Below are 57,671 nucleotides of genomic sequence, written 5' to 3' on the forward strand. Positions count from 1 at the left end.
CCAGCTCGAAGACGCCCATCGGGCCGTTCCAGAACACCGTGCGGGCGCCGCGGATGTACTCCGAGAACAGCTCGCCGGTCTCCGGGCCGATGTCGAGGCCGAGCCCGGAGGCGCCCCAGTCGGTGTCCTCGATGCCGTCGATCGGGCGCACGATGTGCTCCGCGTCCGCACCGAACTTCGAGGCCACGACGACGTCGCGCGGCAGGACGATCTGGACACCGAGCTCCTCGGCCTTGGCCAGGTAGCCCTTCACCGTGTCGATCTGGTCGGCCTCCAGCAGGCTCGAGCCGACCGGGTGGCCGAGCGCGGCGAGGAAGGTGAACAGCATGCCGCCGCCGATGAGCAGTGAGTCCACTCGCGGGAGCAGGTGCCCGATCACGCCGAGCTTGTCCGACACCTTGGAGCCGCCGAGCACGACCGCGTAGGGGCGCTCGGGGTTCTCGGTGAGCCGGTCGAGCACGTCGAGCTCGGTCGCGATGAGCGTGCCGGCGGCGCTCGGGAGCGCCTTCGCGAGCTCGTACACGCTGGCCTGCTTGCGGTGGACCACACCGAAGCCGTCCGACACGAACGCGTCGCCGAACGCGGCGAGCTTGGCGGCGAACGCCGTGCGCTCCGCCTCGTCCTTGGCGGTCTCCCCCGGGTTGAACCGGAGGTTCTCCAGCAGGGCGACATCGCCGTCCTGCAGGCCGGCGACGGCGGACTCGGCGCCCGCCCCCACGGTGTCCCGCGCGAACGTCACCGGCGTGCCCAGCAGCTCCGAGAGCCGCTGGGCGACCGGCGCCAGGCTGTACTTCGAGTCGGGCGCGCCCTCCGGGCGGCCCAGGTGGGAGATCACGACCACCTTGGCGCCCTGATTGATCAGGGCGTCGAGGGTGGGAATCGACGCTCGCACGCGGCCGTCGTCCGTGATCTTCCCGTCCTGCAGAGGGACGTTCAGATCACAGCGGACGACGACGCGTTTTCCCGCGAGCGAACCGAGTGAGTCGAGAGTGCGGAGCGTCACGTCGGTTCCCGGCGCTCAGAGACGCTCGGCGACGTACTCGGTCAGGTCGACCAGACGGTTGGAGTAGCCCCACTCGTTGTCGTACCAGCTCGAGAGCTTGACCTGGTCGCCGATGACGCGCAGCAGACCGGAGTCGAAGATCGACGAGTGCGGGTCGGACACGATGTCGGAGGAGACGATCTCGTCCTCGGTGTACTTGAGGATGCCCTTGAGCGGCCCCTCGGCGGCCTTCTTGTACGCGGCCTTGACCTCGTCGATGGTGACGGGGCGCGAGGCGGTGACCGTGAGGTCGGTGATCGAGCCGGTGGGCACCGGGACGCGCAGCGCGAAGCCGTCGAGCTTGCCCTTCAGCTCCGGGAGGACCAGGCCGATCGCCTTGGCGGCGCCCGTGGAGGTCGGGACGATGTTGATCGCGGCGGCGCGGGCGCGACGGAGGTCGCTGTGCGGGCCGTCCTGCAGGTTCTGGTCGGCCGTGTAGGCGTGGACCGTGGTCATCAGGCCGCGCTCGATGCCGAACTCGTCGTTGAAGACCTTGGCCAGCGGCGCGAGGCAGTTGGTGGTGCACGACGCGTTGGAGATGATGTGGTGGTTCTCCGGGTCGTACAGGTGCTCGTTGACGCCGATGACGAACGTGGCGTCCTCGTCCGTGGCCGGAGCGGAGATGATGACCTTCTTGGCGCCCGCCTCGATGTGCTTCTTGGCGTCGGCGGCCTTGGTGAAGCGGCCGGTCGACTCGATGACGATGTCGACGCCCAGCTCGCCCCAGGGCAGGTTGGCCGGGTCGCGCTCCTCGAGGACCTTGATCGGCTTGCCGTTGACGACGATGCTGTCGCCCTCCAGCTCCACGGTCGCGTCGAGGCGGCCCGTGATGGAGTCGTACTTGAGCAGGTGCGCGAGCGTCTTGTTGTCGGTGAGGTCGTTCACCGCGACGATCTCGAGGTCGCTGCCCTTGGCGAGGGCCGCGCGCAGGTAGTTGCGACCAATGCGACCGAATCCGTTGATTCCGATCTTTACGGACACAGGTGTCTCCCGTTGCTTGCTGGGGCGCCGCGAAGCGCCATGTGGGTGTTTTCAGCGGACGGCGGCGTCCCGGGACGGCTCCCGTCCCGGGACGCCGTACCCGCTACGACAGTAGCAGCAGACCCGAAGTCTTCTCGCGCGCCGTGGTGAACCGGTCGTTGACGTCCGCCCAGTTGGTGATGTTCCAGAACGCCTTGACGTAATCCGCCTTCACATTCACGTAATCGAGGTAGAACGCGTGCTCCCACATGTCGAGGAGCAGCAGCGGGACGGTGGCCGCGGCGAGGTTGCCCTGGTGGTCGTAGAGCTGCTCGATGATCAGCTTCTGGCCGAGCGAGTCCCACGCGAGGATCGACCAGCCGGAGCCCTGGATCCCGAGCGCCGACGCCGTGAAGTGGGCGCGGAACTTGTCGAACGAGCCGAAGAACTCGTCGACGGCCGCGGCGAGCTCGCCGGTCGGCTTGTCGCCGCCGTCCGGAGACAGGTTGTTCCAGAACACGGTGTGGTTGACGTGGCCGGCGAGGTTGAACGCCAGGTCCTTCTGGAGCTTGTTGACGTAGGTCAGGTCGTCGGCGTCGCGCGCCTCGGCCAGCTTGGCGAGGGCGGTGTTGGCGCCGTCGACATAGGCCTTGTGGTGCTTGTCGTGGTGCAGCTCCATGATCCGGCCGCTGATGTTCGGCTCCAGGGCCGAGTAGTCGTACGGAAGGTCGGCGAGCGTGTAGTCAGCCATTACTCATCTCCACAGTTGTTCTTCTTCGAGACCCTGATTCGGGCGACTTCTCCAGTCTAGTGAGGGCAACCCGGCCGGCTTCGGGTTCCTTCCCCGGCCGTGCGCCCAACCCGGAAACTACACCTCATCCAGGTCGGCCGGGAGGTTCGCGTCGGTGCCGGGGATGTCCAGCTCGGAGGCCTTCTTGTCGGCCATCGCCAGGAGGCGGCGGATGCGGCCGGCGACCGCGTCCTTCGTCATGGGCGGGTCGGCGTGGTGGCCGAGCTCGTCCAGGCTCGCGTCGCGGTGCGCCAGACGCAGCGCTCCGGCGTAGCGCAGGTGCTCCGGCACGTCCGGTCCGAGGATCTCGAGGGCGCGCTCGACGCGGGAGCAGGCGGCGACGGCGGCCTGCGCGGAGCGGCGCAGGTTGGCGTCGTCGAAGTTGACCAGCCGGTTCGCCGTCGCGCGCACCTCGCGGCGCTGGCGCAGCTCCTCCCAGTTGGCGACGGTGTCGGTCGCGCCCATCTGCACGAGCATGGCGCTGATCGCCTCGCCGTCGCGGATGACCACGCGGTGCACGCCGCGCACCTCGCGCGCCTTGGCGGACACGCCCAGCCGGCCCGCGGCGCCGACGAGGGCCATCGCGGCCTCGTTGCCGGGGCAGGTGACCTCCAGCGCCGCGGAGCGACCCGGGTCGGTCAGTGAGCCGTGCGCGAGGAACGCGCCGCGCCAGACGGCGGCCAGCTCCTCGCGGGAGCCGGTGGTGAGCCGGTTCGGGAGGCCGCGGATGGGGCGGCGGCGGGCGTCCAGGAGGCCGGTCTGGCGGGCGAGCGTCTCGCCGCCCTCCAGCACCCGGACCAGGTACTGGCTGCTGCGACGGACGCCGGACGCGGAGATGACGGACACGTCGCTGCGGACGCCGTAGAGCTCGGCCAGGTCTTTGCGGACGCGGCGCGCGAGCTCGGGCGTGTCCAGCTCGCTCTCGACCGCGATCCTCCCGCCGATCAGATGCAGGCCGCCCGAGAACCGCAGGATGGTCGCGAGCTCCGCAGCTCGGACGGTCGTCTTGCTGGCTTCGACCTTCGTGAGTTCGTCTTTGACGTCGGCGGTGAGGGCCAATCGGATTCCTAACTGTGAAAGACGGCGCGGGTCACGCCGTGAAGTGAGCGGCCGGCGTCATTCACGGCCGAGGTCGCGGTGCTTGGTGTTGACCGCGACGCCGGGGAAGCCCCTCAACCGGGCCGCGAGCTCTTCGGCTATCGCGACGGACCGGTGCTTCCCTCCCGTGCAGCCTATCGCGATCATCGCGTGCCGCTTGTTCTCGCGCTGGTAGCCGGCGAAGATCGGGCGCATCGCGGCCACGTAGCCGGCGATGAACTCCTCGGCGCCGTCCTGTTCGAGCACGTACTCGCGCACGACCTCGTCGAGCCCGGTGTGCGGGCGCAGCTCGGGGTTCCAGAACGGGTTGGGGAGGAACCGCGCGTCGGCGACCAGGTCGGCGTCCGGCGGGAGGCCGTACTTGAAGCCGAAGGACATCACGGTCACCTGCACGCCGGCGGTGTCCTCCGCCGCGAACGTCTCGGTGATGTTGGTGGCGAGCTGGTGGATGTTCAGATCCGTGGTGTCCACGATGATGTCGCTCGCCTCGCGGATCTCGCGCAGCCGCGCGCGCTCGGCGTCGATCCCGTCGAGGATGGTGCCGTTGCCCTGCAGCGGGTGCGGCCGGCGCACCTGCTCGAAGCGCCGCACCAGGACGGCGTCGGAGGCCTCCAGGAAGAGCACGCGCACCTTGGTGCCCTCGCGCAGGCTCTGGATCATCGACTGCAGGTCTTCGAAGAAGTTGCGCCCGCGCACGTCGACGACCGCGGCGATCCGCGGCAGCCCGGACTCGGCCCGGTTCGCCAGTTCGATCAACGGCCGCAGCATCTGCGGCGGCAGGTTGTCGACCACGTACCAGTCGAGGTCTTCGAGGGCGTTGGCGACCGTCGACCGGCCCGCGCCCGACATCCCTGTCACGATCAGCACTTCTTGCTGCTCGGCGTTCGTGTCGATGTCGGTCGCCACGTGCTCTCCTTCTCTGAACGAGTGCGACCAGCCTACCGACTGGCGGGCCGGGCCGAGACGGTTTCCCGGCGGGATGCGCGTCTGCGCGGGTGGTTCAGCCCGCGGCGAGGCGCTCGTGGACGGCGGCGGCGATGGTCGGGCCGACCCCGCGCACCTCCGCGATCTGCTCGGGCGTCGCCTGGCGCAGCTGCGCGACGGAGCCGAAATGCTTGAGCAGCTCCTTCACGCGGGCGGGGCCGAGGCCGGGGATCTCACCGAGCACGGTCGAGATGTCGCGCTTGCGCCGCGCCCGCTGGTAGGTGATCGCGAACCGGTGCGCCTCGTCGCGGATGCGCTGCACCAGGAACAGCGCGTCGCTGTTGCGGGGCAGGATCACCGGGAAGTCGGAGCCGGGCAGCCAGAGCTCCTCCAGCCGCTTGGCGATCCCGGCGAGCTGGATGCCGGTGACGCCGGACTCGTCCAGCGCCCGCTGCGCGGCGGCGACCTGCGGCTGGCCGCCGTCGACGATGAGCAGGTTCGGCGGGTACGAGAACTTGCGCCGGCGACGCTCCGCGGCCTCCGCGATCTCGGCGTCGACGTCGATCTCGGGATCGTCGCCGTCGCGCCCGGCGGTGAGGTCCTGGTCGGCGGCGTCCTGCTCCGCGGCGTCCTGCTGCTCCGCGTCCTCGTCTGCGCCCGCGTCGTCCCTCAGGTACGCCAGCCGGCGCGAGATGACCTGGTAGATCGACTCGGTGTCGTCGGTCGACTCCGGGATGCTGAAGCGGCGGTACTGGTCTTTGCGGGGCAGCCCGTCCTCGAAGACGACCATCGAGGCGACGATGTTGGTGCCGCTCAGGTGCGACACGTCGAAGCATTCCATCCGGAGCGGCGCGTCGGTCATGCCGAGCGCGTCCTGGATGTCGTTGAGCGCCTTCGAGCGCGCCACGAAGTCGGAGCTGCGCCGGGTCTTGTAGAGGATGAGCGCGTTCTTCGCGTTCATCTCGGCCGTCTGAGCCAGCGCCGCCTTGTCGCCGCGCTGGGCGACGCGCAGCTCCACCCGGCCGGTCGATTTCGGGCCGCGGCGCACGGGGCCGGCCTCGTCGGCCTCCACCCGGCGCGCCATCAGCCACTGCTCCAGCTCGGTGGCGTCCTCCGGAAGCTCCGGCACGATGATCTCGCGCGGCGGCGCGTCCGCGCCGTCGTAGGCGTTCTGCAGCACCGTCTCCACCAGCTCGCCGAGCGAGATGTCGAGCTCCTTGTCGACCACCCACGAGCGGACACCGCGGATGCGCCCGCCGCGGACGATGAACTGCTGCACCGCGGCCGCGAGCTCGTCCTGGGCGATGCCGAAGGCGTCGAGGTCGACGTTGTCCTGCAGCACGACGGCGCTCTTGCCCATGGCCGCCTCGAGCGCGCCGATGGCGTCGCGGTGCCGCGCCGCGGCCTCGTAGTCGAGGGTGCTCGCCGCCTGCTTCATCCGCTCCGTCAGGTCGCGGATGTACTTGGTGTCGTTGCCCGCCATGAAGGACACGAAGTCCTCGGCGAGGCCGCGGTGGTCCTCCGGACTGATCCGGCCGACGCAGGGCGCTGCGCACTTGCCGATATCGCCGAGCAGGCAGGGCCTCCCGGTCAGCTCGGCGCGCCGGTAGACGCCGTCGGAGCAGCTGCGCACAGGGAAGGCCTTCAGCATCAGGTCGACCGTGTCGCGGATCGCCCAGACCTTCGTGTACGGGCCGAAGTAGCGCGCGTCCTTGAGGTTGCGGTTGCGGGTCACCATCACGCGCGGCACGCGCTCCCCGAGCGTCACCGCGAGGTACGGGTACGACTTGTCGTCCCGGAACTGCACGTTGAACGGCGGGTTGAACTCCTTGATCCAGGTGTACTCGAGCTGCAACGCCTCGAACTCGCTGGCGACGACCGTCCACTCGACGCTCGACGCCGTCGTCACCATCCGGCGGGTGCGCTCGTGGAGGCTGCGGAGGGGCTGGAAGTAGTTGCTCAGCCGCGCCCGCAGGTTCTTCGCCTTGCCGACGTAGAGCACCCTCCGGTTCTTGTCGCGGAACCGGTAGACGCCCGGCTGCGTGGGGATCTCGCCGGCCTTGGGGCGGTAGCCGACCGTGTCCGTACTCTGCACAGCGCGATCCTACGCGGCGCCGCGGACACGCTCGGTGCCGAGCGCGCCCTCCCCCTGCAGGATCTCCTTCAGGAAGTAGCCCGTGTGGCTCCCCGGCGTCTCCGCCACCTGCTCCGGCGTGCCCGTCGCGATGACCATGCCGCCGCCCGCGCCGCCCTCCGGTCCCATGTCGATGATCCAGTCGGCCGACTTGATGACGTCGAGGTTGTGCTCGATGACGATGACCGTGTTGCCCTTGTCGAGCAGGCCGTTGAGCACGAGGAGGAGCTTGCGGACGTCCTCGAAGTGCAGGCCGGTGGTCGGCTCGTCGAGCACGTAGACGCTGCGGCCGTTCGACCGGCGCTGCAGCTCGGTCGCCAGCTTGACGCGCTGCGCCTCGCCGCCGGACAGCGTCGTGGCGCTCTGGCCGAGCCGCACGTAGCCGAGACCGACGTCCACGAGGGTCTGCAGGTAGCGGTGGATCGCCGAGATCGGCCGGAAGAACTCGGCCGCCTCGCTGATCGGCATGTCGAGGACCTCGGCGATGTTCTTGCCCTTGTAGTGCACGGTCAGGGTGTCGCGGTTGTAGCGCGCTCCCCCGCAGACCTCGCACGCGACGTACACGTCGGGCAGGAAGTTCATCTCGATCTTGATCGTGCCGTCGCCCGAGCACGCCTCGCAGCGGCCGCCCTTGACGTTGAAGCTGAACCGGCCGGGCAGGTAGCCGCGGACCTTGGCCTCCGGCGTCTCGGAGAACAGTGTGCGGATGCGGTCGAACACCCCGGTGTAGGTCGCCGGGTTGGAGCGCGGCGTGCGCCCGATCGGCGCCTGGTCGACGTGCACGACCTTGTCGAGGTTCTCGAGGCCGGCCACCGTGCGGTGCTTGCCCGGCAGTTTGCGTGCGCCGTTGAGCTTGTTGGCGAGCACGCGGTACAGGATGTCGTTGACCAGCGACGACTTGCCCGACCCGGAGACGCCGGTGACCGCGACGAAGGCGCCGAGCGGGAAGTCCACCGAGACCTTCTTGAGGTTGTTGGCCTCCGCGTCGACCACCCGGATCACGCGCTTCTTGTCGATCTTGCGCCGCTTCTCGGGGATGGCGATCTCGCGGCGGCCGGCCAGATAGTCGCCGGTCAGCGAGTCGGTGTTGGCGAGCAGCTCGTCGTAGGACCCGGAGTGCACCACGTGGCCGCCGTTGACCCCGGCGCCCGGGCCGATGTCCACGATCCAGTCGGCCGTACGGATGGTGTCCTCGTCGTGCTCGACCACGATCAGCGTGTTGCCGAGGTCGCGCAGCGCCACCAGCGTGTCGATCAGGCGGCGGTTGTCGCGCTGGTGGAGGCCGATGCTCGGCTCGTCCAGCACGTACAGCACGCCGGTCAGCCCCGAACCGATCTGGGTCGCCAGCCGGATGCGCTGCGCCTCGCCGCCCGACAGCGTGGCCGCGGCGCGCGCGAGGTCGAGGTAGCTCAGGCCGACCTGGATGAGGAAGTCGAGCCGGATCTTGATCTCGCGCAGCACCTGCGCGCCGATCTTCTGCTCGCGCTCGGTCAGGTGCAGCTTCTCCATGAACGCGCGGGCGTCGGAGAGGCTGAGCAGCGATGCGTCGGCGATCGAGGCGCCGTGGACCAGCACCGAGAGCACCTCGGGCTTGAGCCGCTTGCCCTGGCAGACCGGGCAGGGCACCTCGCGGAGGTACTCGGCCCAGCGGGCACGCTGGGTGTCGGTCTCCGCCTGCATGTACTGGCGCTCGATGTAGGGCACGACGCCCTCGAAGCCGGACGTGTAGGACATCTCGCGGCCGTAGCGGTTCTTCCACCGCACCTTGACCTCGAAGTTGTCGCCGCGCAGGACGGCGTCCCGCACGTTCTCCGGGAGCTTCTTCCACGGAGTGTTCAGCGAGAAGCCGAGGTCGCGCGCGAGGCCGTCGAGCAGCTTCTCGTAGTAGTTGAAAAGGCCCTTGCCCTGCGTGGTCCACGGGACGATCACGCCCTCGGCGATGCTGAGCGAGTCGTCGCCGAGCAGGAGGTCGTCGTCCACCGACATGCGCGTGCCGAGGCCGGAGCACTCCGGGCAGGCGCCGAACGGCGCGTTGAACGAGAACGTGCGCGGCTCGATCTCGGTGAGCTGGATGGGGTGGCCGTTGGGGCAGGACAGCTTCTCGCTGAACGACTGCCACGCCGCAGGGCCCTCGCGGTCGACGAAGTTGACCTGCACCAGACCGTCGGTGAGCCGCAGCGCGGTCTCCAGCGAGTCGGTGAGCCGGCCGAGGATGTCGGGGCCCGCCACGAGACGGTCGACCACCACGGCGATGTCGTGCTTGTACTGCTTCTTGAGCGTGGGCGGCTCGCTGAGCTGGATCTGCTCGCCGTCCACCAGCGCGCGCGAGTAGCCGCTCGCGGCGAGCTCCTTGAAGAGGTCGACGAACTCGCCCTTCTTCTGCGAAATGACCGGGCTGACGACCAGGTAGCGCGTGCCCGGCTCCAGCTCCATGAGCTGGTCGGCGATCTGCTGCACCGTCTGACGCTGGATCTTCTCACCGCAGACCGGGCAGTGCGGCACGCCGATGCGCGCCCAGAGCAGGCGCATGTAGTCGTAGATCTCGGTGATCGTGCCGACCGTCGAGCGCGGGTTGCGGTTGGTCGACTTCTGGTCGATCGAGACCGCGGGACTCAGGCCCTCGATGAAGTCGACGTCGGGCCGGTCCACCTGGCCGAGGAACTGCCGCGCGTACGCGGACAGCGACTCCACGTACCGTCGCTGCCCCTCCGCGAAGATCGTGTCGAACGCGAGCGAGGACTTGCCCGACCCGGACAGTCCCGTGAAGACGACCAGCGAGTCGCGCGGGATCTCGAGGTCGACGTTGTGCAGATTGTGCACCCGTGCGCCGCGGACGCTGAGGTGCGAACCCACGACCTTGCTCGGACTGCTGCTTGCCGAACTCCTGCTGCTCAGAGTGCTCACTCGTTCCATTCTCCGCTATTCGCCGTCGCCCCACCTGCGAGTTCGCCCACCGCGCACGCGCGCGATGCCCCCGTCGGAGCGTTCGAAGCTTTGTTCGATTCTAACGCCTTGGACAGGGCATGTGCGACCACGCGCGAGCGTACGCCGGACCACCGACATTGGTGCCTGGGCCTGCCCCCGCGTGGCGGTCAGACCCGCGGTCAGGCCCGCGGTCTCGTCAGCAGCAGTGCCGCCAGGAGGGCGACGAGCCCGACGATCGCGGCGCCGGAGACGACGGCGAGCCAGGGCGCCGCCGACGCTCGGGCGACGAGCAGCAGCGCGATCGCGGCAGCCTGCACCGGCGCCTGGATCACAAGCAGCCGCCGGAGGGACGGCAGCAGCACGGCGGTCTGCAGCCGGGCACCGGCGGGGACGACGAGCATCCACGCGGCGAGCACGTGCAGCACGTGCACGGCGGCGATCAGCGCGAGCAGCCGGACGGTCAGCGTGCCCGGCTCCAGCAGCGTGGAAAACGCCAGCACCGCGATCAGCACCCACGCGACCCGCCAGCGCGGGACCGCGGCGGCGACGGCGGTCAGCAGCACCGCGAGCGCAGGCCACACTCCGCTCGGCGCGGTGGTGACGGCGAGCGGCACGGCGACGACCGCGAACGCGACGCGGAGGGACCAGCCGGGGACGGTGCGGCCCAGCTCCTGGGCCGGTCGGCCGGAGGCGGCGCCGGCTTCGGACTCCCGCCCGCCCGCGACACTCACGGCCGGCGCCTCGGCGTCGCCAGGCGCCGGAGCACCGCGTCCCGCTCCGGGGAGGACCACTCCAGCAGTTCCGCGCCCGCCGCTCGCAGCCGGTCCAGGCGAAGCGCGCGCTCCAGGTCGACGACGCGGAGGGCGAGGCGCTCCCGCGCCGGCAGTTCCGTCACGCTGCGCGGCGGCAGCACGTCCACCGCGATCACCCGGTGGCCGGCGGCGCGCCAGGTGAGCGCGAGCCGCGTGGCCTGGTCGTCCAGGAACGTCGACATCACGAACACGACCGCCCCCTGCGCGAGCCGGGGCGCCCTGGCCCGCTCGGTCGCCGAGCCGTGCGCGGTCGTCAGCTCCACGGCCCGCAGCACCCGGTGCAGGTGCCGCGACCCGGCGCGCGGCGGCAGCGCGCGACGCGCATCGGAGAGATCGTCGAAGCCTACCCGGTCGGAGGCGGCCGAGTACGCCCCGGCCAGCGACACCGCGGCCTCCCGCGCCAGATCCAGAGACGTCGCCCCCGGCCGCGGGTACGGCGCCGCCCAGCCGGCGACGGCGCCAGGGACGTCGTCGCGCGCGTCCAGCACGAGCTGGACCGCCGCATCGGAGGTCGCGGTCGTGCGGCGCACGTAGAGCTCGCCCGGGCGCTGGGCGAGGCGTGCGGTCGCCTTCCAGTCGATCCGGCGGAGCCGGTCCCCCGGGCGGAAGCGGTCGATGTCCCGGAACTCCCCGCCGTCGCCCGGGCGTGCGGACACATGGCCGCCGGTCAGCCCGAGCAGCCGCGCGGGCAGCGGGAGACTGCGCACCCGCTGCGACGCCGGCCGCACCACCCGCTCAGCGACGGCGGGCACGCCGGGATCGCCTGTCCACGCGGCGTCCGGGCCGATCCCCCGGGCGGCGATGGTCAGGATCCGCTGGGGCCCGGAGTGCGACACCGCGATGGCGAACCGCAGCCGGCGGGCGTTCCCCGGGGTGACGAACGCGTCCTCCGGCTCCCGGTCGGCGCGCCGGATCCGCAGCTGGACGCCGTCGACGCGTCCCTCCGCCTCCGCCACCGCGTCGACGCGCACCCGCCCGTCCGGGTCGTCGCCGCCGATGCCGACGCTCGTACGGGAGGCCGCGTCGCCGGGCCGCGACGACCAGCCGAGCACGGCGGCCAGCAGCAGCGGGGCCGCCACGAGCACCAGCTCCAACCGGGACATCACGAACGCGGCGACCAGGCACACCATCGCGACGATCGCGGCCGCGGTCACCGCAGGGCTCAGCGCCCACCCGGAGCCGCCCGCCGGAAGCTCCGGTTGTTCGCGCGGGCCGGGCATGCGCGCCCGCGACCAGAGCGACATCAGTCCACGGCCTCCCGCTCGCGCACGCCCACCGCCGGCGGCCCCGGCACCGAGGCGACGACCTCCTGCACCACCTGCGACGCGCTCACGCCGCTCGTCCAGGCCTGCACCGTCAGCGTCAGCCGGTGCGCGAGCACAGGCACTGCGACGCGCTTGACGTCGTCGGGGATGACGAAGTCGCGGCCGGCGAGCACCGCCAGTGCCCTGGCGACCAGCAGGAGGCCCTGCGACCCGCGCGGTGAGGCGCCGACCTCCACGGAACGGTGCCGCCGGGTGGCGGCGGCGAGCCGGACGCAGTACGCGGCGATGTCGGGGTCGACGTCCACCCTCTCGACGCCGGCCTGCATCGCCAGGAGGGTGCGGGCGTCTGTGACGGGCTCCACCGTCGCCACCTCGTGCCGGCGGGCGACGCGGGCGAGCAGCACCTGCGTCTCACCGTCCGCATCCGGGTAGCCGACGCCGAGCCGCACCATGAACCGGTCGAGCTGCGCCTCCGGCAGGGCGTACGTGCCCTCCGACTCGATCGGGTTCGCCGTCGCGACCACGTGGAAGGGCCGCGGCAACGCGAAGCTGCGTCCCTCGACCGACACCTGCCCCTCGGCCATCGCCTCCAGCAGCGCCGACTGCGTCTTCGGGGAGGTGCGGTTGATCTCGTCGGCGAGGAACAGCCCGGTGAACACGGGCCCGGGCCGGAACTCGAACTCCGCCGTCGACGGCACGTAGACGAATGAGCCGGTGATGTCGGAAGGCAGCAGGTCCGGGGTGCACTGCAGCCGCCGGAAATCCAGGCCGACCGCGCTCGCGATGCTCCGGGCGGCGAGCGTCTTGCCGAGCCCGGGGACATCCTCGAAGAGGACGTGCCCGCCCGCGAGGACCGTGGCGAGCGCGATGTGCAGGGGTTCGCGCATGCCGACCACTACCGACTCGACGCGGGCGAGGACCTCGGCGCCGAGACGGGCGACCTCGGGGATGGGGAGAGGGGTGGGGGCGGTTCCCTCGGAGTCGTTCACCGCGACGTCAGGAGAGACCGCGCCGTCGGTGGCCTCATCAGCGGCGCCGGCCACCCGCGTGGTATCGGCGGCGCCGGGAGCGCCGGACGAGGCGGAAGCGGCGGCGGTGGGCATGTCCGGGGTCATGCGGCTCCTGTCGTGTTTGCGGCGGGTGTCGCCGTGGGTTGCGCGGCCGGCGACTCGGCGACGGGTGAAGATGCGGTCGGGGCAAGTGGATCGTGCTCGCGAGGCTGTCCTCCAACCTCGCGCAGCGCCTCCAGCCGGGCGAGGGACGCGGCGAACTCCTTCGGGCGCGGGGCTGCGGCGCTCCCCTTGCGGAGCATCGCCGCGGTGTCGTTGCCCAGCAGGCGTGCCACCTCCGACGCGGCCGCCGGGTCGTCGAGCTGCACGCCGCGCCGGTCGAGCACTTCGGCGGCGAGTCCGCGCAGCCGGCGGACCGCCTCCGGCGACACCCGGCCGCCACGTGCGCCGAGCGACCAGCCGAGCTGTACGACGTCGCGCCGGGCGCCCGGGCGTGGCTGCGGCGGCGGCACCGGCCAGGCGACCTCGGCCTGATCCCCGAGCAGCGAGAGCACGGCCCCGAGCGCGAACACCACGAAGCCGAGGCCGAGGGCATGGGGCGCGTCCATGCCGAAGAACCACGCAGCGGCGCCGACGACGGCGGCGGCGAGCAGGCACCCGACGGCGCGGCGGATCATCCTGGAGCGGGTCATCCGAGCGGGCCTCCTGCTGCCGGATCGGAGGAGGCGCGCACGGTTTCGGTCGCGACGGAGGGCACGCACCGCATGGTGCGACCGCCCGCTCCGGGATGCTTCACCGGATCGTCCCTCCTGCCGCGGCCGTGCCCCACGATGCGCGCAGGGCTTCGATCGCCGCGCGCGCCGCGTCCACGTCAGCCACGGTCACGGCGGCGTCGCTGAACCGGGCGCGCAGATAGAGGTCGAGGAGGTCGCCCGCCGCGACCCGGTCGGACGCCACCCGGCCGAGGACCCGCCGGACGAACTCCCCCGGCGTCTCCGCGGGAAGCCGGTGGATACCGCTGTCCGCCGCGCCCTCTTCCAGGCCGAGCCAGGCACGCTCGATCGCGTCACGCGGTTCCCGGCCCTCGCCGAGCAGATCGAGGGCGCGGTCGAGGCCGCGCCGCACCGGCTCCGGCCGCGGCTGCTCGGGCGGCTCGGGGGTGACGCCGCCCTCGGTCGACCCCGCGACGTCGCCCCGATCACCGGGGAACTCGGGGCGCAGCCTGCGGCGCAGGTACCGCCAGAGCAGGGCGAGCACGAGAACGACCACCAGCGCGATGACGGCGTAGGTCACCCAGGTCAGGTCGATGCGCGTCTCGTGCGGGATGTCCTGCGGAGCCGGCGTGCCCGTCACCTGCTGCTCGCCGGGACGCGGCTGGAGGTCGGCGGTGGGCGGCGAGAACCGCAGGCCGGTGAAGACCGGCGCACCCTGGAACGCGAGCGCGACGCCGGACAGGGCGAGCAGCACCCCGGCGGCGGTGATGATCCCCCACCGCTGCCGCGTCCGCGCCGCCTTCGAGCCCACCCTGCCACCGTAGCGCGGTCGCAGCGAGATGGAGGCCGCCACTGACTCCAGCTAGCGGGCCTCAGCCCAGATGCCCGGCCTTCTCCATCTGCCGCAGGTCGCGCTTCAGGTCCGACAGCTCGTCGCGCAACCGCGCCGCCAGCTCGAACTTGAGCTCGCCCGCCGCCGCGAGCATCTGCTCGTTGAGGTCGGCGATCAGCGACTCCAGCTCTGCCGCGCCCTGGGCGGCGATGCCGCCGTTGCGCAGGTTCGGGGTGGGGCTCTTGCGGCGCTGCTCGCGGCCGGCGAGGATGCGGGCCGTGTCGGCCTCCTCGCGGGCCAGCACGTCGGTGATGTCGGCGATGCGCTTGCGGAGCGGCTGGGGGTCGATGCCGTTGGCGCGGTTGTACTCGATCTGGAGTTCGCGGCGGCGGTCGGTCTCCTCGATCGCGTTCTTCATCGAGTCGGTCAGCACGTCGGCGTACATGTGCACCTCGCCGGAGACGTTGCGCGCCGCACGGCCGATGGTCTGGATGAGCGACGTCGACGAGCGGAGGAAGCCCTCCTTGTCTGCGTCGAGGATCGCCACCAACGACACCTCGGGCAGGTCGAGGCCCTCGCGGAGGAGGTTGATGCCGACGAGGACGTCGTAGACACCGGCGCGCAGCTCGGTGAGCAGCTCGACGCGGCGCAGGGTGTCGACGTCGGAGTGCAGGTAGCGGACCTTCACGCCGGCCTCGGCGAGGAAGTCGGTGAGCTCCTCCGCCATCTTCTTGGTGAGCGTGGTGACGAGGATGCGCTCGTCGCGCTCGACGCGCACGCGGATCTCCTCGAGCAGGTCGTCGATCTGGCCCTTGGTCGGCTTGACGACGATCTGCGGGTCGACCAGGCCGGTCGGGCGGATGATCTGCTCGACCACGCCGTCCGCGATGTCCATCTCGTACTTGCCGGGCGTGGCCGACAGGTAGACCGTCTGGCCGACGCGGTCCTTGAACTCGTTCCAGCGCAGCGGGCGGTTGTCCATGGCGCTCGGGAGTCGGAAGCCGTGCTCCACCAGGGTGCGCTTGCGGGACGCGTCGCCCTCGTACATCGCGCCGATCTGCGGCACCGTCACGTGCGACTCGTCGATGACCACCAGGAAGTCGTCCGGGAAGTAGTCGAGCAGGCAGTTGGGCGCCTCGCCCGGCAGCCGGCCGTCGATGTGGCGCGAGTAGTTCTCGATGCCCGAGCAGAAGCCGATCTGCTCCATCATCTCCAGGTCGAACTGCGTGCGCATCCGGAGCCGCTGGGCCTCCAGCAGCTTGCCCTCGCGCTCCAGCTCCTGCAGCCGCTCGCGCAGCTCCTCCTGGATGGTGCCGATGGCGCGCTGCATCGTCGCCGGGCTGGCGGCGTAGTGCGTCGCCGGGAAGACCGACACCGCGTCCAACTTCTGCAGCACCTCGCCGGTGAGCGGGTGCAGCGAGTACAGCGCCTCGATCTCGTCCCCGAAGAGCTCGACACGGATCGCGTGCTCCTCGTACACCGGGATGATCTCGATGGTGTCGCCGCGCACGCGGAACTTGCCGCGCGAGAAGTCGACGTCGTTGCGCTCGTACTGCATGGCGACGAACCGGCGGATGAGCGCGTCGCGGCCGACATTCTGGCCGACCTGCAGCGCGACCATCGCCTCCAGGTACTCCTCGGCCGCGCCGAGGCCGTAGATGCAGGAGACCGTGGACACCACGACGACGTCGCGCCGGCTGAGCAGCGAGTTGGTGGTGGAGTGCCGCAGCCGCTCGACCTCGGCGTTGACCGAAGAGTCCTTCTCGATGAAGGTGTCCGTCTGCGGGACGTAGGCCTCGGGCTGGTAGTAGTCGTAGTACGAGACGAAGTACTCGACCGCGTTATTGGGCAGCAGCTCGCGGAACTCGTTGGCGAGCTGCGCCGCCAGGGTCTTGTTGTGCGCCAGGACGAGTGTGGGCCGCTGCACCTGCTCGACCAGCCAGGCCGTCGTCGCGGACTTGCCGGTGCCGGTCGCGCCGAGGAGCACCACGTCGGTCTCACCCGCGTTGATGCGCCCGGCGAGTTCGGCGATGGCCTTGGGCTGGTCGCCGCTGGGCGCGTATTCGCTGACGACCTCGAACGGACGGACGAGACGCGTGGCTTGCATGGTCCCAGTCTAGGAAGGTCCACCGACATCGCGGCCCGCTCTCGCTCAGAGCGAACCGCGCGGGCCTCAGGAGCGCAGGCTCTCCCAGAGCTCGTCCACCTGCTCGCGGGTCCGGTCGAGCGACCCGTCGGTGTCGATCACGACGTCCGCCACGGCCAGGCGCTCCGCATCGGAGGCCTGCGAGCCGATCCGGCGCTCCGCCTCCGCACGATCCATCCCGCGCAGCCGCACCAGCCGCTCGATCCGGGTCGCGGCGTCGGCATGTGCGACCACGACCAGGTCGAACGGGTACTCGTTGGCCGACTCGACCAGCAGCGGCACGTCGTACACGACGATGGCCGCGGGATCGGCGGCGGCCGCGGCCTCGAACCGCGCCGTCGACGCCGCGAGCACAGCCGGGTGGGTGATCCCGTTCAGCTTCTTGAGGGCGTCCGCGTCCCCGAAGACGATCGCGCCGAGCGCGGGCCGGTCGAGGCTGCCGTCCGCCGCGATCACGCCGGGCCCGAACGTCGCGGCGATCTCCGCCAGTGCGGGCGTCCCCGGCTCGACGACCTCCCGGGCGATGCGGTCGGCGTCCACGACCACGGCGCCGAGCTCGGCGAGACGGGAGGCGATGGTCGATTTTCCGGAGGCGATCCCGCCGGTCAGTCCGATGAGCTGCACGGCGTCCAGCCTATTGCGAGCGGCGGAACGCGCGTTAACGCCGGAACGGCCGGCCCCCCAAGGGACCGGCCGCTCACGGATGAGATGGGTCTCAGTTGTTGGAGCTCAGCTTCTCGCGCAGAGCGGCGAGGGACTCGTCGTCGGCGAGGGTTCCGCCGTTGCCGGTCTCGCTCGAGTAGGACGAGGAACCGCTGTCGGCGGCTGCCTCCTCGATGCCCTTCGCGACCTGGCGCTTGTGCGCCTCCCAACGGGCCTGGGCAGCGGCGTACTGCTGCTCCCACTCGTCGCGCTGGGTCTCGAAGCCTTCCTTCCACTCGTTGGTCTCCGGGTCGAAGCCCTCGGGGTACTTGTAGTTCCCCTGGTCGTCGTACTCGGTGACCATGCCGTAGAGGGCCGGGTCGAACTCGGTGCCTTCGGGGTCCACGCCCTCGTTCGCCTGCTTGAGCGACAGCGAGATGCGGCGGCGCTCCAGGTCGATGTCGATGACCTTGACGAAGACCTCTTCGCCGACGGACACGACCTGCTCGGCGAGCTCGACGTGCTTGCCGGAGAGCTCGGAGATGTGCACCAGGCCCTCGATGCCGTCCGCGACGCGCACGAACGCACCGAACGGAACCAGCTTCGTGACCTTGCCCGGCGCGACCTGACCGATCGCGTGGGTACGGGCGAACACCTGCCACGGGTCTTCCTGAGTCGCCTTGAGCGACAGCGAGACGCGCTCGCGGTCCAGGTCGACCTCGAGGATCTCGACGGTGACCTCCTGGCCGACCTCGACGACCTCGGAAGCGTGCTCGATGTGCTTCCACGAGAGCTCGGAGACGTGCACGAGGCCGTCCACGCCGCCCAGGTCGACGAACGCGCCGAAGTTGACGATCGAGGACACGACGCCCTTGCGGACCTGACCCTTGTGCAGGTTGTTGAGGAACGTGGTGCGGGACTCCGACTGGGTCTGCTCCAGCAGCGCGCGACGCGACAGGACCACGTTGTTGCGGTTCTTGTCGAGCTCGAGGATCTTGGCCTCGATCTCCTGGCCCAGGTACGGGGTCAGGTCGCGGACGCGGCGCAGCTCGATGAGCGACGCCGGCAGGAAGCCGCGGAGGCCGATGTCGACGATCAGGCCGCCCTTGACGACCTCGATCACCGTTCCGGTGACGACGCCGTCGGCTTCCTTGATCTTCTCCACGTCGCCCCACGCGCGCTCGTACTGCGCACGCTTCTTGGACAGGATGAGGCGGCCTTCCTTGTCCTCCTTCTGGAGAACGAGCGCCTCGACGGTGTCGCCGACCTCGACGACCTCGCTGGGGTCGACGTCGTGCTTGATGGAAAGCTCGCGCGAGGGGATGACACCCTCGGTCTTGTAGCCGACGTCGAGGAGGACCTCGTCGCGGTCGATCTTGACGACGGTGCCTTCGATCAGGTCTCCGTCGTTGAAGAACTTCAGCGTCTTTTCGACCGCGGCAAGAAAGTCTTCAGCAGAACCGATGTCGTTGACTGCGACCTGCTTCGGTGCCTTGTCGGTCGTTGCGGTTGTCATGTAGTGGATGCTCCGTTATGGACATAAATCAGGCCGAGCGCGAACCTCTGTGGGTGTCTTCCGCGAACGGCAGGCGGATGTGGATGTCACACAAGTGACGGTCTAGTCTACCGACTGGTCTGCGGAAGGGGCAACTCGCGTCCGGCGACGATGTCGCGCAGCGCCGGCTCCAGGTCCGGGAAGGCGAACGTGTAGCCCGCGCCGAGCAAGCGCTCCGGCACCACCCAGCGGCTCTTCAGCACCAGCTCGGTCTCGGTGCGGATGACGGCGGAGCCGAGCTCCAGCATCCAGCGGAACGCCGGGAGGCCGGCCGGCACGCCGAGCACGCGGCGCAGCGTCGCCATCACGGTGCGGTTGTCCGACGGGTGCGGCGCCGCGACGTTGACCACGCCGTCGAGGTCGGGACGCGCGCGGAGGAACTCGATCGAGCCGAGCACGTCGCGGATGTGCACCCAGCTGAACCGCTGCCGTCCACCGCGCGCACGGAACTCGTGGAAGGTGCCCGCGTTGCGGCGCGCGGTCGTCGCGAACCAGCGGCCGTCGAGCTGCGGCCCGCCGAGGCCGAACTGGGCGAGCCGGATCAGCGGGCTGAGCGCGGAGCCGTCGCCCAGCACGATGGCCATGCGCAGCGCCACCCGGCGTGTGCCCGGCAGCTCGCCCTCGAAGAACTCGGCCTCCCAGGCGCGTGCGACGTTCACCGAGAACCCGGTGCCGAGCTCGCCGGTCGACTCGGTCATCGGCCGATCCTCCGCGTGCCGGTAGATGGTCGCGGTGGACGCGTTGAACCAGACCGCGGGCGGCGCGTCGGACGCGGCGACAGCCTCCCGCAGCGCCCGGGTGGTCTCGAGCCGAGAGCGGAAGATCTCGGCGCGGTTCGCGTCGCCGTACCGGCAGTTCACGCTCTTGCCCGCCAGGTTGATGAGCACGTCCGCGCCGGTGACGACGCGACGCAGCGCCTCGGGGTCGCCCCAGCGCGCGTCGGCGCCGTCGCGCCCGACCAGCAGGACCGTCGCGCCCGCGGCGCGGTAGTGCCCCGCCAGGTAGCGTCCGATGAAGCCGGACGCGCCGGCGATGACGATGCGCTCGCTCACTCACTCCCCCGTACGGCCCGCTGGGCCGATGATCCCGTAGCGGAACGTCCCCGCGTACTGATAGACCCTACCGAGCAGCGGCATCCGCACGACGATGGAGACCGCCTGCGCGTCGCGCTCGTCGTCGTACCGCTCGGTGAGCGCGACGACCGGGGCGAGCACCCGCGGGATCCCGATGCGCAGCCTGCCGAGCCGCACGGCGACGCGACGGGAGATCAGCCGGAGCGCACCGTCCGTGACCTGCGCGGAGAACCACGCCTCGACCAGGGCCGGTGAGCCGAGCCGGTCGACGAGGAGTCCGCCGTCCACGCCGATTTCATCCCGCATCTCCCGCGCCCGCCCGCGAAGCTCGAACCGCCGCACCGCGCGCACCGCCGGGCTGCCGTCGGCCGACCGCACCGGAAAGTTCTCGACCGTGAACGGCACCCTGCGCTGCCACACCGGGAACATCACGTGCGCCCGGCCGAACGCCGCCAGCACCGGCCAGAGCCAGCGCCGGGGCGTGCCGACGGTGTCGAACACGCCCCGGCCGGCGCCGGACGAGCCGGCCGGGATGGCGTCGAAGTAGGCGCGCAGCCGCTGGTGGAGCTCGTCGAACGCCGGGCCGAGGACGGCCCGGTACGGGGAGGTCATCGCGGCTGCGCGCCTTCTGCGGAGGGCCGGACGCTCAGTCGAGCAGCGCCGACTTCAGCGTGTCGAGGCCGACGCCGCCGATGTCGAGCGCCTTCTTGTGGAACGCCTTGATGTCGAACGACGCGCCCTCCCGGCGGGTGTACTCGTCGCGGAGCTGCTCCCAGATCCGCTGGCCGATCTTGTACGACGGCGCCTGCCCCGGCCAGCCGAGGTAGCGGTTCACCTCGAACCGGACGAAGCCCTCGTTCATGTTGACGTTGTCGGCCAGGAAGCCGAACGCGTACTCGCCGGTCCACTGTCCCGAGCCGTCCGGGAGCTGCTTCTCCAGGTGCACGCCGATGTCGAGCACCACCCGGGCCGCGCGCATCCGCTGGCCGTCCAGCATCCCGAGCCGGTCGGCGGGGTCGTCGAGGTAGCCGAGCTGCTCCATCAGGCGCTCGGCGTACAGCGCCCAGCCCTCCGCGTGACCCGAGGTGCCCGCGATGCGGCGCCAGCTGTTGAGCTGCGCCTTGTTGTAGGTGGCCTGCGCGATCTGGAGGTGGTGGCCCGGGACGCCCTCGTGGTACACGGTCGTCAGCTCGCGCCAGGTGTCGAACTCGGTCACGCCCTCGGGGACGCTCCACCACATCCGGCCGGCGCGGGCGAAGTCGTCGCTCGGGCCGGTGTAGTAGATGCCGCCCTCCTGGGTCGGCGCGATCATGCACTCCAGACGGCGGATCTCGGCGGGGATGTCGAAGTGCGTCTTGCCGAGCTCCTCGATCGCCCGGTCGCTGGTCTCCTGCATCCAGCGCTGCAGCGCGTCGGTGCCGTGCAGCTTGCGGGAGGCGTCGCCGTCGAGGAACGCGATGGCCTCGTGGACCGTGGCGCCCGGCTTGATCTCGTTGGCGATCGACTCCTGCTCGGCGACCATGCGCGCCAGCTCCTCGATGCCCCACTCGTAGGTCTCGTCGAGGTCGACGGTCGCGCCGAGGAAGTCGCGCGAGGCGAGGGCGTACAGCTCGCGGCCCACGGCGTCCTTCTCCGGCGCGTGGGAGGCCAGCTCGTCCTGGAGGAACGCGGCCAGCGTGGCGTAGGCGGCGGCGGACTCCTTCGCCCCCGCGGCCAGGTCGGCCTTCAGCGAGGCCGGCAGCTCACCGGCCAGCGGCCGCGCCGAGCCCGTGAAGTCGAAGAAGAAGCCCGTGTCCGCGACCTGCTTGTTGGCCTGGGTGAGCACCTCGCGGACCTGGCGGATCGCGGGGACGTTGCCGGCCGCGATGCCGCTGCGCAGCGTCTCGATGTAGCCGTCCATCGCGGCGGGGAGGTTGTGCAGCCGCTTGGCGACGTTCGCCCAGTCCTCCTCCGTGTCGGTCGGGACGAGGTCGAAGATGTCGCGGAGCTCCTGCGCCGGGGAGGCGATCACGTTGAGGTCGCGCTGATCGAAGCCGGCCTCGTGCTTCTCGATGGTGAGCTCGAGCTCGCGGGAGAGGTCCATCTTGGTGACCCGGTCGATGTCGTCGACCGGTTCGGCCGCCTGGATCTTCGCCAGTGCTTCCCGCACCTTCCCGACGGCCTGCTGCGCGCCGGCCGGCGAGTAGTCCGAGTACTCGCCCTCACGGCCGGGGCGGCCGAGCCAGACGTGGTACTCGGGGTGGAGCTCCAACTGGGTGTCGACCCACTCGTCAGCGATCGTGTCGATCGGAGTCGGTTCGCGCTTCTCTGCGTTCGTCATGGTTCGACCCTATCGAGGGCTGCACGCCCGCAGAAAGACGCCGCCTGACTTCGGCGGTCCGCTGCGCGCGTTCCTCCCGACGGTCGAGCTCGTCCTCGAGTGCGAGGAAGAAGCGGTGGATCTCGCCGAGGCGCCGGGTGTAGAGCAACACGTCCGCGCCCGGCACCTTTCCGACCGCGTCGAACTCGATCCGCGTGCGCGTCGCGTCCACCGGCACGAACCGCAGCTTCGTGTCGAAGAGGAACCAGCCGGACGCGAGCTGCGCGAACGGGTCGCGGAGGCTCGTCCCCTGCAACGCCTCACGCACGAAGTCAGGGACGTCCTCGACCGGAACGGGGACCACCTTGCTCGGCATCCGGCGCGCCTGGACGGCCTTCTTCGGGCGCCGCCGTGGCTCCAACTCGCCCATGACATGAAGCGTAGTCCGGCGGGCTCCGACCGGTCAGTGCGCGGCGGCCTCCCAGTTGGGGCCGCGGCCGATCTGGACGTCGAGCGGCACGCGGAGGTCGGCGGCGCCGGCCATCCGGGTGCGCACGATCGCCTCCAGCGCGTCCCACTCGCCCGGGGCGACCTCGAAGATGAGCTCGTCGTGCACCTGCAGCAGCATGCGGGAGTTGAGCTTCCCGTCGATCAGGTCGCCGGCGATCCCGAGCATCGCGATCTTCATGATGTCGGCGGCCGAGCCCTGGATGGGCGCGTTCAGCGCCTGGCGCTCGGCGTTCTCGCGCAGCACCCGGTTGGTGGAGGTCAGGTCGGCGAACGGACGGCGGCGGCCGAAGATCGTCTCGGTGTAGCCGTCCACCCGCGCGATCTCCACGACGCTGCGCAGATAGTCGCGCACCGCGCCGAACCGCTCGAAGTAGCCGGCCATCAGGTCGCGCGCCTCTTTCGTCTCGATGCGCAACTGCTTGGACAGGCCGAACGGGCTGAGGCCGTAGGCGAGGCCGTACGACATCGCCTTGACCTTGGTGCGCATGAGCGGGGTGACGTCCTCCGGGGCCACGCCGAACACGCGCGCGCCGACGAAGCGGTGCAGGTCCTCCCCCGCGTTGAACGCCTCGATGAGCCCGGGGTCTTCGGAGAGGTGCGCCATGATGCGCATCTCGATCTGCGAGTAGTCGGCGGTCAGCAGCGTCTCGTACTCCTCGGCGCAGCGGAACGCCGAGCGGATCTCGCGGCCCTCCTCGGTGCGGATCGGGATGTTCTGGAGGTTCGGGTCGTTGGACGAGATGCGGCCCGTGCTGGTGCCGGTCTGGTCGTAGGTGGTGTGGATGCGGTCGTCGGTGCCGACCGAGCGCTCCAGGGTCTCCACGATCTGCTTGAGCTTGGTCGCGTCGCGGTGCTGCAGCAGCAGGTCGAGGAAGGGGTGCGGGTTGCTCTCCTGCAGGTCGGCCAGCGACTGGGCGTCCGTCGAGTAGCCGGTCTTCGTGGAGCGGGTCTTCGGCATCCCGAGCTCCTCGAACAGCACCTGCTGGAGCTGCTTGGGCGAGCCGAGGTTGAGCTCGTGGCCGACCTCCGCGTAGGCGCGCGCCGCGAAGTCGTTGGCCTTGTCGGTGAGCTGGCCGCGCAGCCGGCTCAGCACCTCGGTGTCGATCGAGACGCCGTCGAGCTCCATCTCGGCGAGGACGGCGACGAGCGGGAGCTCGATGTCGTCGAGCACGGCGCGCGTGCCCGCGTCCAGGGCGATCATCTGGCCCTCGGCGACCCGGCGGATGTACCAGGCCTCGGTCGCCGGGCTCACCGCGTCGTTGATCGGGACGAGCTGATTGGGGTCGGAGACCGGAAGGGTCTCGCCCAGCACCTCGTAGACCTGCTCGGCGAGCGACTGCGGCGCGGCGCCCGGATTGACCAGCCAGGACGCGACCCGGGTGTCGAAGGCGAGCCCGTCGACCACGAACCCGGAGCGGCTGAGCGCCTTGAACTGCGGCTTGGCGTGGAAGAAGTACTTGGGCGCGCTGCTCGCGAGCCATTCCTCCAGCGCGGTGTAGTCGGGGCGCCCGGCGACCCACGGCACGTACACGGTGTCGTCGGCGGCGGCGAGGCCGAAGCCCGTGATCCCCGCCGGCCCGGTCTCCAGCTGGACCGCGATCGCGGCGTCGTCGGCGGAGGCCTTCGCCAGCCAGTTGGCGAGCTCCTCGTCCACCAGCGTACGGACGACCGGCGCGCTCACCGCACCGGCGTCGCCCTCGGAGGGCGCGGCGCCGGCCGCGCCGGCCAGGGTGCCGTCCTCCGCCGCGGCCTTCATCAGCCGGTCGAGCAGCGTCTTGAACTGCAGCCGCGCGAAGATGTCGCGCACGGCGTTCTCGTTGAGCGGCTTGCGCTCCAGGTCGGCCGGGCCGACCTCCAGCTCCACGTCGTCCAGGAGCTTGTTGAGCCGGCGGTTGCGGAGGGCGTTCTCCTTCTGGTCGCGGAGGTTCTGACCCACGACGCCCTTGATCTCGTCGGCGTGCGCGACGATGTTCTCCACTGTGCCGTACTGCTGCACCCACTTGACCGCGGTCTTCTCGCCGACCTTGTCGATGCCGATCAGGTTGTCGCTGGTCTCGCCGACCAGCGCGGCGATCTCGGGGTACTGGTGCGGCTCGACCCCGTAACGCTCGCGCACGGCCGCGGGGTCGTAGACCTTGAGCTCGGAGACACCGCGGACGTTCGGGTAGAGCAGTGTGACGTCGTCGTTCACGAGCTGGATGGTGTCCCGGTCGCCGGACACCAGGAGCACCCGGTAGCCCTGCTCCCTGCCCTGGCGCGCGAGGGTGGCGAGGATGTCGTCCGCCTCGAAGTCCTCCTTGGCGATGGTCGTGACGTTCATCGCGTGGAGGGCCTCCTCCAGCAGCGGGATCTGGCCCACGAACTCCGACGGGGTCTCGTTGCGGGTGCCTTTGTACTCCGGGTACTCGCGGGTGCGGAACGAGTAGCGCGAGATGTCGAACGCGACCGCGATGTGCGTCGGGCGCTGCTGCTGGAGCAGGTTGATGAACATCGCGATGAAGCCGTGGATGCCGTTGGTGTGCTGCCCGTCACGGTTGACGAAACTGTCGACCGGGAGGGCGTAGAAAGCCCGGAATGCCAGCGAATGGCCGTCGATGATCAGAAGGGTAGGCTTTTCGGAGTCTGACACCAGGCAAGCCTACAAGCCGCCGGTGACACTCCCAGACGACCACCGACCACCCTGGAGAGGCCGAAGATGACCGAGGACGCGCTGGCGTACGTGAAGCAGCGGGGGCTCGGCGCCCTGGCCGACAAGATGGGCATCGAGATCGTGGAGTTCTCGATCGAGCGGGCGGTGGCGCGGATGCCCGTGCTGGGCAACACGCAGCCCGCCGACCTGCTGCACGGCGGCGCCTACGTCGTCCTCGGCGAGTCGCTCGGCTCGATGTCGGCGAACCTCTACGCCGGCGAGGGCCGCCTCGCGGTCGGCATCGAGATCAACGCCTCGCACACACGCGCGGCGATCGAAGGCTATGTGACCGGCGTCTGCACGCCCATCCACCTCGGCCGCACGCTGACGACGCACGAGATCGCGGTCACCGACGACCGCGGCCGCCGCTGCTCCACCATCCGCATCACGAACCTGATCAAGGATCTGTAGCGGGATGCTGCCCGGCCGGGCCGGGCGCGGCCTTACTTCTTGGGCGCCAGCTGCTCGATGATCGCCTGGGCGACGTCGTGCATGGTGAGGCGGCGGTCCATCGACGCCTTCTGGATCCAGCGGAACGCGTCCGGCTCGCTGAGGCCCATCTTCTCGTTGAGGAGGCCCTTGGCGCGGTCGACCAGCTTGCGGGTCTCGAAGCGCTGGACCATGTCGGAGACCTCGGCCTCCAGCGCGATGATCTGCTGGTAGCGGGCCAGTGCGATCTCGATCGCCGGCAGGAGGTCGTTCGGGGTGAACGGCTTGACCACGTAGGCGAGGGCGCCGGCCTCGGTCGCGCGCTCCACGAGCTCCTTCTGGCTGAATGCGGTCAGCAGCACGACGGGCGCGATGTGGTTCTTGGACAGGCGCTCGGCCGCGGAGATGCCGTCGAGCTGGGGCATCTTGACGTCCATGATGACCAGGTCGGGGCGCAGCTCGGTGGCCAGCGCGACCGCGGTCTCGCCGTCTCCGGCCTCGCCGACGACCTCGAACCCGTTGTCGCGCAGGGTCTCGACGATGTCGAGCCGGATCAGCGACTCGTCCTCCGCGACGACGACTCGGCGGGGTGCGGTGGGGGTGGTCTCCTGGTCAGTCACGGACAAAAGCCTACGGTATTGTTCAGGTGTTGTTGTGCGCCGCTGTGGCGGAATGGCAGACGCGGAGCACTCAAAATGCTTTGTCCGGAAGGGCGTGTGGGTTCGAGTCCCACCAGCGGCACAACTTGTCACGCGGTCCGGCGCAGCCGCGGGGCCGGCACCGGTCGCTACGGCCGGACGCCCACCACGGCTTGCGCGAAGCGCCTGACGCGCTCGCCGAGCCCGCTGATCTGATCCTCGACCACCCGCTCGGCGTCGAACCCGACGAACTGCGGCGGCGGCATGCGGCGCACGTTCTCGGTGCACTCGAACGACGCGCAGACCAGGGTGCCGACGGTGTCGCCCTTGCGCCCGGCGTCGCCCGCCCGGCGCGCCGACCAGAAGTAGACGTCGCGTCGGACGTGGACGTCCTGGCACCACCCGCAGATCGTGGGCGCGTGCGAGCGCATGGAGGCCTCCGACGCGCGCAGCACGATGCCGACCGGTCCGCTCGGGGTCGGGATGACGACGTAGCCGCGCTGCGGGAGGCGGGGGTCGCGCCAGCCGAGGTACTCGCGCCGCGCCCAGTCCACTTCGTGCATCCCGGGCGGCAGCGGCAGGTCGGCGGCGTCGGAGCGCGAGCAGTTCACGAACGAGTCGCGGAGCTCCTGCGGGGTCAGGCTGTCCATGTCCACCTCCTGCCTCCCATGCTCGCACAGGTCGCTCCGGGGCCGAACCCAGCGCGCCCGTGCGTGCGCTTGACCTTGCCCCCGGGGACACGGCTTAGCCTCCCGGCATGAGCACACTCGCCAGCGTCTCCGACGCCTCCTTCGCCTCCGACGTCCTCGCCGCACCCGGCACGACCCTCGTGGAGTTCTGGGCGCCCTGGTGCGGCCCGTGCCGCGCGCTCACGCCGATCCTGGAGCGCATCGCGGACGAGCATCCCGACGACCTGCGCATCGTTCGGATCAACGCGGACGAGAACCCGCGGTCGTCCGCCGAGTACGGAGCGCTGTCGCTGCCGGTGACGAAGGTGTTCCGGGACGGGGAGGTCGTCAAGACGATCGTGGGCGCCAAGCCGAAGCCCGCGCTGGAGTTCGAGCTCGCGGCCTACCTGGGCTGACGCCGGCGACGGCGTGCGGCTCAGGTCAGGTGGTCGTACGCCCCGCTCACCCAGCCGATGTACCGCTCGGCCGAGCGCAGCACAGCCGCGCGCGCGTCCACCGGGATCACGTTGCCCAGGTTTCCGTACATCCGGTCGAACGGGCGATCGCAGACCAGGTCGGCGACCCGGCGCACCACGGCCGCCGAGAGCGGGATGTCGTTGGGGAAGCTCCGCTGGAACGTCACCCACTTCTGCGACGGCCCGGGGAAGATCGTGTCGCCGCTGAGCACCACACCGCGGTCCCAGTGCACCACCGCGCTGCCGGGGAAGTGCCCGCCGACCGTGCGCAGCAGGACGCCGGGCAGCACCTCCTCCTCCCCGCTCCACTCCCGCAGGGCCGGGTCCTCGCGCTGCACCCAGTGCCGGTCGGCCGCGTTGACGAGCACCGGCACGCCGCCGAGCATCCGCGACCAGGAGGTCTGCGCCCCGAACATGTGCGGGTGGCTGGTCGCGATCACGGCTGCGCCGCCGAGGTCCTGCACCGCGGTCGCCGCGGCCTCGTCGACGTAGCCGGTGGGGTCCCAGAGTAGGTTGCCGTCCGGCGTGCACAGCAGCATGGCGCGCTGCCCGATGCCGACCCTGGGTTCGCTGCTCAGCCCGTAGAGGCCGGGCTCCAGCTCGGTGACCGTCACCCGCTCGCCCTCGCGCTGGAGGCGCTGCAGGGTGGTCCAGCGCTGCCCCGTCGGCGGGACGTACTGGCGCTCGTCCTCGCAGATCGGGCAGGAGGCCGGTGGCTCCTCCCCCGCAGCCGTCACGATCGGTGTCGTCTCCACCGCGCAGGTCGCGCACAACCAGTCCGCCATGCCGGCCAGATTACCCGGCGTCCCGACCTGCGGCAGGGTCTGGTCTCGCGGCCGCTCGCGCAATACTCTGTGCGGCATGGCGAATCAACCCGTGCTCTTCATCCACGGCCTCTGGCTCCACGCGAGCAGCTGGCAGCCCTGGATCGACCTCTTCACGGCGGAGGGCTACGCGCCCGTCGCAGCACCCTGGCCCGGCGAGAAGGACACCGTGGCGGACACCCGCGCGAACCCCGACGACGTGGCGAACTTCGGCATCGACGACGTCACCAAGCACTTCGCCGAGATCATCGAGGCGATGGACGTCCCGCCCGTCATCATCGGCCACTCGTTCGGCGGCCTGGTCACCGAGAAGCTGATCGGCCAGGGCTACGGCAACGCCGGCGTCGCGATCGACCCCGCGCAGATCAAGGGCGTGCTGCCGCTGCCGATCCGTCAGCTCAAGTCGGCGTTCCCCGTGCTCGACAACCCGGCGAACATCCACAAGGCGATCGCCCTCACCGAGGAGCACTTCAAGTACGGGTTCGCGAACCAGCTGACCGACGAGGAGGCGAAGGAGCTGTTCGACCGCTGGACGATCCCCTCGACCGTCCGCCCGATCTTCCAGGCCGCTGCGGCGAACTTCAGCGTCCACTCGCAGGCGGCCGTCGACACGAAGAACGAGGACCGCGGACCGCTGCTGCTCATCGCCGGCGGCGAGGACAACACCGCCCCGGAGGTGACTGTGGACGCGACGCTCAAGCTCTACCGCGACTCCAACGCCGTGACCGAGCTGATCACCTTCCGCGACCGCGGCCACTCGCTCGTGATCGACCACGGCTGGCGCGACGTCGCGACCGAGGTGCTGGTCTGGCTCGGGCAGCAGGGGCTGGAGGACTGAGCCGGCGCCGACGACCGGGCCTGCACGGAATACCCGGCCCGCTGCGCGCCTTCCTCTCATCGTGAAACGCATCGGCTTCCTCAGCTTCGGCCACTACCAGGCCGTGCCCGGCTCCGTCGTGCGGACGGCCGCCGACGCCCTCCTGCAGACGGTGGAGCTTGCGGTGGCGGCGGAGGAGGTGGGAGCGGACGGCGCGTTCGTCCGGGTGCACCACTTCGCCCCGCAACTCGCGTCCCCGTTCCCGCTGCTGGCGGCGATCGGCGCGCGCACCTCGCGCATCGAGATCGGCACCGGCGTGATCGACATGCGCTACGAACATCCGCTGTACATGGCGGAGTCGGCTGCCGCGGCCGACCTGATCAGCGGCGAGCGCCTCCAGCTCGGCGTCAGCCGCGGATCACCCGAGACCGCTCTCGCGGGCTACGAGTCGTTCGGCTACGTGCCGGGCGAGGGCGAGTCCGACGCCGACATGGCCCGTCGGCACACCGCGATCTTCCGCGCGGCGATCGCGGGCGAGGCGATGGCGAACGCCGACCCCCGGATGACGGGGACGAGCGGCGGTCTCGCCATCCAGCCGCTCTCGCCAACCCTCCCCGACCGGATCTGGTGGGGGGCGGGCACCCGGGCGACCGCCGAGTGGACGGCCGAGCAGGGGATGAACCTGATGTCCTCCACACTGCTCACCGAGGACACCGGCGAGGCGTTCGACAAGCTGCAGGCGGAACAGATCCAGCGCTTCCGCGACACCTGGGCCGAGATGGGCTGGGACCGCGAGCCGCGCGTGAGCGTCAGCCGCAGCATCATCCCGATCACCGACGACGAGTCGTACCGGTACTTCGGCGCGCGGGCGCAGGTGGAGGGCCGCGACCAGGTCGGCCACCTCGACGGCGGTATCGCGCGCTTCGGCCGCTCCTACATCGGCGAGCCGGACAAGCTCGTCGCCGAACTCGCCCAGGACGAGGCGGTGCGGATGGCGGACACGGTGCTCGTCACCGTCCCGAACCAGCTCGGCGTGGACTTCAACGCGCGGCTGCTGGAGGGTGTGGTGGCGGTGGGGCGCGAGTTGGGGTGGCGGGACTAGAACGGTCACGGCCGGCCAGAGCCTAGATCGACGGACACCAAGCGAGCTTCGACGGTGAGCTCTGTCCCCAATTGGTGAACGACCAGCACTGATCCGGAACCTTCCACCCACGATCGCCATTCAAGGGCGTCATGTTCGTTGTCGACGGCCCGGGGAGCGCGGGATCGAAGATGGTGCCCATGCAGTCCGTCGACGCCATGTGGGGAAAGAGAACACACCCGGCGTCACTCACGGCCTGATAGTTTCCGCTCACCGTCGCCGACGAGCGCGAGCCGAGCGGCGCCGTGATCTGAACCAGGACCGTCTGGTTTCCCTCGGCGATCTTCGCGAGCTTCTGCGGGTAGCGCATTCCGATCGCGATCGAGTTCTTGCCGCAGGGGTCCGACAGGTCGTTGTAATCCGCGTACGCACCGACTGCGCCGGCATCGGCTCCGAACGCTGTCATCAACGACCACGACCAGTTGTAGTTCACGGCCCAGTTGGCTTCTTTGTAGCCGCCGGCGCAGACGGGCCGGGATCCGCCCCCGTCTCCGTTCGAGATGTTGACCTCGATCTCCATGCCCCACCCTTTGGGCAGCGCGGTGGTCGAGTTGCCGAGCGGAGCGACCCACCACGCGCCCTGCACCACTTTCGCCTTCTTGCTGATGATGTCGGTGTAGGCCTGGATTTCCCCGCTGTACGGCGCCCAGAGTGGATCGCTTCCGCCACGGCTCATTCGAGGCGACACCGAGTTGCTGGCATCCGCCCTCGCCGCGAGCCGCGCCCGGCGTTCGACCATGGCGCCGTGCGCGGCGGGCTCGGGCGCCACTTCCGGAGCATCCGTATCGACGGTCGTGAGCTCGCGGGTTCGCGCCCGCGAATTCGTCTCTTCCGTCGACCGCTCGACGATCACCCCCGTGGCCGCAGGTCGTACACGTAGTCAGCCACGAAATCGCTGACGAATTCATCGACGGTCCGACCAGGATCCAGGTAATACTCTCCGACGACGTCCCCGTTGTCGAAGCGGTAGCCCTTGACGTCTTCGCGGAGCGCATCCCCCACCGCGATCGCGTCGGTGAGGTCGATGGCATGCTCCAACGGCAGGACGGTCGTCGTCCGGTCCGGAAGTTGCGGAACGGAGGACTCCGGCGTCTCATCCGCTAGCGCGGGGAGCTGTGCTCCCGTCAAGCAGATAGCGACGACGACGACGGGTATCCCGACGATTGCGCGTTTGTTCATGGTGCTGGTGTTACCTTTCTGGCCCTCCTGAGCCGGTGATCGCGAAGGAGCAAGACACATGCGACGACGAACGCCAGCACGGAGGCGAGTGCGATCCAGTTGAATTCCCACCCCTGGGTGGTGTTCCGCCACAAGCCCGTCTCGTCATCGAGATAGCTGCACTGGTAATAGAACGGAAACGAATGGACGCCTGGCCAGACGTGCGGCCCGAGTTCGACATCGGCGGGTGGAGCTTCGATGCACACGTCACTGGGCGCGTATCTCGCCCAGGTCACAGCCCGCCACGCCACGAGCAGGCCGCCGGAGGCCGCCAGGCACGCGAGCGACACCGAGCTCGCCCGCAATGACCAACGGCTCATCATCACCCCCGCGCACTCAGCCACAGACGCGTCAGCGCTCGAGTGAGCCGACACACGTCTTGCTCAACCTAATCGCAAACATGTACACGCAACAAATCTATTACTCACCGCGCAATATTTTCAGCTGAGCGCGTGTACCCCGAACGCGGCTCTATCCGCCCGCCACGCTTATGAGAGCATTGCTCTGCGGCACACCCGAAGTCCGCAGCACAGGCCGAGACGTCTCCGTCCGGTCCCATGGAAGGGGTGTGCTTTGCGAACTCGACGATCGGGTGCCGGCTTCATCGCGGCCGCAATGGCGGTCGCGCTCGGGGCCGCCGGGCTCGGCGCGGCCGGGCTCGCTTCGGCTCCGGCGAACGCCGTGACGCTGAGCGACGCGTCCACGCCGTCCGCCATCACGGGGATGTGGGCCTGGGGCAATCCGATCGACCCGGCCGTCGATCCGCGCGGCGACGGCGAGGCGGCGTTCTCACCCAAGGCCCTGGCCGCGTTCGCGTCGGCGCACAAGCTGCGGACGGTCTACCTGTCCGTGCCCTGGGCGGCCGACCAGGGACCGTTCTCCGCGTGGCTGCGCTCGGCGGTCACCGCGCTGCACCGCGCGGGCGTCACCACCGTCGCAGCGCTCGGCGGCGACCCTGAATGGGCGCAGCAGCCCGACCTCGCGGCGACGTGGACGACCGCAGCGCTCGCCGCCGCGCCCTTCGACGCGGTGCAGTTCGACGTCGAGCCGTGGGTGGGCGCCACAGAGGACCAGCTGCCGGGCATCGTCGGCCAGCTCGCGACCATGTACGACGCGGCTGCGCGGGCCGCCGGGCCGGCGCCGGTCGGCGCGGACCTCCCGTGGTGGCTGGAGGCCAAGCCTGCGGCGGGCGGCGGGACGCTGTTCCGGACGCTGCTCCCGCACATCCGCTCGGTCGCGATCGTCGCGTTCTCCGACCACGCCGCGGGCGACGACGGGATCGTAGCCCTGGCTCGTCCCGCCGCCACGGCCGCGGCGGCGGCCCGGGTGCCGTTCAGCGTGGGCGTCGAGACCGACTCGCCGGAGGTGGCGGGCGGTCCTGCGGCGACGTTCGGCGACGACACCGCGGCGGCGCTCGAGGCGCAGACGGCGCTGGTGCGTTCGGCGCTCGGCGGGCTGTCCGGCTACAAGGGCGTCACGGTCGAGCACCTGCTGGCCTGGCAGGCGCTGATCGCGCGCTGACGACCCGCTGACCGGGCTCGGGCCTCAGCCCACGGCGTCCGCAGCCGCGTATAGTGCGGCGACGTCGATCTTCCCCATCTGCATCATCGCCGCGTTCGCGCGACCGGCACGCTCCGGGTCCGGGTCCTGCTGCAGCTCCAGCAGCGCGCGCGGCACGATCTGCCAGCTCAGCCCCCAGCGGTCCTTCAGCCAGCCGCACGGGCCCGGCTCGCCACCCGCCGTGAGGCCGTCCCAGAGCCGGTCGACCTCCGCCTGGTCCTCGCAGACCACCATGACGGAGGCGGCCTCCGTGAAGGAGTACAGCGGGCCGCCGTCGAGTGCGAGGTATTCGATCCCGGCGAGCTCGAACGTCACGAGCACGGTGCGACCATCGTCGCCGAACCGGTCGACCCGGACGATCCGGGAGTCCGGGATGAGCGAGACGTAGAACTCCGTCGCCTCCTCGGCGCTGTCGTCGAACCAGAGGAATGTCCTGACCTTCTGCATGCCGGTCATGGTACGCGCGGGCGGTAGCGTAGCGGGATGGGCTACTCCAGTTTCATCGCGATCGGCGACAGCTTCACCGAGGGCGTCGGCGACGACCTCCCGGACGGCCGTCAGCGCGGCTGGGCCGACTTCGTCGCGCTCGGCCTCGCGCTCGCGTCGCCGGAGCCGGTGCACTACGCGAACCTCGCGATCCGCGGCCGGAAGCTCACCCCCATCCTCACCGAGCAGCTCGATCGGGCCATCGGGCAGCACCCCGAGCTCGTCAGCCTCAACGGCGGCGGCAACGACATCATGCGCCCGCGCGTCACGATCGCATCCGTGGCGGCGCAGCTCATCGACGCCGCGGACCGGGTGACCGGCGCCGGCAGCCGGATGCTGCTGCTCAGCGGCGCGAACCCGAGCCGGCACCTACCGATGGGAGGACTCCTGCGCAAGCGCGGCGACGAGCTGGCCGTGGCGGTGCGCGACCTGCTCCCCCGCGACGGCGTGCTGTTCGTCGACAACTGGGCGGACGAGTCGCTGGAGGACATCCGCTACTGGTCGGCCGACCGCCTGCACCTCAACGCGCTCGGCCACGCGAAGGTCGCGAGCAACGTACTGACAGCGCTCGATGTCCCGGTGCCGGCGGAGTGGGGCGTGGACGAAGTGGAGACCGCGGCTCCCGGCGAGCCCTCGCGCCGCACCGCCGACTACTACCGCCGGTACGTGCTGCCGTGGATCGGCCGCCGCCTCACCGGGCGCTCGTCCGGCGACGGCCGCGTCGCCAAGATCCCGGTGCTCACCCCCGTCGACCCGGCCTCCGCGCACCCGCTCTGACCCGCTCCGCGCGACACCGGGGTCGCAACACGCCGTCTCCCCCGAGGGGCAACGGCGTGTCGCGTCCCCTCAATCGTTGTCGCCGCCGGTGGTGTCGACGCGAGTGGACCGCGTCCCGCCGCCCCAGCGCCACTCCGCGACCTCCGGGATGTCCTCGCCGTGGTCGCGCGTGTACTGGCGCGCGCGCAGCCGCGCGTCCACCATCTCCTGGCGGAAGCCCGCCTCCCGCGCCGCGAGGCCCGGCACCCGGTCGAGCACGTCGATCACCAGGTGGTAGCGGTCGAGGTCGTTGAGCATGACCATGTCGAACGGCGTGGTCGTGGTGCCCTCCTCCTTGTAGCCGCGGACGTGCAGGTTGTCGTGGCCGGCCCGACGGTAGGTGAGCCGGTGGATCAGCCAGGGGTAGCCGTGGTACGCGAAGATCACGGGCTTGTCGGTCGTGAACAGCGCGTCGTACTCGCGGTCGCTCAGCCCGTGCGGGTGCTCGTCCTCGCTCTGCAGCCGCATCAGGTCGACCGCGTTCACCACGCGCACCGCCAGGTCCGGGAGGCGGCGGCGCAGGATGTCCGCCGCGGCGAGCACCTCCAGTGTCGGGATGTCGCCCGCGCATCCGAGCACGACATCCGGCTCCTCGCCCTCCCGCTCGGTGCCGGCCCAGTCGAACACGCCGATGCCGCGCGTGCAGTGCGCGATCGCGTCGGGCATGCTCAGCCAGTTCGGCGCCGGCTGCTTGCCCGCGACCACGACGTTCACGTAGTCGACCGAGCGCAGGCAGTGGTCGTAAGTGGAGAGCAGCGTGTTGGCGTCGAACGGCAGGTACACCCGCACGATGTCGGCCTTCTTGTTGACGACGTGGTCGATGAAGCCGGGGTCCTGGTGCGAGGCGCCGTTGTGGTCCTGCCGCCAGACGTGCGAGCTGAGCAGGTAGTTGAGCGACGCGACCGGGCGGCGCCACGGGATGGCCCGCGAGCCCTTCAGCCACTTCGCGTGCTGGTTGAACATCGAGTCGACGATGTGGATGAACGCCTCGTACGAGTTCAGCACGCCGTGCCGTCCGGTGAGCAGGTAGCCCTCCAGCCAGCCCTGACACTGGTGCTCGCTCAGCACCTCAATCACCCGGCCGCTCGGCGCCAGGTGGTTGTCGGAGTCGATCGGCCAGTACTCGGCGTTCCACTGCTTGCCGGTGACCTCGTACACGTCCTGCAGCCGGTTGGAGGCCGTCTCGTCGGGGCCGAACAGCCGGAAATCGTCGGGGTTCTCCGCCATCACGTCGCGCAGCCAGCCGCCCAGCACGCGCGTCGCCTCCGCCACGGTCTCCCCCGGCGCCGGCACGTCCACGGCGTAGTCGCGGAAGTCGGGCAGCCGCAGGTCCCGGCGGAGCAGACCGCCGTTCGCGACCGGGTTCGCGCTCATCCGCCGCTCGCCCTCCGGAGCGAGGGAGGCGACGAGCGGCACCGGCGCGCCCGCAGCGTCGAACAGCTCCTCCGGCCGGTACGAGAGCAGCCAGCTCTCCAGCAGCCGGGTGTGCGCCTCGGTGTCACGGGCGTCGGCGAGCGGCACCTGGTGCGACCGCCAGTTGTTCTCGGCGGGATGGCCGTCGATCTCCGCCGGGCAGGTCCAGCCCTTGGGCGTGCGCAGGATCAGCATCGGCCACGCGGGCCGGTCGACCAGGTCGCCCGACTCCGCCGCGGCCTTGATCTCGGCGATCCGGTCCAGGATGTCGTCCAGCGACGCCGCCATCCGCTTGTGCACCTCGCGCGGGTCCTCGCCGTCGAAGCCGCCGGAGACGAGGTAGGGCGCGTAGCCGTAGCCGCGCATCAGCTCCAGCAGCTCGGCCTCCGGGATGCGCGCGAGCACGGTGGGGTTGGCGATCTTGTAGCCGTTGAGGTGCAGGATCGGAAGAACGACGCCGTCGGCCTTCGGGTTCAGGAACTTGTTCGAGTGCCAGGCTGTCGCCAGCGGGCCGGTCTCGGCCTCACCGTCGCCCACCACGGCCGCGACGAGCAAGCGCGGGTTGTCGAACGCCGCCCCGTAGGCGTGCGACAGCGCGTAGCCGAGCTCGCCGCCCTCGTGCATGCTGCCGGGGGTCTCGGGCGCCGCGTGCGAGGGGATGCCGCCGGGGAACGAGAACTGCCGGAACAGCTTCCGCAGCCCGTCCTCGGTCCGGTCGATGCCGCTGTAGACCTCGCTGTAGGTGCCGTCGAGGTACGCGCCCGCGACGACGCCGGGGCCGCCGTGACCGGGACCGGCGACGAAGATCGTGTCGAGGTCGCGCTGCCGGATCGCGCGGTTCAGGTGCGCGTAGATGAAGTTCAGGCCAGGGGTGGTGCCCCAGTGCCCGAGCAGCCGCGGCTTGATGTCGTCCCGCGAGAGCGGACGGCGCAGCAGCGGGTTGTCGAGGAGGTAGATCTGGCCGACGGAGAGGTAGTTGGCGGCGCGCCACCAGGCGTCGAGCTGGTCGAGGTCTGCTTCGGAGAGGCGGGAGGGGTTCGATTGCGTCGTGGTCTCGCTCACGCGGGCATCCTATGAGCGGATCGCTCCGAACAACAGGTGTGGATACTTCGCTGATCGATACCGGCCTCGGACCCGTGGCCGTCCGGCACACGCGGGTCGTCTCGGGGACCGCCACCATCCTGCTGCACGGAGCGGCCGGGTCGTGGACCACCTGGCTGCCGGCGATCGAGGCGGCGGGCGGAGCGGAGGCGACCGACGACCTGGTGATGCCGGACCTCCCCGGCTGGGGCGAGTCGCCCGCCGATCCGTCCCGGCTGGACCCGGAGTCGTTGGCCCGGGCGGTCGCGGCCGTCGCGCGAGCGCTGGGCTATCGCCGCTGGCGCGTGCTGGGCCATTCGATGGGCGGCTTCGTCGCGCTGGAGCTCGCGGTGCTGGAGCCCGAGGCGACGGTGTCGGTGCTGCTCGTCTCCGCGACGACGCTCGGCGGTCGCGGCGACCGGCTGGGCCGCCTGGGGCTGGTCGGCGCGGCGCCTCCGCTGGCCCTCATGCTCGCCGGGATGCGGCTGCTGGCCGCCACCGGGGCTGCCGCAGCCCCGTTCGTCCGCTGGCTCGACCGGCGCGGACTGCTCGGGCTGCTGCTCGCACCGCTCTTCGACGGGCGGCAGCCGGCGGCGGTGCACGAGCTCGCCCGGGACCTGCGCCCGACGGCCTTCGTGCGCGCGGTGGCGTGCCTGCGCCGCTATCCCGCCGCCGAGCGCTGGTCGACGATCCGGTCCCCCGTCGTGGCGGTGCACGGCGATCACGACGTGTTCGCGCCGGCGGAGGACGACGTGCGCCTCGCCGGCATCATCCCGCGGTTCAGTGCGCTCGCCCTCCCGGCCACCGGTCACTTCGGCCACGTGGAGCGACCGGGCGTCCTCGCCGGTGTCCTCCGGTCGCGGTAGGTTCGAGGCATGACGGACGAGGTTGTCACGGAATCGGTCGACGCGTCGACGTGGGACGAGCTCCAGACGGTGTTCGGCACCAAGGGCGACCCGGCGGGATGCTGGTGCCAGTGGTTCAAGCTGAGCCGCTCCGACTGGGAGGCCGCCACGCGCGAGGACACCCGGGCGCTGCTGCACGCGCAGGTCGAGGCGGGATCGCCCGGCGTCATCGCGCGCATCGACGGCGAGCCGGTCGGCTGGGCCGCGGTGGAGCCGTTCTCGGCCTATCCCGCGCTCGGCCGCTCGCCGATCACGCGACGCAAGGAGGGCGATCCCGATGACGTCTGGGCCGTCACCTGCTTCGTGGTCCGGCTCGAGTACCGCAAGCGCGGCGTCGCCCGCGCCCTGCTCGCCGGCGCCGTCGAGCACGCGCGCGAGCGCGGCGCGACGGTCGTGGAAGGCTACCCGGTCGACCCCGAGGTGCGGCCGTCGCTCTCGGCCGCCGAGCGCTACCACGGCACGGTGTCGCTGTTCCGCGCCGGCGGCTTCGAGGAGGTCCGGCGGCCCAGCGCGACGCGCGCGATCATGCGGAGGACGCTGAGCGCCTGACGCGGCGCGGAACGGCGCTGAACGCCCCCGTCCGGTGACTAAGCTCGGTCGGGTGAGTTCGCAGCGCAACCGGGTCGTCGCCGGCGCAGGCACCCAGGTCGCCACCGAGGTCAGCATCAACTTCGGCTCCTCGGTCGCTGGGCTCCTCATCCCGATCGTCGGCTCGCTCGTGGTGGTCGCCGTGCGGCAGCTCGTCACCGCTGTCTGCGTGCTGCCGTTCTACCGGCCGAAACGCGCCGAGTTGACCTGGCGACGGCTGTGGCCGGCACTCGCCCTCGGCGTGGTGCTCGCCGCGATGAACCTCAGCTTCTACGAGGCCGTCGGCCGGCTCGGCCTCGGCATCGCGGCGACCATCGAGTTCCTCGGCCCGTTCGCGCTCGCGCTGACCGGCTCGCGCCGGCTGCTGGATGCCGGCTGCGCGGTCGCCGCGGCCGGCGGTGTGCTGCTGCTGACCGCGACGAACGGCTCCATAGACCCGCTCGGCGTGGTGCTCGCCCTGACGGCCGCGGCCTCGTGGGCGGCGTACATCCTCCTCACCCGCCGGGTGGCCACCCGGCTGCCCGGGCTGGAGGGCCTGAGCGTGGCGAGCGTGGTCGCGACGGTGCTCACCGTGCCGCTCGCGCTCGTCGTGGTCGACTACAGCCGCATCGACTGGCGGGTGGCCGGGCTCCTGCTGACGGCCGGAGTCCTCTCCTCCGCCGTGCCCTACAGCCTGGACACCTTCATCCTGCGACGGATCACGCCACGGCTCTACGCGGTGATCACCGCGTTCGGGCCGGTGATCGCGACGATCTTCGGCGTGATCGTGCTGGGTGAGCACTTCGAGTTCGTGCAGCTTGTCGGCATCGTCATCGTCTGCCTCGCCGCCGGTGTCACGATCGCGACCCAGCGCGAGCATCCCCGCTCCGAGCTCGAGTCCACCGCCGAGACCATCCCGTAGCCGTCCGCCGGCCGGATCGTCAGGACAGGACGTCCTTCGTGAGGAAGCGACCGACCGCGAGAGCGCCGAAGACCGCGACGTAGCCGGCCTGCAGCCACAGGTTGGCGACGAACGAGTCCCACACCAGCGGCGCCCGCAGGAAGTCCGCGAAGCCGAGCCAGTAGTGGCTGAACAGCCACGGGTGGATGGCGTCGAGCTGCGGCAGCTGGTCGAGCACCTGCGACACCACCGCGAGCACGGCGGTCGCGGCCATCGCCCCGACAGGGACGTCGGTCAGGGTCGAGAGGAACAGCCCGATCGCGCACATCCCGAGCAGCGACACGACGATGTACAGCCCGATCAGCAGCAGCCGGACCACGGCGTCGCCGATGCTCACCACCGTGCCGGAGAGCAGCGTCACCGGGCCGATCGGGAACAGCAGCGCACCGATCAGCGCACCGGCGATCGCGACCGTCAGAGCGGCGGCGACGCAGAACACCGCGCAGCCGGCGTACTTCACCGCCAGCAGCCGGAGCCGGCCGGCCGGAGCGATCACGAGGTAGCGGAGCGTGCCGTGACTCGCCTCGCCCGCGATCGTGTCGCCGGCGACGACGCCGATGGTGAGCGGCAGGAAGAGCGGAACGCACACCACGAGCGCGGTGAAGGCGACGAAGAGCCCGTTGCCGGTGATCTGGTCGAGGAAGGCCGGTCCCCTGCCGCGGCCGGTCAGCCGAACGGCGACCGCGATGAGGATGGGCACCGCCGCCAGCGCGCCGAGCATGGCCCAGGTGCGCCAGCGCCGGAACATCACCGAGACCTCGGAGCCCAGCAGCGCCCAGCCGGCGGCGGGACGTGCCCGCCGGGCGCCGACGGAGGCGACCGCGCGTTCGGCAGTCCGCGCCGGCGCCTCCGATCCCTCGACCGGGACGGCCTCACTGCTCGACATCGAAGCCCTGCCCCGTCAGCTCCACGAAGCGCTCCTCCAGGCTGGACGACCGCACGGCGAACCCGCGCAGCCGCACCCCGGCGCCGACCAGGCCGGCGGCGAGGTCCTCCACGGCCGGCGCATCCGCGGTGAGCGCGGCCTCCACCCCGTCGCCGCCGGTCTCCGGGGCGAGCCCGAACCGGGTGAGCACCTCCGCCGCGGCCGCGCGGTCGGGCGTCGTCACGGCGAGCCGCGGGCCGGACGCGCTGCGCAGCTCGTCGAGCGAGCCCTGCGCCACCAGCCGGCCGGTGCGCATGATCGCCGCATGCGTGCAGATCTGCTCGATCTCCGCGAGCAGGTGGCTGGAGACGAACACGGTCGTGCCCTCGTCCGCGAGCGAGCGGACCAGGTTGCGCACCTCGCGGGTCCCCTGCGGGTCGAGTCCGTTCGTCGGCTCGTCCAGCACGAGGAGGTCGCGGTCGGTGAGCAGGGCGCCGGCGATCCCGAGCCGCTGCTTCATGCCGAGCGAATACGTGCGCACGTGCTTGGCCGCCGCGTGCGTGAGGCCGACACGGTCGAGCGCTGCCGCCACCCGGGCGGACCGGGTCGCGCCGGGCGCGTACCGGTCGGCCGTGTCCCGGCGCACGAGGTTCGCTGTGCCGGACAGGTAGGGCGCGAAGGCCGGCCCCTCCACGAGCGCGCCCACCCGCGGCAGCACGGTCGCCCCGCGTCCGGGCATCGCCTCGCCGAGCAGGTCGATCGAACCGGCTGACGGCGAGATCAGCCCGAGCAGCATGCGGATGGTGGTGGTCTTGCCCGAGCCGTTCGGGCCCAGGAAGCCGAAGACGGAGCCGCGCGGCACCGCGAGGCTGAGCCCGTCGACGACGGCACGCCCGCGGAAGCGCTTGGTCAGTCCGCTCGTCGCGATCGCGGCGGCGTCGCTCACCGGCGGCCGCTCACTGGGCGGCGGTCTCGAGTGCGGAGACGGGGACAGCCCCCGCGAGCACCCGGCCGTCAGCGGTCACCAGCACCGACATCAGCGACGTCGACAGCGCCCGGCCGTCGCCGACCGGCTGCGTCAGCTGGGCGACCAGCGGATCCGTCAGGGCCTGCGCGGGGACGGTGCCGGCCGGGAGGCTGACGATCGTCGCCCAGCCGGTGCCCGTGACCGTCGGCTTCGGGTGGTCCGGCCCGGCCGCGTGCTCGCCCGCCTGCGGCGTCCGCTCCGTGACCGTCGCGCCCTTCGGCGGGGTGAACGAGAACACGCCGGCGTCCGGAGCGCCCGGCGTGAACGAGATGAACCCGGCCTGGAACGCCGGCGACGAGGCGCCGCGCGCCAGCACCTGAACCCGGAGCGGAAGCCCGGTCTGCCCGTCCACCGCGATGGACACGGAGCCCACAAGGGTGGCGTCGGTGCGCGGCGTCAGCACCAGGTCGTAGGCGTCGCGGCCGGCGACCTTCGTGTTCGGGCCCAGCGCGACCTTCGTGGACGGATCGACGGCGGCGAGGAACTTCTCGGCCAACGCCTGCGGCGTGGTCGCCGTCGCGTCCGGAGTCGGCGTCTCGCCGCTCTTCTCGTGCGCCGGTATGGTGGCGTGCGTCACCGACTCATCGCTCGACTGGTAGAGCCAGACGTCGGAGCCGTTGCGGATCGCGTCGCGCTCGGCGAGCTGGTCGAGCAGCTGGACGCGCACCTTCGTCGGGCCGTCGACATAGACCTTGGCCGTGTGGTCGCCCATCAGCAGCTCGAGCGTGCTCGCGACGGAGCTGTCCGCGCTCGACGACCCGCCGCCGGTCTTCGGCAGCGTCGGCAGCCCGAGGTCGGAACTCTGCTCGACGGTGCCCGAGAACGCCTTCGTATCGCTCGACGCGACCAGCCGGAGGACGTCCGCCGGGGACTTCACGGGGAGGTCGGCGGCGCCCGCGGCCAGCGGGATCGCGATCGCGCCGCCGACGATCGCGGCGGGGACGATGATGGCCGGGAGCCAGCGGACCAGGTGGTGCTTCATAGTCCAGAGGATACGCTCGGCACCCCGCCGCCGACCCTCCGGATTCCATGGGAGACGCGGAAATCATCCCCTGGTATGACACGCGCGCACGACACGCGCGAACGCGGAAGGCCCCGCCGGAGCGGGGCCTTCCTCATCCGCCCTAGAGGACGTCGCCGACTCGGTGGACGCGGATGTCGTTGGTGGTTCCGGGGATCCCGGGAGGGGAACCGGAGATGATGATGACCTTGTCGCCGTTCTCGGCCCGGCCGGTCGACTTGAGCGCCTCGTCCACCTGGGCGACCATCTGGTCGGTGTGGGTGACCCGGCCGACCACGAAGGACTCGACGCCCCAGAACAGCGACATCCGGCGGCGCACCGACTCCTCCGGCGTGAAGGCGAGGATCGGGATCTTGTTGCGCAGGCGGGCCATCCGGCGGGCGGACTCCCCCGACTCGGTGAAGACGCAGAGGAACTTCGCCTCGACGAAGTCCGCGACCTCGACGGCCGCGAGGGTGATCGCGCCCGACTGGGTGCGGGGACGTGTGCCGAGCGGCTGGATGCGGTCGAGCCCGTGCTCCTCGGTGGAGGTCACGATGCGCGCCATGGTCGCGACCGTGATCGCCGGGTACTCGCCGACGCTGGTCTCGCCCGAGAGCATGACCGCGTCAGCACCGTCGAGGACGGCATTGGCGACGTCGGAGGTCTCGGCGCGGGTCGGCACCGGGCTCGAGATCATCGACTCGAGCATCTGCGTCGCGACGATCACCGGCTTGGCGGCGCGGCGGGCGAGCTCGACCGCGCGCTTCTGCACGATCGGCACCGCCTCCAGAGGCAGCTCGACGCCGAGGTCGCCGCGGGCGACCATGATGGCGTCGAACGCCTCGATGATCTCCTCGAGCGCGTCGACGGCCTGCGGCTTCTCGATCTTGGCGACGACGGGGACCTTGCGGCCCTCCTCCGCCATGATCTCGTGCACGCGCTCGATGTCCTGGGCGTTGCGCACGAACGAGAGCGCGATGATGTCGGCGCCGAGCTTGAGGCCCCAGCGCAGATCGGCCTCGTCCTTCTCGGACAGCGCCGGGACGTTGACCGCCACGCCGGGGAGGTTGATGCCCTTGTTGTTGGAGACCGGACCGGCGACGATGACCTCGGTCGTGACGACGTTGCCCTCGACCTCGACGACGCGCACACGCACCTTGCCGTCGTCGATGAGCAGGAAGTCGCCCGCCTTGACGTCGTGGGGCAGACCCTTGAACGTCGTCGAGGAGATCTCCTTGGTGCCGATGATGTCGTCGGTCGTGATCTTGAAGATGTCGCCCTGGGCGAGATCGTACGGACCGGCCTCGAACTTGCCGAGACGGATTTTGGGACCCTGGAGGTCGACCAGGACCGCGACCGGCTTCCCCGCGTCCTCGGCGGCCTTGCGCACGTTCGCGTAGACCCCCTCGTGCACGTCGTAGCTGCCGTGGCTCAGATTCATCCGCGCGACGTCGACGCCCGCATCGATGATCGCGCGGATGTTGTCGTAGCTGGAGGTCGCCGGACCGAGGGTCGCGACGATTTTCGCCCTTCTCATGGGTTTTTCAGTGCTCCGTGATTCTCGCACCCCTGACGGCGCGTTCTCGTGGTGGAGGGGATCAGACAAGGATGCCGCGGTCAGTGGGACGGACCGGGGACGGCAACTCCGTCTCCCCTTCAAGATACCGGTCGACGGCGGCCGCCGCTGCCCGGCCCTCTGCGATAGCCCACACGATCAGCGACTGGCCGCGGCCCGCGTCGCCGGCGACGAACACGCCGGCCTCGCTGGTCTGGTAGTCGCCGTCGCGGGCCACGTTTCCGCGGTCGTCGAACGGGAGGCCGAGCTGGGCGCCCAGGTCCTCCTGCTCCGGACCGGTGAAGCCGAGCGCCAGGAGGACGAGGTCGGCGGGGATCTCGCGCTCCGTCCCGGCCTTCGGCACGCGACGGCCGTCGAGGTACTCGGTCTCCGCGACGCGGAGGGCCTTCACCTCGCCGAACTCGTTCGCGAGGAACTCGACGGTGGAGGCGAGGTACTCGCGCACACCGCCCTCCTCGTGGGCGCTCTGGACCTCGAACAGCGTCGGGGTCATCGGCCACGGCTGGTGCGCGGGGCGCTCCGACGGCGGCTGGGTGCCGATCGCGAGGTTGGTCACGCTGGCAGCGCCCTGACGGTGCGCGGTGCCGATGCAGTCAGCGCCGGTGTCGCCGCCGCCGAGCACGATGACATGCTTGCCGTCCGCCGTGATCTGGTCGGCGACCTGGTCGCCGGCGCCCGCGCGGTTCTGCTCGACGAGGTACTCCATCGCGAAGTGCACGCCTGCGAGGTCGCGGCCCGGGATCGGGAGGTCGCGCGGGACCATCGCGCCGGTGGCGACCACGACCGCGTCGTAGCGCGCGCGGAGGTCGTCCCAGGCGATGTCGACACCGATGTTCACTCCGGCGCGGAAGCGGGTGCCCTCGGCCATCATCTGGTTCAGTCGCGCCTCGAGGTGCTTCTTCTCCATCTTGAAGTCCGGGATGCCGTAGCGCAGCAGGCCGCCGATGCGGTCGTCGCGCTCGTAGACGGCGACCGTGTGGCCGGCGCGGGTGAGCTGCTGGGCGGCGGCGAGCCCGGCGGGGCCGGAGCCCACGACCGCGACCGTCTTGCCGGTGAGCCGCTCCGGCGGGTGCGGCTGCACCCAGCCGTTCTGCCAGGCCTGGTCGATGATCGACACCTCGACCTGCTTGATCGTGACGGCCGGCTGGTTGATGCCGAGCACGCACGACGACTCGCACGGGGCGGGGCAGAGCCGGCCGGTGAACTCCGGGAAGTTGTTGGTCGCGTGCAGGCGCTCGATGGCCTGGCGGCCCTCCCCGCGCCACATCAGGTCGTTCCACTCCGGGATGAGGTTGCCGAGCGGGCAGCCCTGGTGGCAGAACGGGATGCCGCAGTCCATGCAGCGCCCGGCCTGCCGGCGCAGCTGCGCCGGGTCGCCCGCCTCGTAGACCTCTTTCCAGTCCATGAGGCGCACGGACACGGGGCGGCGCTTCGGCAGCTCCCGCTCGGTCGTCTTCAGAAAGCCTTTGGGATCAGCCACCGGTCACCTCCAGAATACGGTTCCACACAATGTCGCCGTCGGGGTCGAGTCCCTCGTCGACGGCCTCCTGACGCATCTGCAGCACGGCCGCGTAGTCGCGCGGCAGCACCTTGACGAACTTCGCCACCGTGGCGTCGAAGTCGGCCAGCATCCGCTCCGCGAGCGCCGAGCCGGTCTCCGCGTGGTGCTTCTCGAGCAGGTCGCGGACGATCTCGATGTCGGCGCTGCCGAGCGGCAGCAGCTCCAGCTCGCCGCTGGCCAGCGCCTCGCGGTTGACCCGCTCGTGCTTCAGGTCGTACACGTACGCCGTGCCGCCGGACATGCCGGCGCCCAGGTTGCGGCCGGTGCCGCCCAGGATGACCGCGAGGCCTCCCGTCATGTACTCCAGCGCGTGGTCGCCCACGCCCTCCACGACCGCCGTCGCGCCCGAGTTGCGGACCAGGAACCGCTCGCCCACGATGCCGCGGATGAACATGCTGCCCTGCGTCGCGCCGTAGCCGATCACGTTGCCGGCGATGACGTTGCGCTCGGCCGCGAAGACGCTGCCCTGGGGCGGGCGCACGACGATCTGGCCGCCGGACAGGCCCTTGCCGACGTAGTCGTTGGAGTCGCCCTCCAGCCGCAGCGTGATGCCGGCCGGCAGGAACGCGCCGAGCGACTGGCCGGCCGAGCCGGTCAGCGTGATGTCGATCGTCCCCGTCGGGAGGCCGTTCTCGCCGTGCCGCACCGTAACCTCGTGGCCGAGCATGGTGCCGACCGCGCGCTCCGTGTTGCGGATCGGCAGCGAGAGCGACAGCGACGCGCCGTCCGTGCCCGGGTGGGCGGAGGCGAGCACGTCGTGCGCGGCCTGGATGAGCTGGTTGTCGAAGTGCTCGTCCAGCTCGTGGTCCTGGGCGCGGCCGTTCTTGCGCGGCGCGGAGTCCGGGAACTCCGGCCCGCGCAGGATCGGCGTGAGGTCGAGGCCCGACGCCTTCCAGTGCTGGATCGCGCGGTCGGCGTCCAGCAGCTCGGCGTGGCCGATCGCCTCGTCCAGGCTGCGGAAGCCGAGCTCGGCGAGGTACTCGCGCACCTCCTGGGCGATGAACTCGAAGAAGTTCACCACGAACTCCGGCTTGCCCGAGAACCGCGAGCGGAGCTCCGGGTTCTGGGTGGCGACGCCGACCGGGCAGGTGTCCAGGTGGCACACGCGCATCATGACGCAGCCCGACACCACCAGGGGCGCCGTCGCGAAGCCGAACTCCTCGGCCCCGAGCAGGGCGCCGACGATGACGTCGCGGCCGGTCTTGAGCTGGCCGTCGACCTGCACCACGACACGCTCGCGCATGCCGTTGAGCATCAGGGTCTGCTGGGTCTCGGCCAGGCCGAGCTCCCACGGCGTGCCCGCGTGCTTGAGCGAGTTGACCGGGGACGCGCCCGTGCCGCCGTCGTGGCCGGAGACCAGGATGACGTCGGCCAGCGCCTTCGCGGTGCCCGCGGCGACCGCGCCGATGCCGGACTCGCTCACCAGCTTGACGTGCACCCGCGCCTGCGGGTTCGCGCGCTTCAGGTCGAAGATCAGCTGCTTGAGGTCCTCGATCGAGTAGATGTCGTGGTGCGGGGGCGGCGAGATGAGCCCGACGCCCGCGGTCGCGTGCCGGGTGCGCGCCACCCACGGGTAGACCTTGGTCGGCGGCAGCTGGCCGCCCTCGCCGGGCTTGGCGCCCTGCGCGAGCTTGATCTGGATGTCCTCCGCGTGCGTCAGGTACATCGACGTGACGCCGAACCGGCCGGACGCGACCTGCTTGATCGCGCTGCGCCGCTCCGGGTCGAGCAGGCGGTCGAGGTCCTCGCCGCCCTCACCGGTGTTGGACTTGCCGCCGAGGCGGTTCATCGCGATGGCGAGGGTCTCGTGCGCCTCCTTGGAGATCGAGCCGTAGCTCATCGCCCCGGTGGAGAAGCGCTTGACGATGGACTCGACGGGCTCGACCTCGTCGATCGGGATCGCCGGGCGCGCGTCGGTGCGCAGCGCGAACATCCCGCGGAGGGTCATCAGCGACTCGGCCTGGTCGTCCACGAGCTTGGTGTACTCGCGGAAGACGTCGTACCGGCGCGTGCGGGTGGAGTGCTGCAGGCGGAACACCGTCTCCGGGTTGAAGAGGTGCGGGGCCCCGTCGCGGCGCCACTGGTACTCGCCGCCGGTCTGCAGCCGCTCGTGCGCGACGATCGCGCCCTCCGGCGGGTAGGCCGCGGTGTGCCGGGCCAGGTTCTCCGCCGCGATGACGTCGATGCCGACGCCGCCGAGCTTGCTCGTGGTCCCGGTGAAGTACTGGTCCACGAACGCCTGGCTGAGGCCGACGGCCTCGAACGCCTGGGCGCCCGCGTAGGACGACACCGTCGAGATGCCCATCTTGGACATGATCTTCAGCACGCCCTTGCCGAGCGCCTTGATGACGTTCTTGACGGCCTTCTCGGGCGTGACGCCGGTGATCATCCCGCTGCGGACGAGCTCCTCGCAGGTCTCCATCGCCAGGTACGGGTTGATGGCGGAGGCGCCGTAGCCGATCAGCAGCGCGACGTGGTGCACCTCGCGGACGTCGCCGGCCTCCACGATCAGACCGCACTTCATGCGGTTCTCCGCACGGATCAGGTGGTGGTGCACGGCCGCGAGCATCAGCAGCGACGGGATGGGCGCGAGGTCCTTGGTGGAGTCGCGGTCGCTCAGCACGATGAACTGGGCGCCGGCCTCGATGGCCTCGTCCACCTCGTCGCACAGCTCCGCGAGGCGCGCCTGCATGGCCCCGGGCCCGGCGTCCGCACGGTAGAGGCCGCGCAGGGTCGTCGTGAGCCGGCTACCCGGGCGCGGGTCGATGTGCTGGATCTTGGCGAGCTCGTCGTTGTCGATCACCGGGAAGTCGAGGACCACCTGGCGCGCGTGCTCCGGGCCGGCGCTCAGCAGGTTGCGCTCCGGACCGAGGCCGAGCGCCAGGGAGGTCACGACCTCCTCGCGGATCGAGTCGAGCGGCGGGTTGGTGACCTGCGCGAACTGCTGCGCGAAGTAGTCGAAGAGCAGGCGGGGGCGCTCGGAGAGCACGGCGACCGGGGTGTCGGACCCCATCGCGCCGAGCGGCTCGGCGCCCGTGGTCGCCATGGGCTTCAGGAGGACGCGCACCTCCTCCTCGGTGTAGCCGAAGGTGCGCTGGCGGCGGGTCACGGAGGCCGGGGTGTGCACGATGTGCTCGCGCTCCGGCAGGTCCTTGAGGTTGATCCGGCCGTCGGCCAGCCACTCGCCGTACGGCGCGCCGGCGGCCAGCTCCGACTTGATCTCGTCGTCCTCGATCAGGCGTCCGGCCACGGTGTCGACCAGGAACATCCGGCCGGGGCGCAGGCGCCCCTTGCGCACGACGCGGCTCGGCTCGATGTCGAGCACGCCGATCTCGGAGGCGAGCACCACCAGGCCGTCGTTGGTCACTACGTACCGGCCGGGGCGGAGGCCGTTGCGGTCGAGCGTCGCGCCGACGACCGAGCCGTCGGTGAACACGATCGCGGCAGGGCCGTCCCACGGCTCCATGAGCATCGAGTGGTACTCGTAGAAGTCGCGGCGGACCGGGTCGATCTCGGTCTGGTTCTCCCAGGCCTCCGGCACCATCATCATCACGGCGTGCGGTAGCGACCGGCCGGTGAGCGAGATGAGCTCCACGACCTCGTCGAACGACGCCGAGTCGGACGCGCCGGGCGTGACGATCGGCAGCACCGGCGACAGGTCGCCGAGCAGCTCGCTCTCGAGCTGCGACTGCCGGGCGCGCATCCAGTTGCGGTTGCCCTGCACCGTGTTGATCTCGCCGTTGTGCGCGATCATCCGGAACGGCTGGGCGAGCGGCCAGGACGGGAACGTGTTGGTCGAGTACCGCGAGTGCACCAGCGCGAGCTTGGAGGCGAACCGCTGGTCCGAGAGGTCCGGGTAGAACGGCTCCAGCTGGAGGGTCGTGACCATGCCCTTGTAGACCATGGTGCGGCTCGACAGCGACGAGAAGTACAGGTCGAGCTCGCGCTCGGCGCGCTTGCGCAGGAAGAAGGTCAGCCGGTCCAGCGCGATGCCGGCGACCGGCTCGCCGCTCTCGTCGGTGCGGGTGCTGGAGACGAAGAGCTGTTCGATGACCGGCATGGCGTCGCGCGCCAGCGTGCCGAGCTCCTCCGGGCGGACGGGGACCGGACGCCAGCCCAGAATCGTGAGGTCGTGCTCGGCCGCGATGGACTCGACCGCCGTCTTCACGGCCTCCCGTGTCGCGGCGTCGGTCGGCAGGAAGGCGTTGCCGACGGCGTAGCGGCCGGCGCCCGGGAGCTCCAGCCCGGACACGGCGCGCAGGAACGCGTCGGGGATCTGCGTGACGATGCCCGCGCCGTCGCCAGTGCCGGCGTCCGAGCCGACGGCGCCGCGGTGCTCGAGGTGGCGCAGCGCCTCGAGCGCCGCGTCGATGATGTCGTGACCGGCGGTGCCGCGGAGCGTCGCGACCATGGCGAGCCCGCACGCGTCCTTCTCGGCGGCGGGGTCGTAGAGACCCTGCTTGCCGGGGACCGTGCTGAACCGGGAGTGTGGAGGCGTGACCGCCATATTTCGACCGTCCTCACAGTGTCGTGGATGTGGGGATGTGGAGTGCGGGGACGCCTTCGGCCCGATGCTGGGAGGTTCCGCCGCAACTGCGCCGGGCTTGTGTGCGGCCCGGGGATCGGTGCGGTCAGTGGTGCTTACGGGATCGCCTGTACGGGTTGGGTTGTTCCGAGCCGACGGAGATCATCCGTTCGAGGGGCTTGTGGCCTTGGCTCCGGCGGACGCGGTGGGCTCCCCGTCGCCATCGACGAAGTCCTCGTCATCCGAGTCCGTGTCGTCAGAGTCTACCTCAGCATCGGGGCGAACCCATTCACGGCCCGGACGGTAGACGCTGGGCTCGAGTCCGGGGTGCCGTCGCGACTGCACGATGAAGATCACGATGCCGAGCACGACGGCGAGGTACGCGGCCCACACGTTGCTGGGGATGCCGAGGAACGAGAACTCGCTCGGGTCGATGCGGATCGACTCCAGGTAGGAGCGGCCGACGCCGTACCAGATCAGATAGACGGCGAGGGTCTTGCCCCACTGCAGGCGGAACTTGCGCTCCAGGAGGATGATGACGACCACGCCGATGACGTTCCAGATGATCTCGTAGAGGAACAGCGGCTGGAACAGCGTGTTGTCGGGCAGGCCGACCGGGATCGCCTTGTTGCCGGAGTCGATCTGCAGGCCCCACGGCAGGTTGGTCGGGAGGCCGAACAGCTCCTGGTTGAAGTAGTTGCCGAGGCGACCGATCGCCTGGGCGAGCAGCAGCGCGGGCGCGAGGGCGTCGGCGACGCTCCAGAACCGCAGGCCGCTGATGCGGCAGGCGATCCAGATGCCGACGGCGCCGCCGATGAGCGAGCCGAAGATGGCGTTGCCGCCCTCCCAGATCGCCCAGATGCTGCCCGGCTCGAACGGGTTCCAGGTGTTGTGTCCGGCTCCGAAGTAATCCGTGGGGTGAGTGACGACGTGGTACAGCCGCGCCCCGATGATGCCGAGGACGACCGCCCAGAGCAGGATGTCCAGGATGACGCCCGGCTCGGCCCCCCGCTTGGTGAGGCGGCGCGAGGTCCACAGGGCGGCGACCACGATGCCGATCAGGATCATGATCGCGTAGGTCTGGATGCGCCAGTGCAGACCGAAGATGTCGATCGGGATCTGCTGCCACTCGGGTCCAGGGCTCGGGATGCTGGCGACCCAGCTGCTCATCGTCGCGACCACGCGAAGACTACCTTTCGTATCCGATGGAGTCCGGCGCCGAGCGGCGCACGGCCTCCAGTCTAAGTGTTGGTCGGGGGTGCGCCCGACGCGCAGCGGTCAGGCGCTCGCGCCCTGCCGCGCCGTGCCGCGCGCGAGCTCCGCGGCGACCCGTCCGGCCTCCGCCACTCCCCCGTCGGCCAGGGCCTTCACGAGCGCGGAGCCGACGATCGCGCCGTCCGCGTACTCCAGCACCTCGGCGACCTGCGCCGCACTGGAGATGCCGAGGCCCACGCAGGCGCTGGTGGCGCCCGCGTCGCGCAGGCGGCCGACCAGGGTGCGCGCCGCCGCGTCGACGTCGGTGCGCGCGCCGGTGATGCCCATCGTGGAGACGGCGTAGACGAAGCCGCGGCTGTGTCCGACCGTCGAGCGCAGGCGCGCATCGGTGGACGACGGCGCCGCGAGGAAGACGCGGTCGAGCCCGGTGCGCTCGGAGGCGGCCAGCCAGGCGGCTCCCTCGTCGGGGATCAGGTCGGGCGTGATCAGGCCGGCCCCGCCCGCGGCGACCAGGTCGTCCGCGAACCGGTCGACGCCGTACTGCAGCACCGGGTTCCAGTAGGTCATGACGAGCACCGGCACGTCCACGCGCTGCGTGATCTCGCGCACGGCGGTGAAGCCGTCTCGCAGCCGGAAGCCGTTCGAGAGCGCCTGCTGCGTGGCCGCCTGGATGACCGCGCCGTCCATGACGGGGTCGGAGTACGGCAGGCCGAGCTCGATGACGTCGACGCCGTTCTCGGCCAGCGCCACGGCGGCGTCGATGCTGGTCTGCAGGTCGGGGAAGCCGGCCGGGAGGTAGCCGATCAGCGCGCCCGCTGCTTCGGCGTTGCGGCGGGCGATGGTGTCTGCCACGCGGCTCACGACTGCACGGCTCCTTCGTCGATCAGGCCGAAGTAGCGTCCGGCGGTCTCCATGTCCTTGTCGCCGCGCCCGCTGAGGTTCACCAGCAGGATCCCGTCCGGGCCGAGCTCCTTGCCGAGCTCCAGTGCTCCGGCCAGCGCGTGCGCGGACTCGATGGCGGGGATGATGCCCTCGGTGCGGCTGAGCAGGCGCAGCGCCTCCATCGCGTCCGCGTCGCTCACCGGGCGGTACTCGGCGCGGCCGATCGAGGCGAGCCAGGCGTGCTCGGGGCCGACGCCCGGGTAGTCCAGGCCTGCCGAGATGGAGTGCGACTCGATGGTCTGGCCGTCCTCGTCCTGCAGCAGCATGCTCCGCGCGCCGTGCAGGACGCCGGGGCGCCCCTTGGTGATGGTCGCGGCGTGCCGCGGGGTCTCCGCGCCCTCGCCGCCGGCCTCGAAGCCGATCAGGCGCACGTCCTCGTCGTCGAGGAAGGCGTGGAAGATCCCCATCGCGTTGGACCCGCCGCCGACGCAGGCCGCGACGGCGTCGGGCAGGCGGCCGGTCAGCGCGAGCACCTGCTCGCGGGCCTCCTCGCCGATGATCTTCTGGAGGTCGCGCACCATCTCGGGGAACGGGTGCGGTCCGGCCACCGTGCCGAAGATGTAGTTGGTGTTCTCGACGTTGGTCACCCAGTCGCGCATCGCGTCGTTGATCGCGTCCTTGAGCGTGCGCGAGCCGGTCTTCACCGCGATGACCTCGGCGCCGAGCAGGCGCATGCGGGCCACGTTCAGGGCCTGCCGCTCGGTGTCGACCTCGCCCATGTAGATGGTGCACTCGAGGCCGAACAGTGCGGCGGCGGTCGCTGTCGCGACGCCGTGCTGGCCCGCGCCCGTCTCTGCGATCACGCGGGTCTTGCCGATCCGCTTGGTCAGGATGGCCTGGCCCAGCACGTTGTTGATCTTGTGCGAACCGGTGTGGTTCAGGTCCTCGCGCTTGAGGACGACGCGCGCGCCGCCCGCGTGCTCCGCGAAGCGCGGCACCTCGGTGACGATGCTGGGCCGGCCGGTGTAGCTGCGGTGCAGCTCGTCGAGCTCGGCGTGGAACGCGGGATCGGCCTTCGCCGCCTCCCACGCCACGGTCAGCTCGTCCAGGGCGGCGACGAGGGACTCGGGCACGAAGCGCCCGCCGAACTCGCCGAAATAGGGTCCGTGTTCAGAACGAAGGGACATCAGGCTCCAAGGAACTGGCCGAGCGTGGCGACGGGGTCGCTCGTGACGAGCGCCTCGCCGACGAGCACGACATCCGCGCCCGCCGCCCGGTAGTGCGCGACGTCGGCGGCCGACTTCACGGCCGACTCCGCCACGCGGATGACGCCGGACGGGTACCGGTCGGCCAGGCGGCCGAACAGGTCGGGGTCCAGCTCGAACGTCGAGAGGTTGCGCGCGTTGACGCCCACCAGCTTCGCGCCGGTGTCGAACGCGCGGCTCAGCTCGTCCTCGGTGTGCGCCTCCACGAGCGCGGTCATGCCGAGGTCGGTGATGAGGTCGTGCAGCTCCACGAGCCGCTGCTGGTCGAGCGCGGCGACGATGAGGAGCACGAGGTCCGCTCCGGCGGCGCGCGCCTCGAGCACCTGGTAGGGCTCGGCGACGAACTCCTTGCGGAGCACCGGGAGGGACACGGCGGCGCGCACGGCCTCGAGGTCGGCGAGCGACCCCTTGAAGCGGCGCTCCTCCGTGAGGACGCTGATCGCGCTCGCTCCCCCGGCCTCGTAGAGGGAGGCGAGGGCGGCGGGGTCGGGGATCGCGGCGAGGTCGCCGCGCGACGGACTCGCGCGCTTGACCTCAGCGATGATCTTCACCCGCGCGGCGGGCGCGAGCGCCGCGAGCGCGTCGATCGCCGGCTCACGGTCGGCGGCCGCCGCCTCGACGACCGCGAACGGCCGGTCGGCACGTCGCCGCTCTGCATCCTCCAGCGCGCCGGCGACGAGGTCGGCGAGCACGGGTCAGTGGCCCTTCGGGGTGTACTTGGAGCCGCCCACTCCGTAGCCCGCGCGCTTCATGATCCAGCCCACGATCAGTCCGACGATCGCGAGTCCGGCGGAGGCCCACACCACGATCGGCGCGTCGTAGAAGAACGCGATGGCGCCGATGGTGAAGGCGATCAGCATGATGATCACGGCCGTCCACGCCGCCGGCGAATGACCGTGGCCTGGCTCGACTGACTCGCTGCTCATGGGACTCCTGCACGTCGGGTGCGCGCCGCTGAGCGACTGACGCCGCGTGAGGGTGCGCACGGATTGGTGGATCCGGACCAGTCTAGTGGCTCAGCGGGTGGGGTCGTCGCCGCGACTCAGCTCGTCCCAGCTGTCGATCGCGGCGTCCCGGTCGAGGGCCGTGGGCTCCTCGGGAGCGTCCGACTCCGCGGCCGCGCGCGCCTCGCGCTCGTCGCCAGCGGCCTCGTCGTCGGCCGTGCCCGCGGCAGCAGCCCCCGTCTCCGGGTCGGCGCCGTCCCGCTCGGCGAGGGTCTCCTCGGCGGTGCGGCCGTCCTCGCCCGCGAACCGCGCCTGGTACTTGCGCGACGGGCCGGGCCACGCCCGCAGGAAGACGATCGCGAGCGCGGAGGCGAGCACGACGAGCACGCCGCCGACCACGGCGAGCCACGGCCAGAACTCCGTCGTCGTGCTCTGCACGAGCTTGCGCAGCGACGCCTCGCCCGCGACACCGGTCGCGGACGTGATCGCACCGCCGGCGGCCCGCAGCGGGTCGCCGAGGACGGCGAGCGCCGAGTAGACGATCGAGGACCCGAGCAGGATGCCGAGCAGCGCCAGCACCACGCGGAAGGCGGGGCCGGCGATCGCCAGCGCCGCGGTCAGCGCGAGCCCGGCGAGCGAGAGCGCCGTGAGCGCAGGCGCCGCGGCCGAGCCCGCCACCGTGACCGTCCCGGCGTGGTTCGCGACGTCCGTGACCTGGATGGTGAACCAGGTCTGCGTCGCGGACAGCAGGCCGAGGCCGCTCCCCACGACCAGCGCGAGGAGGGTCAGGTACTTGACGCGGCGGTTCTCAGTCCGCACCCTGCACCCGTCTCATGCCGTTGGCCACCGCGACCGCGCGCAGCGGCGCCGCTGCCTTGTTCTGCGACTCCTCGAACTCCAGCCGCGGCACCGAGTCGGCCACCAGGCCGCCGCCGGCCTGCACGCGGGCGACGCCGCCGAGGATGGTCGCCGTGCGGATCGCGATGGCGAGGTCGGCGTCGCCGGCGAAGTCGAAGTAGCCGATCACTCCCCCGTACACGCCGCGCTGCGCGGGCTCCAGCTCGTCGATGATCCGCAGGGCCATCGGCTTGGGCGCCCCGGAGAGGGTGCCAGCCGGGAAGGTCGCCCGGAAGACGTCGATGGCGCCGGAGGTCGGCAGCAGGTCGCCCTCCACCGACGACACGATGTGCATGATGTGGCTGAACCGCTCCACCCGCATGAACTCGGTCACCTCGACGCTGCCGGCCGCGCACACCTTCAGCAGGTCGTTGCGGGCCAGGTCGACGAGCATCAGGTGCTCGGCGCGCTCCTTGTCGTCGGCGAGGAGGGAGGCTTCCAGGTCGAGGTCCTCCTCCGGGTTCGCGCCGCGCGGCCGGGAGCCGGCGATCGGGTGCGTGAAGGCCCGGCCGTCCTGCACCTTGACCAGCGCCTCGGGCGAGGAGCCGACGATCTGGTAGGGCTCGCCGTCCGGCCGCTCCAGCGACAGCAGGTACATGTACGGGCTCGGGTTGAGCGCGCGCAGCACGCGGTAGACGTCCAGCGCCGACGCGGTGCACTCCAGCTCGAAGCGCTGCGAGATGACGACCTGGAAGATGTCGCCGTCGACGATGCGCTCCTTGGCCGTCTCGACCGAGGCGAGGAAGTCCTCCTCGCGCGTGCGGGACACCGGGTGCGCCGGCGTGCCGAGGTCGACCTCGGCGAGCCAGGCCTCCGACGGCTCGGCGAGCTGCCGCTGCATGCGGTCGAGCCGCTGCTGCGCGTCGCTCCAGAGCGCGTCCGCGTCGAGCTCGCCGTCGGCGAGCGCGTTGGCGATGAGCTTGACGGTGCCGGAGCGGTGGTCGATCACGACGAGGTCGGCGACGAACGCCATTGCCTGGCCGGGCACGTCGACGTCCGCTGGGGGGCGCTGCGGCAGCCGCTCGAGCTGCCGCACGGCCTCCCAGCCGATGAAGCCGACCAGGCCGCCGGTGAGCGGAGGCAGGCCGGGGATGCGCGGCGTCCGCCAGCGCTCGTGCAGCGCCGCGAGGGCGTCGAGGGGTCCGCTCGGCACGGCGGCGCCCAGCGCGCGCTCCGCCGAGAGGCCGTAGTCGAGCCAGCGCACATCGTCGCCGTCCTGCGTCAGCATGCCGAACGAGGCGGCGCCGACGAACGAGAAGCGCGACCAGATGCCGCCCTGCTCCGCGGACTCCAGGAGGAATGTGCCGGGGCGTCCGGCGGCGAGCTTGCGGTAGATCCCGACGGGGGTCTCCCCGTCGGCGAACAGTTCGCGGACCACCGGCACCACACGGTGCTCGGCGGCCAGCGCGGCGAACTCGGCGCGCCCGGTGGTCCCGTCTGCCGTCGCGATCACAGGTCCGACCCCATCTCCGCGACCAGCTCGTCGGTCTCCACGCCGCCGACGACGGGCGAGAGCACGTCCGCGTCGAAGCAGGCGCGCGTGCCGGTGTGGCAGGCCGCACCGACCTGGTCGACGGTCACCAGCAGGGTGTCGCCGTCGCAGTCGAGCGCGGCCCCCTTCACGTACTGCACGTGACCGGAGGTGTCGCCCTTGCGCCAGTACTCCTGCCTGGAGCGCGACCAGAACGTCACGCGGCCCTCGGTGAGCGTGCGGCGCACGGCTTCGGCGTCCATCCAGCCCATCATGAGCACCTCGCGGGAGTCCCACTGCTGGATGATCGCGGGCACCAGCCCCGCGTCGGTGAAGCGGATCCGGCCGATCACCTCGTCCATCCCGGTCATGAGCGCACCTCCAAGCCTGCCCGCAGCAGTTCGTCCTTCACATCGCCGATGGTCATCTCGCCCGAATGGAACACGCTCGCGGCGAGCACGGCGTCGGCTCCGGCGTCGATCGCGGGGACGAAGTCGGTGACGGCGCCCGCGCCGCCGGACGCGATGACCGGCACCCGGCTGATCGCCCGCATCTCGCGGATGAGCTCCAGGTCGAAGCCCTCCTTGGTGCCGTCCGCGTCGATCGAGTTGACCAGCAGCTCGCCGGCGCCGAGCTCGATGGCCCGCTCCGCCCAATCGAGTGCGTCGATCCCGGTCTCGGTGCGGCCGCCGTGCGTCGTCACCACGAAGCCGGACGACGTCGCCGCCGAGCGCTTGACGTCGAGCGAGAGCACGAGCACCTGCGCACCGAAGCGCCGGGCGATCTCCGCCACCAGCTCGGGGCGCGCGATCGCGGCCGAGTTGACCCCGACCTTGTCGGCGCCGCTGCCCAGCAGCTTGGCCACGTCCTCGGTGCTCCGCACGCCGCCGCCGACGGTGAGCGGGATGAAGACCTGCTCGGCCGTCGCGCGCACCACGTCGTAGGTGGTCGCGCGGTCGTCGACGGTCGCCGTGACATCGAGGAAGGTCAGCTCGTCCGCGCCCTGCTCGAAGTAGCGGCGC

At 71.0% G+C, this 57,671-nt stretch carries 51 protein-coding genes and 1 tRNA gene (2 of these 52 running past the window's edge); 10 read left to right on the forward strand and 42 right to left on the reverse strand.

Going from position 1 to position 57,671, the window contains the following annotated elements; all coding sequences use genetic code 11:
* From AC3A3H_RS14865 to polA, 20 genes are all read right to left on the reverse strand, one after another.
* Positions 1–1,003 carry the 5' portion of a phosphoglycerate kinase gene (locus tag AC3A3H_RS14865; RefSeq protein ID WP_487615318.1) on the reverse strand. It extends 215 nt beyond the left edge of the window, so 1,003 of the gene's 1,218 nt are visible here — the first part of the coding sequence; it begins with the start codon at positions 1,001–1,003; its stop codon lies off the left edge, out of view.
* Positions 1,004–1,018: 15 nt separating this feature from the next.
* The gene (gene gap / locus AC3A3H_RS14870; protein WP_487615319.1) at positions 1,019–2,023 is read right to left on the reverse strand and encodes a type I glyceraldehyde-3-phosphate dehydrogenase; all 1,005 of its coding nucleotides are present in this window, start codon (positions 2,021–2,023) and stop codon (positions 1,019–1,021) included.
* A gap of 103 nt (positions 2,024–2,126) precedes the next feature.
* The gene (locus tag AC3A3H_RS14875) at positions 2,127–2,753 is read right to left on the reverse strand and encodes a superoxide dismutase (protein WP_487615320.1); all 627 of its coding nucleotides are present in this window, start codon (positions 2,751–2,753) and stop codon (positions 2,127–2,129) included.
* 117 nt (positions 2,754–2,870) lie between these two features.
* Positions 2,871–3,851, reverse strand: a complete 981-nt coding sequence (whiA, locus tag AC3A3H_RS14880; RefSeq protein WP_487615321.1) for a DNA-binding protein WhiA — start codon at positions 3,849–3,851, stop codon at positions 2,871–2,873.
* A 57-nt stretch (positions 3,852–3,908) separates the two neighbouring features.
* Complete coding sequence (gene rapZ, locus AC3A3H_RS14885) at positions 3,909–4,796, reverse strand: RNase adapter RapZ (RefSeq protein WP_487615322.1); 888 nt, start codon at positions 4,794–4,796, stop codon at positions 3,909–3,911.
* 94 nt (positions 4,797–4,890) lie between these two features.
* Positions 4,891–6,909, reverse strand: coding sequence for an excinuclease ABC subunit UvrC (uvrC, locus tag AC3A3H_RS14890; protein ID WP_487615323.1), 2,019 nt, complete (start codon positions 6,907–6,909; stop codon positions 4,891–4,893).
* A 9-nt stretch (positions 6,910–6,918) separates the two neighbouring features.
* The gene (uvrA, locus tag AC3A3H_RS14895; protein ID WP_487615470.1) at positions 6,919–9,843 is read right to left on the reverse strand and encodes an excinuclease ABC subunit UvrA; all 2,925 of its coding nucleotides are present in this window, start codon (positions 9,841–9,843) and stop codon (positions 6,919–6,921) included.
* 209 nt (positions 9,844–10,052) lie between these two features.
* Positions 10,053–10,604: a hypothetical protein gene (locus AC3A3H_RS14900; protein WP_487615324.1), complete on the reverse strand. Its 552-nt coding sequence runs from the start codon at positions 10,602–10,604 to the stop codon at positions 10,053–10,055.
* Positions 10,601–11,929, reverse strand: a complete 1,329-nt coding sequence (locus AC3A3H_RS14905) for a DUF58 domain-containing protein (protein ID WP_487615325.1) — start codon at positions 11,927–11,929, stop codon at positions 10,601–10,603. The genes AC3A3H_RS14900 and AC3A3H_RS14905 overlap by 4 nt, the downstream gene beginning before the upstream one ends.
* Complete coding sequence (locus tag AC3A3H_RS14910; RefSeq protein ID WP_487615326.1) at positions 11,929–13,065, reverse strand: AAA family ATPase; 1,137 nt, start codon at positions 13,063–13,065, stop codon at positions 11,929–11,931. Before AC3A3H_RS14910 ends, AC3A3H_RS14905 begins: the two co-directional genes overlap by 1 nt.
* Positions 13,062–13,652, reverse strand: coding sequence for a hypothetical protein (locus tag AC3A3H_RS14915; protein WP_487615327.1), 591 nt, complete (start codon positions 13,650–13,652; stop codon positions 13,062–13,064). The genes AC3A3H_RS14910 and AC3A3H_RS14915 overlap by 4 nt, the downstream gene beginning before the upstream one ends.
* A gap of 100 nt (positions 13,653–13,752) precedes the next feature.
* Positions 13,753–14,484, reverse strand: a complete 732-nt coding sequence (locus tag AC3A3H_RS14920; RefSeq protein WP_487615328.1) for a DUF4129 domain-containing protein — start codon at positions 14,482–14,484, stop codon at positions 13,753–13,755.
* A 61-nt stretch (positions 14,485–14,545) separates the two neighbouring features.
* Complete coding sequence (uvrB, locus tag AC3A3H_RS14925) at positions 14,546–16,612, reverse strand: excinuclease ABC subunit UvrB (protein WP_487615329.1); 2,067 nt, start codon at positions 16,610–16,612, stop codon at positions 14,546–14,548.
* A 66-nt stretch (positions 16,613–16,678) separates the two neighbouring features.
* Positions 16,679–17,275, reverse strand: a complete 597-nt coding sequence (coaE, locus tag AC3A3H_RS14930; RefSeq protein ID WP_487615330.1) for a dephospho-CoA kinase — start codon at positions 17,273–17,275, stop codon at positions 16,679–16,681.
* Between the two features lie 91 nt (positions 17,276–17,366).
* Complete coding sequence (rpsA, locus tag AC3A3H_RS14935) at positions 17,367–18,809, reverse strand: 30S ribosomal protein S1 (protein ID WP_434317668.1); 1,443 nt, start codon at positions 18,807–18,809, stop codon at positions 17,367–17,369.
* A gap of 107 nt (positions 18,810–18,916) precedes the next feature.
* The gene (locus AC3A3H_RS14940; protein ID WP_487615331.1) at positions 18,917–19,900 is read right to left on the reverse strand and encodes an epimerase; all 984 of its coding nucleotides are present in this window, start codon (positions 19,898–19,900) and stop codon (positions 18,917–18,919) included.
* Positions 19,901–20,533 carry a DUF4166 domain-containing protein gene (locus AC3A3H_RS14945; protein ID WP_487615332.1) on the reverse strand — a complete coding sequence of 211 codons (633 nt, stop codon included), beginning with the start codon at positions 20,531–20,533 and terminating at the stop codon, positions 19,901–19,903.
* 34 nt (positions 20,534–20,567) lie between these two features.
* Positions 20,568–22,241: a DUF885 domain-containing protein gene (locus AC3A3H_RS14950; protein ID WP_487615333.1), complete on the reverse strand. Its 1,674-nt coding sequence runs from the start codon at positions 22,239–22,241 to the stop codon at positions 20,568–20,570.
* Positions 22,192–22,650, reverse strand: a complete 459-nt coding sequence (locus AC3A3H_RS14955; RefSeq protein WP_487615334.1) for a hypothetical protein — start codon at positions 22,648–22,650, stop codon at positions 22,192–22,194. Before AC3A3H_RS14955 ends, AC3A3H_RS14950 begins: the two co-directional genes overlap by 50 nt.
* A gap of 33 nt (positions 22,651–22,683) precedes the next feature.
* Positions 22,684–25,359 (reverse strand): DNA polymerase I, encoded by a 2,676-nt coding sequence (gene polA, locus AC3A3H_RS14960; RefSeq protein ID WP_487615335.1) that lies wholly within the window; start codon positions 25,357–25,359, stop codon positions 22,684–22,686.
* A 66-nt stretch (positions 25,360–25,425) separates the two neighbouring features.
* Here polA and AC3A3H_RS14965 point away from each other — a divergent pair, with 66 nt between their 5' ends.
* Entirely contained in the window at positions 25,426–25,830 is a 405-nt protein-coding gene (locus AC3A3H_RS14965) for a hotdog fold thioesterase (protein ID WP_487615336.1), read from the forward strand.
* Positions 25,831–25,862: 32 nt separating this feature from the next.
* Here AC3A3H_RS14965 and AC3A3H_RS14970 read toward each other — a convergent pair whose 3' ends face one another.
* On the reverse strand, positions 25,863–26,468 hold the full coding sequence (locus AC3A3H_RS14970; protein ID WP_345834903.1) for an ANTAR domain-containing response regulator: 606 nt from the start codon (positions 26,466–26,468) through the stop codon (positions 25,863–25,865).
* A 38-nt stretch (positions 26,469–26,506) separates the two neighbouring features.
* Between AC3A3H_RS14970 and AC3A3H_RS14975 the strand changes: the two genes are divergently transcribed.
* Positions 26,507–26,589: transfer RNA gene (locus AC3A3H_RS14975), tRNA-Leu, on the forward strand.
* 46 nt (positions 26,590–26,635) lie between these two features.
* Here the strand turns inward: AC3A3H_RS14975 and AC3A3H_RS14980 are convergent.
* The gene (locus tag AC3A3H_RS14980) at positions 26,636–27,136 is read right to left on the reverse strand and encodes an FBP domain-containing protein (protein ID WP_487615337.1); all 501 of its coding nucleotides are present in this window, start codon (positions 27,134–27,136) and stop codon (positions 26,636–26,638) included.
* A 107-nt stretch (positions 27,137–27,243) separates the two neighbouring features.
* Between AC3A3H_RS14980 and AC3A3H_RS14985 the strand changes: the two genes are divergently transcribed.
* A complete protein-coding gene (locus AC3A3H_RS14985) occupies positions 27,244–27,570 on the forward strand; it encodes a thioredoxin family protein (protein ID WP_487615338.1) in 327 nt (108 codons plus the stop codon).
* Positions 27,571–27,590: 20 nt separating this feature from the next.
* Here the strand turns inward: AC3A3H_RS14985 and AC3A3H_RS14990 are convergent, their stop codons facing one another.
* The gene (locus tag AC3A3H_RS14990; protein ID WP_487615339.1) at positions 27,591–28,415 is read right to left on the reverse strand and encodes an MBL fold metallo-hydrolase; all 825 of its coding nucleotides are present in this window, start codon (positions 28,413–28,415) and stop codon (positions 27,591–27,593) included.
* Positions 28,416–28,491: 76 nt separating this feature from the next.
* On the opposite strand from AC3A3H_RS14990, the gene AC3A3H_RS14995 reads away from it, so the two are divergent.
* Complete coding sequence (locus AC3A3H_RS14995) at positions 28,492–29,292, forward strand: alpha/beta hydrolase (RefSeq protein WP_487615340.1); 801 nt, start codon at positions 28,492–28,494, stop codon at positions 29,290–29,292.
* Positions 29,293–29,350: 58 nt separating this feature from the next.
* Complete coding sequence (locus AC3A3H_RS15000; protein ID WP_487615471.1) at positions 29,351–30,373, forward strand: LLM class flavin-dependent oxidoreductase; 1,023 nt, start codon at positions 29,351–29,353, stop codon at positions 30,371–30,373.
* A 22-nt stretch (positions 30,374–30,395) separates the two neighbouring features.
* Here the strand turns inward: AC3A3H_RS15000 and AC3A3H_RS15005 are convergent, their stop codons facing one another.
* Positions 30,396–31,265 carry a hypothetical protein gene (locus AC3A3H_RS15005; protein WP_487615341.1) on the reverse strand — a complete coding sequence of 290 codons (870 nt, stop codon included), beginning with the start codon at positions 31,263–31,265 and terminating at the stop codon, positions 30,396–30,398.
* Entirely contained in the window at positions 31,262–31,591 is a 330-nt protein-coding gene (locus AC3A3H_RS15010) for a hypothetical protein (RefSeq protein ID WP_487615342.1), read from the reverse strand. Before AC3A3H_RS15010 ends, AC3A3H_RS15005 begins: the two co-directional genes overlap by 4 nt.
* Positions 31,592–32,203: 612 nt before the next feature.
* Here AC3A3H_RS15010 and AC3A3H_RS15015 point away from each other — a divergent pair.
* Positions 32,204–33,151: a hypothetical protein gene (locus tag AC3A3H_RS15015; protein ID WP_487615343.1), complete on the forward strand. Its 948-nt coding sequence runs from the start codon at positions 32,204–32,206 to the stop codon at positions 33,149–33,151.
* Between the two features lie 24 nt (positions 33,152–33,175).
* Here the strand turns inward: AC3A3H_RS15015 and AC3A3H_RS15020 are convergent, their stop codons facing one another.
* Positions 33,176–33,637: a VOC family protein gene (locus AC3A3H_RS15020; RefSeq protein WP_487615344.1), complete on the reverse strand. Its 462-nt coding sequence runs from the start codon at positions 33,635–33,637 to the stop codon at positions 33,176–33,178.
* Positions 33,638–33,673: 36 nt separating this feature from the next.
* Here AC3A3H_RS15020 and AC3A3H_RS15025 point away from each other — a divergent pair, with 36 nt between their 5' ends.
* A complete protein-coding gene (locus tag AC3A3H_RS15025; protein ID WP_487615345.1) occupies positions 33,674–34,453 on the forward strand; it encodes an SGNH/GDSL hydrolase family protein in 780 nt (259 codons plus the stop codon).
* A gap of 69 nt (positions 34,454–34,522) precedes the next feature.
* Here the strand turns inward: AC3A3H_RS15025 and AC3A3H_RS15030 are convergent, their stop codons facing one another.
* Positions 34,523–36,967: a phosphoketolase family protein gene (locus AC3A3H_RS15030; protein WP_487615346.1), complete on the reverse strand. Its 2,445-nt coding sequence runs from the start codon at positions 36,965–36,967 to the stop codon at positions 34,523–34,525.
* A 74-nt stretch (positions 36,968–37,041) separates the two neighbouring features.
* On the opposite strand from AC3A3H_RS15030, the gene AC3A3H_RS15035 reads away from it, so the two are divergent.
* The 3 genes from AC3A3H_RS15035 to AC3A3H_RS15045 are packed head-to-tail and all read left to right on the forward strand — an operon-like array spanning position 37,042 to position 39,379.
* Positions 37,042–37,851 carry an alpha/beta fold hydrolase gene (locus AC3A3H_RS15035; protein WP_487615347.1) on the forward strand — a complete coding sequence of 270 codons (810 nt, stop codon included), beginning with the start codon at positions 37,042–37,044 and terminating at the stop codon, positions 37,849–37,851.
* Positions 37,852–37,860: 9 nt separating this feature from the next.
* Positions 37,861–38,439: an N-acetyltransferase family protein gene (locus tag AC3A3H_RS15040; protein ID WP_487615348.1), complete on the forward strand. Its 579-nt coding sequence runs from the start codon at positions 37,861–37,863 to the stop codon at positions 38,437–38,439.
* A gap of 52 nt (positions 38,440–38,491) precedes the next feature.
* Positions 38,492–39,379 (forward strand): EamA family transporter, encoded by an 888-nt coding sequence (locus tag AC3A3H_RS15045; protein ID WP_487615349.1) that lies wholly within the window; start codon positions 38,492–38,494, stop codon positions 39,377–39,379.
* Between the two features lie 19 nt (positions 39,380–39,398).
* Here the strand turns inward: AC3A3H_RS15045 and AC3A3H_RS15050 are convergent, their stop codons facing one another.
* The 15 genes from AC3A3H_RS15050 to hisF all read right to left on the reverse strand — a co-directional run.
* Positions 39,399–40,304, reverse strand: coding sequence for an ABC transporter permease (locus AC3A3H_RS15050; RefSeq protein WP_487615350.1), 906 nt, complete (start codon positions 40,302–40,304; stop codon positions 39,399–39,401).
* Positions 40,291–41,229, reverse strand: coding sequence for an ABC transporter ATP-binding protein (locus tag AC3A3H_RS15055; RefSeq protein ID WP_487615351.1), 939 nt, complete (start codon positions 41,227–41,229; stop codon positions 40,291–40,293). The genes AC3A3H_RS15050 and AC3A3H_RS15055 overlap by 14 nt, the downstream gene beginning before the upstream one ends.
* Before the next feature lie 10 nt (positions 41,230–41,239).
* Positions 41,240–42,292 carry a LolA family protein gene (locus AC3A3H_RS15060; RefSeq protein ID WP_487615352.1) on the reverse strand — a complete coding sequence of 351 codons (1,053 nt, stop codon included), beginning with the start codon at positions 42,290–42,292 and terminating at the stop codon, positions 41,240–41,242.
* Between the two features lie 142 nt (positions 42,293–42,434).
* Entirely contained in the window at positions 42,435–43,850 is a 1,416-nt protein-coding gene (gene pyk / locus AC3A3H_RS15065; RefSeq protein WP_487615353.1) for a pyruvate kinase, read from the reverse strand.
* Positions 43,851–43,911: 61 nt separating this feature from the next.
* Positions 43,912–45,369 carry a glutamate synthase subunit beta gene (locus AC3A3H_RS15070; RefSeq protein ID WP_487615354.1) on the reverse strand — a complete coding sequence of 486 codons (1,458 nt, stop codon included), beginning with the start codon at positions 45,367–45,369 and terminating at the stop codon, positions 43,912–43,914.
* The gene (gltB, locus tag AC3A3H_RS15075) at positions 45,362–49,957 is read right to left on the reverse strand and encodes a glutamate synthase large subunit (RefSeq protein WP_487615355.1); all 4,596 of its coding nucleotides are present in this window, start codon (positions 49,955–49,957) and stop codon (positions 45,362–45,364) included. Before gltB ends, AC3A3H_RS15070 begins: the two co-directional genes overlap by 8 nt.
* A gap of 180 nt (positions 49,958–50,137) precedes the next feature.
* Complete coding sequence (gene lgt / locus AC3A3H_RS15080; protein WP_487615472.1) at positions 50,138–51,145, reverse strand: prolipoprotein diacylglyceryl transferase; 1,008 nt, start codon at positions 51,143–51,145, stop codon at positions 50,138–50,140.
* A 108-nt stretch (positions 51,146–51,253) separates the two neighbouring features.
* Positions 51,254–52,051 carry a tryptophan synthase subunit alpha gene (gene trpA, locus AC3A3H_RS15085; protein ID WP_487615356.1) on the reverse strand — a complete coding sequence of 266 codons (798 nt, stop codon included), beginning with the start codon at positions 52,049–52,051 and terminating at the stop codon, positions 51,254–51,256.
* The gene (gene trpB / locus AC3A3H_RS15090; protein ID WP_487615357.1) at positions 52,048–53,259 is read right to left on the reverse strand and encodes a tryptophan synthase subunit beta; all 1,212 of its coding nucleotides are present in this window, start codon (positions 53,257–53,259) and stop codon (positions 52,048–52,050) included. Before trpB ends, trpA begins: the two co-directional genes overlap by 4 nt.
* Positions 53,259–54,029: an indole-3-glycerol phosphate synthase TrpC gene (gene trpC / locus AC3A3H_RS15095; RefSeq protein ID WP_487615358.1), complete on the reverse strand. Its 771-nt coding sequence runs from the start codon at positions 54,027–54,029 to the stop codon at positions 53,259–53,261. The genes trpB and trpC overlap by 1 nt, the downstream gene beginning before the upstream one ends.
* A 3-nt stretch (positions 54,030–54,032) precedes the next feature.
* Positions 54,033–54,263: a DUF6704 family protein gene (locus AC3A3H_RS15100; RefSeq protein WP_487615359.1), complete on the reverse strand. Its 231-nt coding sequence runs from the start codon at positions 54,261–54,263 to the stop codon at positions 54,033–54,035.
* Positions 54,264–54,353: 90 nt separating this feature from the next.
* On the reverse strand, positions 54,354–55,100 hold the full coding sequence (locus AC3A3H_RS15105; protein WP_487615360.1) for a Trp biosynthesis-associated membrane protein: 747 nt from the start codon (positions 55,098–55,100) through the stop codon (positions 54,354–54,356).
* On the reverse strand, positions 55,090–56,631 hold the full coding sequence (locus AC3A3H_RS15110; RefSeq protein WP_487615361.1) for an anthranilate synthase component I: 1,542 nt from the start codon (positions 56,629–56,631) through the stop codon (positions 55,090–55,092). Before AC3A3H_RS15110 ends, AC3A3H_RS15105 begins: the two co-directional genes overlap by 11 nt.
* On the reverse strand, positions 56,628–57,020 hold the full coding sequence (hisI, locus tag AC3A3H_RS15115; protein ID WP_487615362.1) for a phosphoribosyl-AMP cyclohydrolase: 393 nt from the start codon (positions 57,018–57,020) through the stop codon (positions 56,628–56,630). Before hisI ends, AC3A3H_RS15110 begins: the two co-directional genes overlap by 4 nt.
* A protein-coding gene (gene hisF / locus AC3A3H_RS15120) for an imidazole glycerol phosphate synthase subunit HisF (RefSeq protein WP_487615363.1) crosses the window boundary here: on the reverse strand, positions 57,017–57,671 show its 3' portion. The gene runs 110 nt beyond the window's last position; only the last 655 of its 765 coding nucleotides appear in the window; its start codon lies off the right edge, out of view; its stop codon occupies positions 57,017–57,019. The genes hisI and hisF overlap by 4 nt, the downstream gene beginning before the upstream one ends.

The organism is Leifsonia sp. Soil_N53 (assembly GCF_057655165.1).

Excerpts from the sequence above, each read along its gene's own strand:
- AC3A3H_RS14875 (WP_487615320.1), bottom strand. The coding sequence starts at position 2,753 with ATGGCTGACTACACGCTCGCCGACCTTCCGTACGACTACTCGGCCCTG.
- AC3A3H_RS14905 (WP_487615325.1), bottom strand. The coding sequence starts at position 11,929 with ATGTCGCTCTGGTCGCGGGCGCGCATGCCCGGCCCGCGCGAACAACCG.
- AC3A3H_RS14910 (WP_487615326.1), bottom strand. The coding sequence starts at position 13,065 with ATGACCCCGGACATGCCCACCGCCGCCGCTTCCGCCTCGTCCGGCGCT.
- AC3A3H_RS14915 (WP_487615327.1), bottom strand. The coding sequence starts at position 13,652 with ATGACCCGCTCCAGGATGATCCGCCGCGCCGTCGGGTGCCTGCTCGCC.
- uvrB (WP_487615329.1), bottom strand. The coding sequence starts at position 16,612 with ATGCAAGCCACGCGTCTCGTCCGTCCGTTCGAGGTCGTCAGCGAATAC.
- rpsA (WP_434317668.1), bottom strand. The coding sequence starts at position 18,809 with ATGACAACCGCAACGACCGACAAGGCACCGAAGCAGGTCGCAGTCAAC.
- AC3A3H_RS14945 (WP_487615332.1), bottom strand. The coding sequence starts at position 20,533 with ATGACCTCCCCGTACCGGGCCGTCCTCGGCCCGGCGTTCGACGAGCTC.
- AC3A3H_RS14950 (WP_487615333.1), bottom strand. The coding sequence starts at position 22,241 with ATGACGAACGCAGAGAAGCGCGAACCGACTCCGATCGACACGATCGCT.
- AC3A3H_RS14955 (WP_487615334.1), bottom strand. The coding sequence starts at position 22,650 with ATGGGCGAGTTGGAGCCACGGCGGCGCCCGAAGAAGGCCGTCCAGGCG.
- AC3A3H_RS14965 (WP_487615336.1), top strand. The coding sequence starts at position 25,426 with ATGACCGAGGACGCGCTGGCGTACGTGAAGCAGCGGGGGCTCGGCGCC.
- AC3A3H_RS14980 (WP_487615337.1), bottom strand. The coding sequence starts at position 27,136 with ATGGACAGCCTGACCCCGCAGGAGCTCCGCGACTCGTTCGTGAACTGC.
- AC3A3H_RS14985 (WP_487615338.1), top strand. The coding sequence starts at position 27,244 with ATGAGCACACTCGCCAGCGTCTCCGACGCCTCCTTCGCCTCCGACGTC.
- AC3A3H_RS14990 (WP_487615339.1), bottom strand. The coding sequence starts at position 28,415 with ATGGCGGACTGGTTGTGCGCGACCTGCGCGGTGGAGACGACACCGATC.
- AC3A3H_RS14995 (WP_487615340.1), top strand. The coding sequence starts at position 28,492 with ATGGCGAATCAACCCGTGCTCTTCATCCACGGCCTCTGGCTCCACGCG.
- AC3A3H_RS15010 (WP_487615342.1), bottom strand. The coding sequence starts at position 31,591 with ATGAACAAACGCGCAATCGTCGGGATACCCGTCGTCGTCGTCGCTATC.
- AC3A3H_RS15020 (WP_487615344.1), bottom strand. The coding sequence starts at position 33,637 with ATGCAGAAGGTCAGGACATTCCTCTGGTTCGACGACAGCGCCGAGGAG.
- AC3A3H_RS15025 (WP_487615345.1), top strand. The coding sequence starts at position 33,674 with ATGGGCTACTCCAGTTTCATCGCGATCGGCGACAGCTTCACCGAGGGC.
- AC3A3H_RS15040 (WP_487615348.1), top strand. The coding sequence starts at position 37,861 with ATGACGGACGAGGTTGTCACGGAATCGGTCGACGCGTCGACGTGGGAC.
- AC3A3H_RS15050 (WP_487615350.1), bottom strand. The coding sequence starts at position 40,304 with ATGTCGAGCAGTGAGGCCGTCCCGGTCGAGGGATCGGAGGCGCCGGCG.
- AC3A3H_RS15060 (WP_487615352.1), bottom strand. The coding sequence starts at position 42,292 with ATGAAGCACCACCTGGTCCGCTGGCTCCCGGCCATCATCGTCCCCGCC.
- pyk (WP_487615353.1), bottom strand. The coding sequence starts at position 43,850 with ATGAGAAGGGCGAAAATCGTCGCGACCCTCGGTCCGGCGACCTCCAGC.
- gltB (WP_487615355.1), bottom strand. The coding sequence starts at position 49,957 with ATGGCGGTCACGCCTCCACACTCCCGGTTCAGCACGGTCCCCGGCAAG.
- lgt (WP_487615472.1), bottom strand. The coding sequence starts at position 51,145 with ATGAGCAGCTGGGTCGCCAGCATCCCGAGCCCTGGACCCGAGTGGCAG.
- trpB (WP_487615357.1), bottom strand. The coding sequence starts at position 53,259 with ATGTCCCTTCGTTCTGAACACGGACCCTATTTCGGCGAGTTCGGCGGG.
- AC3A3H_RS15100 (WP_487615359.1), bottom strand. The coding sequence starts at position 54,263 with ATGAGCAGCGAGTCAGTCGAGCCAGGCCACGGTCATTCGCCGGCGGCG.
- hisI (WP_487615362.1), bottom strand. The coding sequence starts at position 57,020 with ATGACCGGGATGGACGAGGTGATCGGCCGGATCCGCTTCACCGACGCG.